Here is a 57,671-nt window from a genome sequence, read left to right as displayed (position 1 = left end):
ATGCAAATGGCTATTGACCAGTGCATGATTCGGTAAATGGTGGAGTAATTTCTGGATTTCATGATTTATCAGAATTGGGTTGTTATGGTTTAGGAGTCAGTTTTAATTGCGATACAATTTCAGAAAGAATTTAGTTTAAATTAATTCAGAGTACACGGATATAATGAAAGGCGATGAAGAATGGTTTTAGAAAAACAGCAACGATACTATCCTATTTTTACCAGCCAATAAATCGTTCTTTCTTTAAAGTGCTGTAAAATGATCACTTTTAGGAAAAATACTCAAGGCTTCAATCGCAATTTCTGGAGTAGGAGAGGCTAGTTTGCGAAGTTTGAGATCCATCCAAGCGCCATCAACTGTTATAGTTGCACATAATTTGTTGTCCTCATTTATAAACTCATGCACAATGGACCAACGGGAAGCATCCGCATTTACTTTTGAAGTTTTGGTGCGCAAAAAAATTTTGTCAGAAAGCTTTATTTCTTTTCTAAAAACACATTCTTCCCTAAAAAGAATAGGGCCAAAGCCTTGCAACTGCATCACCTTAATGGTCAAACCAAGACTTTCCAGAATTTCGATACGATGTTGTGCGCCAAAGTCATAATAGGCACTGTGCCGAACATGAAAATTAGGGTCAAGATCTGACCAGCGAAAAGATAATTCTTTGCTAAATGAAGTCATTGTTTTTTTTTATAGATGTTTCCAAGATTTGATACCAAGGAAGTATTGTGTTTTTTTGAAACTCAAAAGTACGACAAAAAGCAAGTAGGAAGCTAATGAAATTATAAATTAGATCCATTTGTTGGAGTATATTTTTAGCACTACTAAAAATATTGAATAGCGAAGCCTAATTTATAAAAAATTCTATTAAATAAAAAAGCCCTTCAGAAAATCCAAAGGGCTGATGCTTGCTGCGTAATTTATTTTTTTGATTCTTCTACAGAAACTTTTCTAAACTCTTTTAATAGTTTTTCTAGTTCCAAAGTTGATTTACGAGCTCTTGGTCCGGCAGCTTTGACACCTTTCTCAGTTAGTGACTCAGATTCTGTTTTGAATGTTTCGAATTCAGCGTTGATTTTTGCAACTAAATCTTTCATAATAGTACTGTATTAAATTAAGGCGCTAAAATAGAATTTTGATTTTTAGATTGGGATGTTTTGAGTTTTAAATTAACATTAGAAAACCATTATTTTATTGTATGTGTCAGAAATATCTTTTTTTATAAATACTGAATAAAATTACGTCCGCTTTTTTTAATTATTCAATAAATAAGAAGTGAGATCTCAGTATTCCTGAGATCAAGAATGACAACTTCGGTTATAATGACAACTTCTCTGTGATGTCATATTGTCAGATTTTTTTACGCCAATTTTAACATAAACTGACAATTCATTAGTCCCTTTTGTATTGGCACAAAGATTGACTTATCGACTTCGAGTCATTAAAACTAGTATACAATAAAATTAAATATATTTAAAATGGGTAAAATAATCGGAATTGATTTAGGTACGACCAACTCTTGTGTTTCTGTAATGGAAGGTAATGAAGCTGTTGTTATTCCTAATGCAGAAGGAAAAAGAACAACACCATCTATCATCGCTTTTGTTGAAGGTGGAGAGATTAAAGTAGGAGATCCTGCTAAAAGACAAGCGGTAACTAATCCAACTAAGACTATTGCTTCTATCAAACGTTTCATGGGACATTCTTTCGGCGAAATTACAGCTGAAGCAAAAAGAGTTTCGTACAAAGTAGTAAAAGGAGACAACAATACACCACGTGTGGATATTGATGGCCGTTTATACTCTGCACAAGAATTGTCAGCAATGACACTTCAAAAAATGAAAAAAACAGCAGAAGACTATTTAGGTCAAACTGTTACTGAAGCAGTTATTACTGTTCCTGCTTACTTTAATGATGCACAACGTCAAGCTACGAAAGAAGCGGGTGAAATTGCAGGTCTTAAAGTAATGCGTATCATCAACGAACCTACAGCTGCAGCTCTTGCTTACGGTTTGGATAAAAAAGGTAAAGATCAAAAAATTGCTGTTTACGATTTAGGTGGTGGTACTTTTGATATTTCGGTTCTTGAATTAGGAGACGGAGTTTTTGAAGTATTGTCTACAAATGGAGATACTCACTTAGGTGGAGACGATTTTGACCACGAAATTATTGACTGGTTAGCTGCTGATTTCTTAACGGAAGAAGGGATTGACTTACGTCTTGACCCAATGTCATTACAACGTTTGAAAGAAGCTGCGGAGAAAGCAAAAATTGAATTGTCTTCTTCTGCTGAAACTGAAATCAACTTGCCTTACGTAACCGCTACAGCTTCAGGACCAAAACACTTAGTGAAAAAATTGACAAGAGCTAAATTTGAGCAATTGACTGATTCATTAGTAAAACGTTCTATGGCACCAGTGGCTAAAGCGCTAAAAGATGCAGGTTTATCTGTTTCTGATATTGACGAAGTGATTCTTGTAGGAGGTTCTACTCGTATGCCAAGAATTGCTGAAGAGGTTGAAAAATTCTTTGGTAAAAAAGCGTCTAAAGGAGTTAACCCTGATGAAGTTGTTGCCATTGGAGCAGCTATTCAAGGTGGAGTTCTTTCTGGAGATGTAAAAGATGTATTGTTACTTGACGTTACACCTTTGTCTTTAGGTATCGAAACTATGGGTGGTGTTATGACAACTCTTATTGAGTCTAATACAACTATCCCAACTAAAAAATCTCAAGTTTTCTCTACAGCAGCAGATTCTCAACCAACAGTTGAACTACACGTTCTTCAAGGAGCAAGAGCTATGGCTGCTGATAACAAAACAATTGGTCGTTTTAACTTAGACGGTATTCCACCAGCACCGAGAGGGGTTCCACAAATTGAAGTGACTTTTGATATTGATGCTAATGGTATCATCAAAGTTTCTGCAACGGACAAAGGAACAGGAAAATCTCACGATATTCGTATCGAAGCTTCTTCTGGATTAACATCTGAAGAAATCGAAAGAATGAAACAAGATGCTGAAGCTAACGCAGAATCTGACAAAATCGCTAGATCAAGAGCTGAAAAATTGAACGAAGCAGATGGAATGATTTTTCAAACTGAAACGCAATTGAAAGAACTTGGTGCTAAATTATCTGATGATAATAAAGTAGCTGTAGAATACGCATTGACTGAATTGAGAATGGCGCACCAATCTCAAGATATTCCTGCAATTCAAACGGCTCTTGACAACATCAATGCGGCATGGAAAAAAGCAACTGAAGCAATGTATGCTGAAGGAGAACAAGGTCAAGCAGCATCTAAACCAGAAGGTGAAGCAGCTCAAGGTGACAATGTTGAAGACGTTGAATTTGAAGAAGTAAAATAATTATTTCTCGTAGAGACGCGATTTATTGCGTCTCTATTATTGATTTAGAAAACCGTTCGCCTTTGGTGAACGGTTTTTTTATGGACATTGATTTTAATTTTATTCTCCTTTTTACCACGAAATATTCTTGTAATAACTAAAGTATGAGGAAATGTTATGGCAGCCAAAAAAGAAAAAAATAAAGTATTGAATAGTTGTTCTTCTTTAAATGTAAAATACAAAAGTGCCATTTCTACTAGTGAAACCAACCAATAAACGCCTGCTACAGGGCAATATGCAATAAAATTGCTTACGAAACAAGAACCATTTGAAAACTTTATTTGGTTAATTATAGAAGGAATACTGTGCCACAAGACAAAATAAATGGCAAAACCCCAGATCAGACTCGAGAATTTAAAAAGGATAGCAAATAGTACTAAATAAAAGAGTTCTAGGCGTTTTTTTTGATTTCCAATACAAATAAACACTGATAGCTATAAATAAGGCACCTGAAATCTGTAAGGATAGCCAAATGTATAGAATAGGAATACTGATTTTTGTGATGTTTAATATAATGTTTTGTACCTCCTCAGAGTGAAAAGTAAACAGCAACACTAAAATAAAGAATCCATAAGAGAATTGGAATAGTACTTTGGCGAGGTTGTATTTACCGATTGTGTAGCGCTATGGGACTTCATTTTCGGACTTGCTTATTTTGAATTGTGTATGAAATCAGGTTAGGAAAAGCTTCAAAATTAGCTGTTGCTACAGGTGGAGAAATTCAAAAAGCATACAGAATATTGTGCTGGTTTGTACTTGTAGGCTGGTCAATATATCCATTAGGATACATGAAACAAAAAACCCGACCTATTTTTTAAATAAGTCGGGTATTTAATTCTATCATTATTGTTATTTATCACGTATAGACGTACTGCCGTGCGTTTCTACAAGATACATTACATTAAAGTCACATTTAACAAAAAAAGGGAAAATGTTGTTTGAACATTTTCCCTTTTTAATTTATTATTTAGGATCTAAAGCTTCTCCTATTCTGGAAATTAAATCGAGAACATGGTATTTGCTCATTCGATCTGACATTCTAGAAGTAGATAATTTCAATTCATTTTTTAAACTATTCAGTTGACCTCTAGCAATAGATGGTAAATCCGTTTGCGCCAGATTGACTTTTCTGGTGGTGAAACCATAAGTAACTCCTACCGGAACAGATCTAACGCTTGCCGTACCTGGTTTTAGTAATTCAATCATCTTGTCTACATACAATTTTTGGATGTTTCTGCGGTAGATGTCAATAGAATTTTTATTTTTCAGTTCAGAGAAAATTCCTTTGTTCAAATCGTTCATTAATTCATCTACAGAATAGTTGTCTTTACTCACCGAGGAGGTTTCTAAAAGGCGTACCATTCGGTCTCCGGCTAATAAGCTGTTTAAGGTGGCATCCTGCATTCCTTTGATTGCTTCGACACCATTTTCCGGGTTAATTTTTGAAAGAATATCTTGATTCAACAACCATTTTGGCGTGGTGAATAACTGGGTATTCAAGAATGCTACAGCATCTTTCTGGATGCTTTTTGGTACTACTTCAAATTGATTGCCAGTCATGTCATACGTTTTTGGACTATCATATATTCCACCTACATTTTTAGTTACATGACCCATATACCTTCTAAACTGACCGGTAAGTGCGCCATAAAGTTCGTCCAGTTCAGTATAACTTTCACCATCTTCTTTAGACCATTCTAGTAAATTGGGTAAAATTCTTTTTAGATTTTTAATACCATATTCAGAGGCTCTCATAGCATTGTCACCAATATCTTCCGTTTGATATCTTGGATCATAAGGACTGGTTTCAGACCCAAACCATAAACGACGGTTCTTGTAGGCTTCCTTAGTCATTTCATTCAAAAAAGCTTTCTCTTCTGCTTCCGTTTTCGTGTCTTCAAAGTAAGAGTATCCCCACTTAATAGCCCATTTGTCATAGTCTCCAATTCTAGGAAATAAACTAGTCACACCATCTTCTGGTTGTGCAACATAATTAAAACGCGCATAATCCATTATAGATGAAGTATGTCCGTTTTGCTCTTGGTAGTCTTTATCTCTTAGTTTTTCAACAGGAGTGGCAGAGCTGGCTCCCATATTGTGGCGCAAGCCTAATGTATGTCCTACTTCATGCGAAGACACGAAACGAATGAGTTCTCCCATTAATTTATCGTCAAATTTCTTAGCTCTAGCCGCCGGATCTACAGCCGCAGTTTGAATCAAATACCAATTTCTCAAAAGACTCATGATATTGTGGTACCAACCAATGTGGCTCTCCAGAATCTCACCACTTCTTGGATCATGAACATTTGGTCCATACGCGTTTTGAATTTCAGCAGCGAAATATCTCAATACAGAAAAACGAGCATCTTCTAAACTCATAGTTGGATCGTTCTCTGGCCAATATTCTCCACGAATGGCATTTTTCCAACCTGCATTTTCAAAGGCAATTTGCCAATCATCAATTCCTTGTTTGATGAATTTTTTCCATTTTTCTGGTGTAGCCGGGTCAATGTAATATACAATAGGTTTCAAAGGCTCTATCAATTCTCCATTTTTTTGTTTTTGAGCATCTTCGGCAGATTTAGGTTCTAAACGCCATCTGACAGCAAATACTTTGGTGTCGGACTTTTGGGATTCTTCCTCAAAAACACCGTATTGATTGGCAAAATATCCTACACGTGCATCAAATTCTCTTTTGCGCATGGGAGTTTTTGGCAATAAAATCATGGATGTATTTATTTCCACAGTGAGTACACCAGCATCTAGAGCCGAAGGTAAATCAACTCCAATTTTTGGCGTTGGTGTTGTATTGATTTTTGGTGGTGTAGTGGTAAATGTTTTTACACTTCTTATTTCAGTATTGATAGGAAAACTACTTATTTTTGAAATAAATGATTTGTCTTTTTGAAATGTTTGAATGTTTAATAATTGTTTCTTAATTGGATCTAATGAAAAAGTTTGAACATCAGCATCGAATGTTGTAGATAAATCGACAACATAGCCCGTTATTTTTCCGGAATCATCTTTTTTGTATGCAAGTACATCATAATTACCAATAATTGGATCCGAAGTGGAGTTTTTAACTGCTTTAGCCATTGGTTTGTCTTCATCTGGAGACATAATGACATAAGTGATTGATCTCAACAATATATTGTTGTTCAGTCCTTTTTCCCAACGAACGACTTGTCTGTTGATTTCTTCTCCGCCAAAAATTCCTCCTCCGGCAGGAGTCTTAGAATATCGGGTTATGGTCATCATTTCACTCCCTAATAGAGAATCAGGAATTTCAAAAAGATACTTATTGTCTATTTTATGAACATCAATTAATCCTTTTTGAGTAACGGCACTAGTATCAATTACTTTTTTATAGGGTTTAGGTTCTTTTTTGGCATCAGCTACTTTGGTGTCAACTGCTGTAACGGCATTTTTATCTGCTTTTTTCTTTTTCTTACTTTGGGCAAATGTTCCCTGGACGGAAAAAAACAGCAGACATACAATAATTAGGGTTAGTTTTTTTTTTAGCATTTAGTTAAATGTTTTATAAAGGTTAAGGATTAGCTTTTGTAAATAAGTAGTTTTTTTTCTTTTTTACAATCGAAATCCAAATCTATTGATATATTTTTAAAAACAGACCAATAATGTACAAAAATCGAATAATTAACATTTATTAAATAATAAGATTTTTTAATATCACAATATGTTTTTTCTCATGAAAGGATGTATTTTTTCGCCTTATCTTTGTTTTATAATGAATAAATCAAAAATATTTTTTTCCTTTTCAGCAGCTGTAAAAGTAGTGAGGAGTGATTTTTTTTTAAAATATTTTCGTAATATTACGATACAAATGACGCTGTATGAGAAAAATTAAATATAAGAAAAGTAGAAAACTACAACCCAACAATTTAGAATATACCGGGATTCATAAGGACTATAAATCGGAAATACAATTGTTTGTTTTTGATGATTTAATGCTGTCAGAGTATGATGATTTTAAAGTTTCGGATTTTGATAAATATATTGATCTGCAAAAAAATAATTGGCTTAATCTACACGGTCTAAGTAATATTGAATACATAAAATCTATTGGGAATTATTTCAAAATAGATACCTTCATTTTAGCTGATATTTTAAATACTACACGAAGAACTAAAGTTGAAGAATTGTCAGATGTTTTGTTTTTTAATATAAAATCATTACTTCCGACAGGAAGTTCTGATAATATAAGTGTAGAGCAGATTAGTTTTTTGATCAAAGATGGGATCTTAATTTCCTTTCAGGAAAAGCGTAGTGACTTTTTTACGCATATTCGCGAACGTCTTCGGACGCATTCCGGCATTGTAAGAAGCAAAAGAACGGATTACTTGTTGTACATTCTTTTAGATGCCATTATGGAAAATTTTTACATCACCATAGAAAACGAAGAAGATAAAGTAGAGGAACTCATCAACCTTTCAAAACAAAGTACCAACCCAATTATCTTAGAAAAAATTGAAAAACACAGGGATAATTTCAATTTTTTGAAGCGCTCTATAGTTCCGCTTCGAGATTCTTTGTACAATATAAAGAGCATCAAAGATGATAATGTATTTAATGCGATAGAAAAAGAGAATTTTAGCTTTTTTGCACGATTGCATCAAAAGAGCCTGGAACTTTTAGAACAAATAGAATCGGATATGGGGTCATTAGAAAGTGCCTCTAATTTTTTTTTCTCGGCACAAACACATAAGATGAATGAGATTATGAAAACACTGACTATTGTTTCAGCAATCTTTATTCCGCTTACATTTATTGTAGGTGTGTATGGAATGAATTTTGAAAATTTACCGGAACTTAAATACCAATATGGCTATCATACCGTTATGGGTGCTATGTTTTTGATCGTAATAGGGATGATTATATATTTTAAAAAACGCCAGTGGTTTTAATATAAAAAGGGTATTACAAAAAAATATTAAATAACAATATGACCTCCAATTTGTTTTGGAATTAATACAAATATCAAAAAATGAGTAAACCATTTATATTGCAACAACGGAACAAAATAGCGGGAAGTAAATTATAACTTTGGGCTTGATGAGCATTTTGATTGGTAAAACTGCAAAAGGGGGTTGTTTCAGGCCATTGTTGAGGATTTCGAAGAAGGTGGATTGACAATCACATAGAAACAGTCATTGGCCAATCAGGTATTTGAATTATTGAAGAATTAAGAAAATTCGCCGTTCACAAAAAAGTGTCTGTATTCAGACGCTTTTTTTATGCCTTTTATTTAAGAAATCTATCTATATTTGGAGATAAAAATGCCGCGTTTTGAAAGTAAAAATTACAATAATAATCCTTTTATCTTTAATTTCATCCCAACTTTTTGCTCAGGAGCTACTTCCTTTTGTGGAAAATTATAACAAATCAGATTATAAAGGCGACAACCAGATTTGGAATGTAGCCCAAGGAAATGATGACGCAATGTACTTTGCTAATAATTATTATTTGTTGCGATATGATGGTGTGAAATGGGAGAAATACACACTGCCCAACAAAACGATTATCCGTTCGATACTGGTAGATGGTGACAGGATTTATTCGGGTTCTTATAAAGAATTTGGGTATTGGTACAGAAAAAAAGGGAAGATGTTGTATGTCTCACTTTCTGATAAAACGAAGGTTTTCGAAGATAGTGATAATGAAGAAATTTGGAAGATATTTAAGTTCAAAGGAAAAATTTATTTTCAATCATTTAATGGGATTTTTCTGTATGATGGAAAAGCAATCAAGAAGGAAAAGTTCTCTTTTTTGATTTCTTATTGTTTCGTAGTAGACGATCAGTTGCTCGTTGCTTCAGTAGAAAACGGAATCTATAAAATGAATAATTCCACTTTTGAAAAAATTCAAAGATGGTCTATATTAGAAAATAATGTGATTCATGCTATAGGAAAGTTCCAAAACAAAACCTATATTTTTACTAAAAAAAATGGGGTTTACATTGATGATAAAGGCGTTTTGAGTACTTGGAAAAACCCTTTAAACACTATTTTGAAAACGGCTAATATCAATGCAGCTGCGTTTATAAAAAACAATAAATTAGTTATTGGAACTGCCAGTAAAGGGGTTTATCTGTTTGATTTAAAAACCAATTCCTATAAAAACATTAATAGAAATAATGTCCTGATGAACAACTCGATTTTGAGTATGGGGTTGGACAAAGAAAATGATTTATGGCTTGGCTTGGATAATGGAATTGCCCATGTTGAGGTCAATTCGCCAATATCTATTTTCTATGATAACTCGGGCGTTTTAGGCTCTGTATATTCTGTCGCTACTATTGATAAAGGTTATCTGATGGCGTCCAATCATGGTATTTTTAAATTAGAAGGCAATCAATTTTCTATAGTTCCCAATACTGAAGGGCAGGCATGGAATATCAGTAAAATTAATAACAAATACCTGATAGGTCACAACGAAGGCACTTTTGTTTACGAGAAAGGATTGTTCTATAAATTAAGTGCTGTACACGGGGGGTGGAATGTAGCAAAAAGCAGTATCAATAATTCGTATTTGCAAGCAACATATAGCGGCGTAATTATTTATAATGATATTGATGATTTGAATCAAAAGAAAAGTATAAAAGGATTAGTAAAACCAATTAAATATGTAGCTCAAAATAGGAAAAATGAAATATGGGCTGCTGATAACAACAGAGGTTTGTACCGCATTCTGTATAATGATGCCTATGAAACTACTGCGATTGAAAATGTTACCCAACGCAGCAAAATTAGTAATGATTTTGGTGTGAAAATATTTGAATTCCGAAATGAAATTCTTTTTCTGATAAATAAGTCTTGGTATACCTATAATTCAATCACGAATCAACTCGAGAAAGATAAATTATTCAATTCTAATTTCAAAAATATTTCTAATATTGCCACTATTGACGAAAATCATTTTATAGTACTTCAGAGTGGTCTTTTGTATCATATTTATGCCAATGCAAATAAATTTGTCTGGAATGTTATTCAGGAAAAATATTACTCAGGAAAGATTATCAATGACAATTTGAAAATTTTTAAAAATAAAGAAAGTTATTTATTAAATCTTGACGATGGTTTTATTTCACTTCAGTTAAAACAAGAAAAAAAACAAAATACGAATATAAAAATAGAAGCTTTTAGTGAAGATAGTTTGATTCACAATAAATCGCGGATAAATTACAATTCAGAGTTGAAGATACATGTAATATCTGGAAAATTTGGAGCGGCAAAGCCAAATTTATTTTATAAAACCACTAACACGTCTCGTTTTATACCTATCAAGGAGGGATTGATTGTTTTGAATAACCTTAGTAGTGGCGACCATAGTGTTACTATTTACGGGAATGATGGACTGAATTACACTACAATTTCTAATTTTCAATTCATTGTGGCTAAACCTTGGTATTTTTCTTTTTGGATGATCTCGTTGTATCTTATTGTGATAAGCACAATATTATACCTATATTATAAGTGGAATAAAATACGATATGTTCAAAAATTAGAGTTTCGTGATGAGGAGTTAAAACATCAAAATAAAATTCTGGAAATGGAATTAAAAGCCCAAAACAAGTTGAATATTCAAGAATATGAAAAGCACATTTTGGAACTTGAATTGCAAACAAAGTCATCTGAGGTTGCCGGTAAGTCACTTTCTATAGCAAAGCAAAGTGAAATGATAGAACGTATTCAAGGTATTTTAGACTCTGAATCGGACTTTAATAAACTAAAAAGTGACATCAAAAAAGCCATAAAAATAAATGCCGTGAATAAACATGAATGGGAGACTTTTGAGAACAACCTAAATCAGATTCACAATGAATTTATTGTCAAGCTAGCAAAGAAATATCCCAACCTTACCTCTAAGGATATTAAACTTTGTATTTACTTAAAAATGAATCTTTCTTCTAAAGAAATTGCTCCAATGATGAACATTTCATTTAGAGGAGTTGAGTTGCAACGGTATCGCCTAAGAAAAAAATTAAATCTTAATCAGGAAGAAAACCTTTCTAAATTTTTGTTAAACATATAAATACCTTCTATTTTTATAGATACTATATTTAATGTATTGTTTTTTTATAAACCACAATACATCATTACTACATCATATACATCTATTGCAATACCCGTTTTCCTTATTAACAGCTTTCAATCATTGATTTGTTTCGCTACTTTTATTTTTTGATGTATTTATGTAGTAACTCTGTTGTACTAACTATAACGTTGTAATTATCTAATTTGGCTCAACTAACTTTAACAAATTATTAATATATGAGAAATATTATTTTTAGCTTTTTAGCACTTATTTTACTACCGGCATACATGTCTGGACAAGTAATTAAGGGAAAAGTAGCAGATAAAAATGGCATCGGAATTCCAGGTGGTATTATAGTTGCAGTTGATTCTAAAACGAATGCAATTACTGATTTTGATGGGAATTTTGAAATTAGAGCTGTAATAGGTGAAATTTTACAAATTTCTATGTTAGGTTTTGAACCAACTTCTACTGTAGCTACATCAAACCTGATGCGTATTGTACTTCAAGAAGATCAGGATACACAATTAGATGAAGTCGTTGTTATAGGGTACGGAACTCGAAAAATTATTGATAATACTTCCTCAATAATTTCGCTGAAAGCAGAAGAAATTTCTAAAACTAAAGTACTCAATGCTTCACAAGCAATTCAAGGTAAAGCTGCGGGTGTTCAGGTAATTTCTTCTGATTTACCGGGAAGCACTCCTTCCGTAATTATTAGGGGTTTGGGTACTGCATTAGGCGGACGTACTCCTTTATATCTTGTAGATGGTATGCCTACGGAGAATATCAATAACATTAATACGAATGACATTACCTCATACGAAATTTTAAAAGATGCTTCTGCATTAGCAATTTATGGAACTAGAGCTGCAAACGGTGTAATCATTATTACAACCAAAAAAGGCAAAGGAGACAAAGTTACAGTAGAATTTGAAAGCTTCACAGGTTTTAGAGAGCCTTTGAAAAAAGTAAAAATGGCAGGAAGTAATAAGTACTCTCATTATTCGAATTCTGCTTTGCAAACCACTACTTTTTCACAAGATCAACCCGTTAACACCGATTGGTTTGATGCGATTACCAGAACAGGTTCATATACTCAAAATAACGTTTCGGTTTCTGGTGCAACGGAGAATATTAAATACTTCTTCAGTTTAGGAAATTATCAGGAAAAAGCAATTCTTAACGGATTGGATTACAGTCGGACCACTTTTAGAAACAATAATGAAATTAAAATTTCTAAAAAAGTAACTTTAAATCAAAATTTTAGTTTTGGTTCAGCAAATTCTACTCCAAAACCATTAAGCGCTTTTACTAACGCTTACAAACAATCACCAATCGTTCCAGTTCGTTTTTCAAATGGTCAATATGGAGTTTCTTATGTTGGTACTAACGGCTTTGCCGGGACTGCCGGTTCTTCTTTTAATAACGTAGGAAATCCTGTAGCACAATTAAACTATTTTGATGAAGAGCAAAGAAGCATAACCTTACAAGGGGGTTTGAAATTAGATTATGATATTTTGAAATCATTAAAATTTACTTCTCAATTTAACGGGGAATATTATTCTTGGAAAAATTACAATTTCGAAGACACTAAAACAATTTGGCAATCCAATAATAATCCGGGACAATTAAGCAGTATTACTTATCCAGCGGATAAAAATATTAATTTATTGACTAAAGGTAGAAATCAATATTTCAATTGGAATCTGTCTAACTACCTGACTTACAATAAAGTTTTTGCAGAAATTCATGATATTGAACTAACAGCTGGTATCGAGACCTCGGTTAGGGGTGCTAGAGAGCAATTGACTGTTGCCAGAAAAAATGTAAATGCAAATTCAAATTACTGGTCACTAGCGGGTGTTGATTATGTAGGAACAGTTGTTAATTACAGAGATGAGGTTTTTAATGAAAATAAAATAGCTTCTTATTTTGGTCGTTTTCAATACAAATTAATGGATAAATACCTATTTTCAGGTACAATCAGACGGGATGGTTCATCAAATTTTGGTAAAGATTACCGTTGGGGAACCTTTCCAGCCTTTGGTTTAGGATGGGTTATTACCAAAGAGGAATTTATGGCCAATGCAACAGGAATAGACTTATTGAAATTAAGAGGTGGTTGGGGTAAATTAGGAAACCAAAATGTTCCTCTTAACAACCAAGCATATAGTTCTGGTCTTACTTATTATTTAGGAGGTTCCCTATTGAATGAAGGAACTACTATCAATTCACAAGTAGATCCAAGTTTATCATGGGAAATCACCGAAGAAACTTCTGCAGGATTAGATTTTGAATTATTGACTAACAGATTGAAAGGATCATTTGATGTGTACGATAAAACGACTACAAATGTAATTTTAAACACAAGACCTTATATTGCTTCTGGAATCAGCAATTCTTCACCGGCACATGTGGGAGAAGTTTCTAATAAAGGATATGAGATTGCTTTGCGTTGGGATGATAAACTAACGGATAATTTGAGTTACTGGGTTGGAGGAAATTTTTCTAACAACAAAAATGAATTGACAGGTTTAAAAGATGCTACACTTGCCCCAATTACAGGTGGAGATTTAGGAAATGGACAATGGACAAAACTATTAGACAATACTTCTGTAGGAAAACCATTGGGTAGTTTTTATATTTATGAATATGCGGGTTTTGATGCTACAAATGGTAAAATGTTATACTACACTGCAGCAGGAGCCAAAGTGACTCAAGATGCTTTAAATGCTAATGCAGATAAAAAGTACGTTGGTTCTATTTTACCTAATTCAACATACGGAGTTACTTTAGGGATGAACTATAAAAACTTTGATTTCTCAGTGGACGGATACGGTACCTCTGGAGCAAAAGTGTATAACGGTAAAAAAGCACAACGTTTTACAGGAGAAAATATCGAAGATTCACTGGCAACAGATTTTTGGACAGTAAACAATACTACTGCCTCAAATCCTGGACCGTTTAATCAAGTTCCGGTAGCGTCAACTTATTATTTAGAATCGGGGGATTTCTTTAGAATCAATAATATTACTCTAGGATACAAAATTCCTTTGAAAGGAGAATTTTTAACTTCTTGTAGAGTATATGTAAATGCAATAAATCCACTTATTACTCAAAAATTCTCAGGTTTCTCCCCTGAATTAAATGGTAATGGAGATCCTTATGGAACGCAAGGTATTGAGTTGGATGCATATCCAACATTAAGATCAGTAGTTATTGGTGCTAATTTAAAATTTTAATACAATGAAAAAGATATATATATCAATTTTTGCGCTATCCGCATACTTTTTCTCGGGATGTTCAAACGACTATTTAGAGGTAGATCAAACAGAATCTATTTCTACAAAAGACATAGAATTATTCAATAATGATGCAGGAGCTGCCACTTTTGTAACTGCCATCTACAGTAAGTTTTTAGATTGGAACATGACTTCCTTTTCTTGGATTGGGTTGTCAAGTATTGCCTCTGATGATGCTGACAAAGGATCGTCTCCAGGAGATACTGGTTCCGATAAAGATTTAATGGATGCCTTAACCTATAATGCCTCAACGCCATCAACAAGTGAGGTTTTTGCAGCTAATTATGAAGGAATTAACAGATGCAATCAAGCATTAAGTATTATTCCTCAATTAGACAAAGCTAATCCTGCTTTACGTACCAGATTAATGGGAGAAGCAAAGTTTTTGAGAGCCTTTATGTATTTCACTTTAGTGAAAACCTATGGAGGTGTTCCAATTATTGATCATTTGCCAAACCCTTCTTCTGATGAAGATAGAATTATGCAATTAACACGAAAATCTAGAGCAGAAGTGTATGCTTATATTGAAAGTGATTTGAATGATGCTATTGTGGCATTGCCAAACAAATCCGAATATGCGGCTGCTGAAAAAGGAAGAGCTTCAAAAGGAGCTGCTTACGCTTTATTGGCAAAAATAAATTTGTACCAAAAAAACTGGCAGAAAGTAGTGGACAACTGTAATTTGATTACAGGATATGCTATTGTTCCAAATTATGCTTCTATGTTTAGATTAGCTGGAGAAAATGATGCTGAATCTATTTTTGAAATTCAAGGCACAGGTTCAGTTCCTGCCAAAGGAATCTCAGGATATTCCAATACGCAAGGAGCTCGTGGTAATGGTGGATGGGGTTGGGGCTTCAATACACCATCCCAAAGTTTAGTAAATGCTTATGAAACAGGCGATAGTAGAAAAAATGCAACAATCATTTTTAGAGGTACCACTTTATATGATGGTAGAGTTGTACCAGTTACTGTTGAAAATGAAAGATACAACTACAAAGCGTATTCATCTGCTTTCACAGATGGTTGGGAAACCGATGTGAATATTAAATATTTGAGATATGCCGAAGTTATATTAATGAAAGCCGAAGCGCTAAATGAATTGAATCAAACTCTTGCAGCGATTTCTTTGTTGAACCAAATTAGAGCAAGAGCTGGATTAAGCAACACAATTGCTCTATCTCAAAGTGATGTGAGAACTGCAATTTGGAAAGAAAGAAGAGTTGAAATGGCATTTGAACACGATAGATTTTTTGATTTAGTGCGTACGGGACAAGCAGTAACCGCATTTGCTATTCATGGAAAAACATTCGTTGCAGGTAAACATGAATTGTTTCCATTGCCACAAGCTTTTATTATACAATCAGGCGGATTGTCAACACAAAACCCAGGGTATTAATTTTAAAGAACTGTAAAATGAAAAAAAATAAATATATTTTCTTATTTGCTTCTGTTTTGGCTTCACAATTTTTTGTGAGCTGTAACGAGGATAGTATAGATAAAGTCAATACACCAATTGCTTACGAGGCAATTGGTGGATATGAAAATTCAGATAACGTTGCTGCCGCTAATTTAGTTACCAAATTTAGTTTTGAGAACAGTATTACAGATTCAAAAAATGGAATAACAGGCGGGGTAGGGAAAAATGTGACCTATGGAAACGGAATCAAAGGAAAGGCATATCAAGGATCTTCAAATTCTTTTATTGCTTACAGCGCAGTGGCAAGTTCTTTGGTGGATTTAAAAAGTATTACTGTTTCTATGTGGATCAATACAAATCCACACTCCGGAGGAGCACAATCATTATTTATGTTGCCAAAAACAACAGATTTTTGGGGGAACATTTTCTCATTAATAGAAGGTACTGGTCCGGCAACTACTATGTTAATGAAAAATCATCTTCAAAAAGATGTGACACCCAGTATTGCATGGTCTGGGCAGTTTATAGAGCATGGTGGTGCTAATGTTCTAACAAATATGTTTGGAACATGGAAACATGTTGTATGGGCTTACAGTGGAGTTAGTTCTACTTACAGTATGTACATTGATGGACAAAAACTGAATTTACCTGCTTCAATTGCCAAGCGATATGCAAGTGATCCTCTTAGCGGGGGTGTTGGCTATGGTGATCTTGCCAGTTCGAATGTTTCAAAGTTCATTATTGGTGGATTCCAGCAACATTTAGGTGCTCCATGGAACGCTCCAGATGGTTGGATGTTGAATTACACCGGTTTAATGGATGAGTTTAGAATTTATAACGCAGCTCTTTCTGACAATGAAGTTGTCGCTTTATATAAATTAGAAAAAGACAACAGATAAAAGACTATTAACCCCTAGATTTCTAAAACTAGGGGTTTATTTTAAAACTATTAATCCTATTATTTTTATTAAAATGAAGATTTCCCTGAGTTTACTATTTTGTATTAGTTTTTTTATTTCCTGCTCTTCCTCAACTCCGGAGAGTAACGGAGGTACTGGAACTCCATTGCCAACAACTCCTGTTACTCCAACAGTTCCTTTGACGGATATTGAGGTTATGGATCAGGTTCAAAAAGATGCCATCAAGTATTTTTGGGAGTATGCAGAGCCTAATTCTAAACTGGCAAGAGAACGGTATTATACCAATGATCCTGGTTTTGAAGCTAATATTGTCACCACGGGAGGTTCCGGTTTTGGGTTAATGTCAATAATAGTAGGTATTGAACGCGGTTTTGTAAATCGGTCAGAAGCAGTTTCACGTCTTACAACTGCTATGAATTTTCTCGAAAAAGCAGAACGTTTTCACGGTGCTTGGCCCCATTGGATGGATGGTTCAACCGGAAAAGTAATTCCATTTGGAACAAAAGATAATGGAGGTGATTTAGTAGAGACATCTTTCCTTTGTCAAGGATTATTAAGCATCAGAGAATATTTTAAAAATGGTTCTGCCTCAGAAAAAGAATTAGCTGCAAAAGCCGATGCACTTTGGAAAGGAGTAGAATGGGATTGGTATACCAAAGGAGAAAACGCCCTTTACTGGCATTGGTCTCCGCAATACGGTTGGGAAATGAATTTTAAATTAGAAGGATACAACGAATGTTTGATTACCTATGTTTTGGGTGCTGCTTCTCCTACGCATCCTATTTCGGAACAGGCCTATCATCAGGCTTGGGCCAGAAATGGAGGCATTACAAATGGAGGATCACAATATGGAATTCCTGTGATTTTCAATTATAACGGAGCTTCAGGAAATGTAGGTCCTTTGTTCTGGGCGCAATATTCTTATTTAGGATTAGATCCCACTACATTGAAGGATCAATATGCCGATTATTGGGCATTGACCCAAAATCATTCTAAAATCATCAATCAATATTGCATTGCTAATCCACGTCAATGGAAAGGTTATTCAGATAAATGTTGGGGATTAACGGCTAGTTATTCCCGTAACAGTGATGGTTCTACAGGATATTCAGCACACCAGCCTAACAATGATTTAGGGGTAATTACGCCTACGGCTGCCCTGTCTTCGTTTCCTTTTACACCAGTAGAGTCCATGAAGTTTCTTCATTATTTATACGATGAAAAAAGAACAGAATATGTTGGAATAGCAGGGCCTTATGATGCTTTTTCCCCGCATTATAACTGGGTAACGCCAAGATATTTAGCCATTGATCAAGGTACAATTGCACCTATGATTGAAAATCACCGTTCCGGTTTATTATGGAAATTATTTATGAACGCTCCGGAAATTAAACCAGGTTTGACAAAATTGGGCTTTAATTCTACAAAATATAATTTTTAAAGAATGATGAAATGTCTAATTTTAATACTCGCCTTTTTAATGTCATGGAATTCTTTTTCTCAAACTGAGAGGAGGGGGAAAATTAAAACGGAAGTCGTTAAAAATTACGAACTAAATTACGTTTTGCACATTCCAAAGAACTCCAATGTGGAATTAACCATTTTTGATAATGCAAACCACGACAGTTGGTCGCGCGTGTATGACAACCAAGAAATTTATGATTGGATGTTCCAACAAACAAAAAACAGACAAAATGAAAATTAAACTTATTATATTACTTTTTGGAATTTCTCTTTTTGGCTACAGCCAAAAAAAGACAACTAAAAAGAACGTTAAAATTAAACCGAAAACAGAATTCGTTTCAGAGTTACTTTCTAAAATGACTTTGGAAGAAAAAATAGGGCAATTAAATTTACCTACTTCGGGAGATATTACCACGGGTCAGGCCAACAGTTCCAATGTCGCGAAGAATATCGAAGAAGGTAAAGTGGGTGGTTTATTCAACATCAAATCAGTTCAAAAAATATATGAAGTTCAAAAGATCGCTGTCGAAAAAAGCCGATTGAAAATTCCGTTGCTTTTTGGAATGGACGTAATTCACGGGTATGAAACGACCTTTCCTATTCCGCTTGGATTGTCTTGTACATGGGATATGAAACTGATAGAAAGAAGTGCTCAAATTGCGGCACAAGAAGCCAGTGCTGATGGAATCAACTGGACTTTCTCCCCAATGGTTGATATTTCCCGTGATCCACGTTGGGGTAGGGTTTCGGAAGGTTCTGGTGAAGATCCTTTTTTGGGAAGCCTAGTTGCAAAAGCGATGGTCAATGGGTACCAACAAAATGATTTATCAAAGAATAATACCATTTTAGCCTGTGTGAAACATTTTGCTTTATACGGCGCGCCCGAAGCAGGACGTGATTACAATACGGTTGACATGAGTCGAATCAGGATGTACAATGATTATTTTCCACCTTACAAAGCCGCTGTTGATGCGGGTGTAGGTTCTGTAATGGCTTCTTTCAACGAAGTAGATGGAATTCCTGCAACCGGAAACAAATGGTTAATGACTGATGTGTTGCGTAAGCAATGGGGTTTCAAAGGATTTGTAGTAACTGATTTTACAGGAATTCCTGAAATGATTGAGCACGGAATGGGAGATTTACAAACCGTATCGGCTTTGGCATTAAATGCTGGGATTGAAATGGATATGGTGGGTGAAGGCTTCCTTACGACTCTAAAGAAATCAGTGGAGGAAGGAAAAGTTAGCATCGAACAAATCGATAATGCCGTGCGTCTTATTTTGAATGCCAAATATGATCTGGGATTGTTTCATGATCCGTATCGTTACACAGATGCTAAAAGAGCAAAAAAGGAAATTTTTACAGCAAGCAACAGAGCCGAAGCCAGAAAAACAGCTGCTCAATCTTTAGTTTTATTAAAAAATCAAAATCAGTTGCTTCCTTTGAAAAAGTCTGGGACGATTGCCTTAATCGGACCTTTGGCTGATGCCAAAGAAAATATGGCAGGAACCTGGAGTGTAGCCACAAATCAGGATAAATCCATTTCACTTTTGACAGGAATCAAAGAAGTGGTTGGGAATTCGACCAAAGTGCTTTACGCCAAAGGAAGCAATCTGGATTATGATGCCGCTTTCGAGGAAAAAGCAACTATGTTTGGCAAAACCTTACATCGCGATGACAGAACTACCGAAGAATTATTGGAGGAAGCCTTGAAAATTGCGAATCAATCGGATGTAATTGTTGCCGCACTTGGAGAATCAGCAGAAATGTCCGGAGAAAGCAGTAGCAGAACGAACTTAGAAATTCCACAAGCGCAAAAAGACTTATTACAAGCCTTATTGAAAACGGGAAAACCGGTGGTTTTGGTTTTATTTACTGGCCGTCCATTGGTTTTGGTTCAGGAAAACGAAACCGTTCCTGCTATTTTGAATACTTGGTTTGCCGGTAGTGAAGCAGGCAGTGCAATTGCTGATGTTTTGTTTGGCGATGAAAATCCTTCGGGAAAATTGACTGCTACTTTCCCTAGAAGTGTAGGGCAGGTACCTATTTATTACAACCAAAAAAATACAGGAAGACCTTTAGGGAACAAAGAAGGGAAGTTCGAAAAATTCAGATCGAATTATATCGACGAAAGAAATGAACCTTTATATCCTTTTGGATTTGGATTGAGTTACACCACTTTTGAGTATTCGAATTTGAGGATATCAGCAGATAAAATGAGTTTCATCGAGAAATTAAATGTGACTGTTGATGTCACCAATACCGGAAATTTTGATGGTAAGGAAGTCGTTCAATTATATATAAGAGATTTAGTAGGTTCAGTTACAAGACCGCTAAAAGAATTGAAAGGATTCCAAAAAATAGCAATTAAAAAAGGAGAAAAGCAAACAGTTACTTTCGAAATTTCCCTAGAAGAATTGAAATTTTATAATTCGGATTTGAAGTTTATTGCAGAACCGGGAACTTTTCAAGTTTTTGTAGGAACAGATTCGAACACGGACCGGAAAGTTAGTTTTGAGTTGATTAAATAGATTTGGTTTATTTATTTATGATCGGCCCTTCAGTATTTGTACTGAAGGGTTTTTTTAAACAAAACAATGGTATTTGGTACATGTGAGGCTGTGATACACGACTATTTTATTTACTTTTATCAATTCAAAAAAATCATTAAAAATGAAATGTTTACTTTCTCTTTTTCTACTCTTTATGTTCAGTTTTGGACATGCTCAAACCGTTCAGTCTCCATCTGGCACTATAGCCCTAAATTTTAAATTAGCAGGAAATGGTCAACCGGCATATTCTGTAAATTACAAAAATAAAGCAGTTGTTTTAGAAAGTCTTTTAGGCATAAAATTAAAGGAAAAACCGGATCTCGACACTAATTTTGAAATTCTGACTTCAAAAACTTCAAGTTTCAGCGAATCTTGGAAACCCGTTTTAGGGGAACAAACTAGTATTCAAAATCAGTATAATGAGCTTAATGTTTCGCTGATTAACAAGGAAACTAAGGTGAAAATTAACATTATTTTTAGAGTTTTTGATGAAGGTGTAGCTTTCAGATACGATTTTCCAAGACAAGCGGAGTTGAATTATTTTATCATTTCGGATGAGGTTACGCAATTCAATTTGACCGAAAATAATAAAGTATTCTGGATTCCAGGAGATTTTGACAGTAATGAATACGAATACAATGAAACTAAGTTTTCTGAAATTGATAACAGCAAAATCAATATGAATAATGGAATTGGAGTAAAATCTATTCCGGGAAAATATATGGTTCAAACACCTTTGATGATGAAAGCACCATCAGGTTTGTATCTCAATATTTTTGAAGCTGCGGTTGTCAATTATCCGGTCATGCACCTGAATGCTGATGTGACAAATTACAAATTAAAAGCCGAATTAGTTCCTAACGCTATTGGTGACAAAGCGTATTTGCAAACACCCTGTGTGTCACCTTGGAGAACAATCATGATTAGTGATGATGCCAGAGATATTGTGGCTTCTAAAATGATTTTGAACCTCAATGAACCGTCAAAATTAGACGATACGTCTTGGATCAAACCCATGAAATATGTTGGAATTTGGTGGGAAATGCATGTTGGGAAATCAACTTGGGATTATGCCGGTTCTCAAAATGCCACTAATTTTGCAGATGCCCCAAAAGCTTCAGGAAAACATGGCGCTACCACGGAAAACACGAAAAGATACATTGATTTTGCCGCAAAAAATGGTTTCGGTGGGGTACTTGTTGAAGGTTGGAATGTAGGTTGGGAAGATTGGAACGGAAACTGGAAAGAGGAAGTTTTTGATTTTACCACTCCGTATCCGGATTTTGATATTGCTGCAATTTCGGCTTATGCCAAAGCAAAAAATGTACAGATGATCATGCATCATGAAACATCGGGTTCTGTCAGTAATTATGAAAGACACTTGGATCGTGCTTTTGATTTGATGAAAAAACACGAATATCCGGCGGTAAAAACCGGTTATGTGGGTAAAATTATTCCGCGTGGTGAATTTCATGACGGGCAATCTATGGTGAATCATTTCAATTTTGTTGTTAGACGTGCCGCGGATTACAAGATTATGATTAATTCCCACGAATCATCAAGACCTACCGGTTACGGAAGAACATATCCTAATTATATCGCTGCCGAAGCGGCTCGCGGGAATGAATTCAATGCTTGGAGCGTAGGAAATCCACCTATGCATGAAACTATTTTGCCGTTTACCAGACAACTGGGCGGACCTATGGATTATACACCGGGCATATTTGAAATTAAAATGAGTTATTATGATAAAAATAAAACGGAGCAGGTACACACGACTTTAGCCAAGCAACTGGCTTTGTATGTAACGATGTATTCTCCGTTGCAAATGGCGGCCGATTTATTAGAAAATTACGAGAAATATCCGGATGCTTTTCAGTTTGTCAAAGACGTTGAAACGGATTGGGATGAAAGTAAGTATTTAGAAGCTGAACCAGGCGATTACGTTACGGTTGCTCGAAAAACAAAAGGAAAGGAAACCTGGTTTTTGGGTGCAATAACAGATGAGAATGCCAGAAAATCAGAAATTAAATTAGATTTCCTGACCAAAGGAATGAAATACAAAGCCATCATTTATGAAGATGCTAAAGATGCCGATTGGAAAAAGAATCCTATCGCTTATAAAATAAGAACGATAACAGTAACCAGCAAATCAAAAATCAAATTGAATTTAGCTCCCGGAGGTGGAACGGCAATCAGTTTTGAACCAATAAAATAAATAGGATATCCTGCAAGAAAATATAACTTGCAGGATTTTTTTTGAATCTAGCATAAAATATTCAGTAAGAATTACGAAATTGCGACGGCAACCATAACCAAAATTATAAAGAAGAATACCCAAAAAAGCCCAAATTTATTATGAAAAAATCAATTGTTTTAGCCGCACTTTTCTTTGGTGGAATTACTGCTTTTGCGCAAGCTAAGGAGGAACAAATGTTAAAAGAAATTTACAAATTATCCTTAACCAATGCCAAATGTTATCCTTGGCTGGACCATTTATCCAATACCATTGGATCCCGATTATCAGGTTCTATAGGAGCTGAAAAAGCAGTTTTGTATACCAAAGCACAATTAGAAACCCTGAGTTTAGATAAAGTCTATCTCCAGGAAGTAATGGTGCCAAAATGGGTTCGTGGCGAAAAAGAAATCGCATATTTACAAGTAGGAAAACAAAAAATTAATTTCCCCATTTGCGCGCTGGGAGGTTCAGTGGCCACTCCAAAAAAAGGAGTACAAGCAACTATAATTGAAGTAAACAGTTTGGAAGAATTAACCGCATTAGGGGAAGCAAAAGTAAAAGGGAAAATCATTTTCTTCAACAGAGCGATGAATCCTGAATTTATCGAAACTTTCAAAGCCTATGGGAGTTGTGTTGACCAAAGATCATCAGGAGCCAGAGAAGCTGGAAAACTTGGTGCTTTAGCTGTAATTGTAAGATCCATGAATTTGCGATTGGATGATTTACCGCATACCGGTGCAACTAATTATGGAGAAATTTCCAAAGAACAACGAATTCCAGCTGCTGCCATTAGTACAAATGGAGCCGAACTGTTGAGCAAAAGTTTAAAACAAAATCCAAATTCGCTATTCTATTTCAAACAATCTTGTGAAACATTTGATGATGTTTTATCCTACAATGTGGTTGGTGAAATAACGGGTTCTGAGCATCCTGAAAGGATAATGGTCGTTGGCGGCCACCTTGATTCCTGGGATTTAGGAGACGGATCTCATGATGATGGTGCTGGATGTGTTCAAAGTATGGAGGTATTAAATATCTTCAAAAACATTGGGTATAAACCTAAAAATACGTTGCGTGTGGTATTGTTTATGAACGAAGAAAACGGAGTTCGAGGCGGCAAAGAATATGAAGTACAGTCCAATAAAAATAATGAAAACCATATTTTTGCTTTAGAAAGCGATTCGGGAGGATTTTCCCCAAGAGGATTTTCAATTGATGCTGATGAAGCAAATTTTAACAAAATCAGTAGTTGGGCAACGTTATTTGAACCATACCTAATCCACAAATTTGTAAAAGGACATTCCGGTGTTGATATTGGTCCACTGCAATCCAATCATATCGTAAAGGTGGGATTGCAACCGGATTCGCAACGTTATTTTGATTACCATCATGCCGCTAATGACACATTTGATGCTGTCAATAAAAGAGAGTTGGAACTAGGAGCAGCGGCTATGGCTTCCTTACTTTATCTGGTGGATCAGCAAGGGATTGTCAATTAAAAAACCAAAATCTTAGAAGGTGCTACATTCAATATTTGAAAGAAATAGTGAATGTAGCACCCTCATTTATTTTACTCTCAACCGCAATTCGCCCGCCTAAGCTTGTGATGTAGTTGTACACTAAATACAGCCCTATACCGTTGCTGTCGTTGTTGCTGTGAAATTTTTCATACAATCCAAAAATCCTGTTTTTTACTTTGTCTAAATCAAAACCCAGCCCATTATCAGAAAAAATTAATTGATTGATTCCATTTACCTTTTTAGATTGTATAGTAATAATTGGAGGGGCATCCGGTTTTGCATATTTAATCGAATTAGTCAATAAATTTAAAAAAATACTTTTGATGTACGCTTTGTTAAAAGTTACATTTTCAAAAGCTGAAAAGTCGATATTAATTTCTGCTTTTGAATCTTGGACTAAAGAATTTATCGAGATCAAGACTTCGTTGAGTGCTTCATTTAGGTTTATTTTTTCTATTTGAGTGTTGATGTTTTCATTATCAATTAATTCATCAATCGAATCGTTTAAAGTTTGTTTTAAATTTTCACTGGTCAATTTAAGAGTGCTGATCAATTCCAGTGTTTCCGGATCATGAATTTTAGTGCTGTCTATCAAACTGAAGACCGAAAGCATATTGTTAATGGGAGACTTTAAATCATGGGATGTTTTATGTGACAAAACCGTGAGCTCCTTATTAATTTGGGTAAGATTGGCAAGAAGTAAATTGCGTTCTTCTTCGATTCTTTTTTTATGGGTAATGTTTTTGGCAATCGCATACACTAATCTTTCGGACTCGACAGGCATCGATGTCCAGGACAGCCATATAATTTCCCCGGTTTTTGTTAAATACCGATTTTCAAAATTCAAAAGAGGCTTGTTTTTATATACTTTTTCTCTGGTTTCAATAGTAATTTTAAGGTCAGATGCATACACAAAACTACTGATGGGTCTAGCATACAATTCCTCTTCTGAAAATCCTAATAATTTTGAAACAGCCGGATTTATTCTTCTAAAATAGCCGTCAAATCCCGCAATACATATAAAATCAGCAGATATATTAAAAAAATTATCAAAGTTATATGCCCCATGTGAATCAGTATTCATCTTTGTTACATTCATTATATTTATTAATCTAAAAAGTTTTTTTTAAAGCATCAGTGTCCAGACTCTTTTTGATTTTTGTTGTCTGATATAAAAAATTATATTATAAGAAAAGTCATATATTGCCTAATTTTGCAGTTGATAGAATTTCTTCTGATAAAGCAGCATAATAATTTTTTGAAACAATTGGTTGTGGTGTCTCCTGGTCTCGACTTAGCATCATAAAAGAAAATAATTAAAACTTAAAGTGTAAAAAAACAAGCACAATTAACAAATAAAATCCAATTTTTTTTAAAATAGTTTTAAAATTAAAATGGTTAGTGTTTTCCTCTGAATTTAGTGCTGAATTTTTCATTTAATGTAAATTAGGTTATACATGCAAATTTAGAAATAGTAATTCGTCTGGCTATAGGTGTTTTTACGTGATTTTAATTAAGTTTGAAGGGTATTTACCATTCAAGTTTTGGATAGATAAAATTTTTATTATTATGGAAGAAAATAGTACACCACATTTAGCTAATAATATGTTATAATTAACCCGTTGGGTGCAATTAATTTTTGATGATAATTTTTGTCAGTTCGAGTGATCCCGCTTTTGGGCGGGATTATATCGAGAACTAGAAAATTAGTATTAAAAACGGTTCTCGATACACGTCACTTCGAGTGCGAAGCGTATTGAGAAGTTTTGTTCCGTTTTACTACACAAAAAACACTCGAACTGACGTTTTGAATAATTGCACCCAACGGCTTATAATTAAAGAAATACGCTAAACAATTTCAATTAAATCAAAACACATCACGATCATTCAAATAAAATTTTGGTAAACAAAAGAAGGCTGTCATATCCAGACAGCCTCGTTTTTTTATTGTGTGTAAAGTATTTATATTTTGAATATTCCTCCTACAGCAATAATTCTCTGAAAAAAGAAAAAATCTTGTGAAGCACTGTCTTCGGTGCTTTGTGTAGTTCGAATGTCTTGCATGTTAATATACCCTCCTTTGAGTTCTCCTTGGATATAAAAATGTTTAAAAAAAGTAACATTCAATCCTGCTTTCAAAGAAGTTCCATACCCTGAAACATGAAAATCATCATGACGATCTTTTCCTAATAAAGTGGTGTTAGTTTTTGGATATAAGAGACCAAAACCAACTCCCTCGGTTAAATTAACTTGAATTTTATCCGTATTTCTAATTTTGAATAATGACGAGATATCATCATGTCGAGAAAACTCAGTATTCACATAATTTAAACCATCGGTATGTTCATATTTGAGAAATTTTGCTGTCAAAAGAACTTGATTATTGGCTAATAGCTCATCATAAGATCCCGGATTGGGATAATGCCCATTGATCGTTACCGCCTTGTCTTGTAGCATTACATATTTCATGTGATCTACACCTATAGCAACGCTGTAGTGGTCACTTATGAAATACCCCATTCTGAAATTAGTTTGAGGAATAGTCATTTTTGCTGGATTGATATAATCTACATGCCACCCTTTTGGTTTGTCCTGCGCTTGGACATTTTCTAAGGTAAAATTGTAATCTTTACCTCGAAAGGTTATGTCCGACTTGGAGTAAGTATCTCTGTTTCCTCCCCATGAGATGAAAAATTTTCCTTTGTTATGAGTTGTATATTTAGTTTGAATTTCTGTAATTTCCTGTGCAATTATACTATTGGTAAATAAAATAATAAGGGATGCGTAATATAAAAGATATTTCAATATATATGGTGCCTAAATTTAAAATGTGTGTATTGTTTTTCTGATGGCAACTAACTTGGTCATTAAGGATTCAAAATAATCCAAATGCAACATATTAGCACCATCGCTTTTTGCATTGGCAGGATCAAAATGGGTTTCTATAAAGATTCCATCTACGCCTACAGCAATACCAGCTTTGGCAATGGTTTCAATCATATCAGGTCTTCCACCAGTTACACCAACCGTTTGGTTGGGTTGCTGCAGTGAGTGCGTCACATCAAGAACAGTTGTAGCATATTGTTGCATTGTAGGAATTCCTCTAAAATCAACAATCATGTCCTGGTAGCCAAACATCGTACCTCTATCGGTAATCATCACTTTTTCATTGTTACAATCCAATACTTTTTGAACCGCATGTTTCATGCTTTCCGGACTCATGAATTGTCCTTTTTTCAAGTTGACTACTTTTCCGGTATTGGCAGCAGCCATTACTAAATCCGTTTGACGCACTAAAAAAGCTGGAATTTGCAATACATCAACATATTGAGAAGCCATATCCGCATCTTCATTTGTATGAATATCCGTAACGGTAGGAACTTTAAATGTTTCCGAAACTTTTCTGAGGATTTTCAATGCTTTCTCGTCACCGATTCCTGAAAAACTGTCAATTCTAGAGCGGTTTGCTTTCTTGAAGGAACCTTTGAAAACGAAAGGAATTTGTAAATTATCAGTAATACCAACTAGTTTTTCGGCAATTCGCATCGCCATTTCTTCTCCCTCAATAGCACAAGGACCAGCAAGTAGAAAGAAATTACCACTGTCTGTATATTTTATTTGTGGAATATGTTGTAAGTTCATAGTATGATTTTTTAAAGGTGCAAAGGTAGTTATGATTTGCGATTTCCAATTTACGTTTTCCAATTAATTTATCGCATTAACTTTTTTTTGGGAGCTTTTTCCTGCTGTACGTTGCAATCTCCCTGAAAAACGGGAGGATTTTCACTGCCATCAGGGCTAAGGATTTGGTTTATAGGGACTTTTGGGATTTTAAAAACTATTTTTTTTTCAATGTAAGTCCCACCGGAACCATCAATATTCCTTTTTCATAGATGTTCAGGTAGAGTAGTAGCGGTTCTTTCTGACCGTTCCATTTTAATTCATAAATGTCCAGAAATCCAGCACCCATGTCACTTCTTTTAGTTGGAAACGGACAGCAACTTTCTTGTTTGGTATACGTTATTTTTTCACCATTAGGCCCAGCTAATGCGTTCAAAAACCGTTCTTGGTTGATCGTTGCGTTTTTAGTGTTATTAAAGAATATATTGATGGGATAATCCTTATCATATCCATATTTTTTGTTTGTACTGTACTGAGTAATCACAAAAGTATAGTATTGTGAGAGCAATAAATCGGGAGCATTATCGTCCGTATTTTTCAAAGTAGATTGTGTACTTATACAAGAAGTAGTACCTATTAGCAAAGCAATAAAAAGGATCGATTTTTTCATATTTAAGGTAGATTTATAATGTCAAAATTTAAACGGCACTTTTAATTGCAAGGAAGTACTTCGACACAAATATAACCAGAACTTCAGACCTTATTGCGAGTTCCCTGAATAATTTACAAGTGTCTATTGTGGAATATAACATTTGTCTTAAAATCTCGTAAAATGCTTCTTATCTTTGTACAAAAAAACAATATGGATATTATTTTTAAAACCTGGTCTTGGTCTGTTTCCGGTTTTTTGATCGGCTTGATTATGCTGGCACTTATTTATTTCGGAAAGTCTTTTGGAATGTCTTCTAATTTGCGTTCGCTTTGTTCGATGGCTGGTTTAGGAAAACGAGTTTCTTTTTTTGATTTTGACTGGAAAGCACAACGCTGGAATTTAGTGGTTGTTCTTGGCGCAATGTTAGGTGGTTTTGTTGCCGTTCATTTTATGAGTGATGCTTCAAATGTAACTATTAATCCCAAAACAATTGAACAATTAGCACAACTTGGTATCGATGCCCCAAACGGAAAATTAATGCCGGATGCGCTTTTTGGAATCTCCATTTTAGAATCCCCAAAGCATATTTTTATACTGCTTATTGGTGGTGTTTTGGTAGGTTTTGGCTCTCGTTATGCAGGAGGTTGTACTTCCGGACATGCCATTTCAGGCTTGAGTAATTTACAAATTCCTTCGTTGAAAGCCGTAATTGGATTCTTCATTGGTGGATTGATAATGGCGCATTTTTTATTGCCATTAATTGTAAAGTAGATAAGCAATCATTGACTCATAATATAAAATAAAAAGAATGAAAAATATACTAAAATATCTATTGGTTGGATTTGTTTTCGGAATTGTTTTGACTAAATCTGAAGCCGTTTCCTGGTATCGCATTTATGAAATGTTTCAATTTCAGTCGTTTCACATGTACGGAATTATTTCGGTGGCTATCTTGACGGGAATTATTGGCATTCAAATCATTAAACGAAACAATATAAAAGACATCAAGGGAGAATCTATAGAAATTCCGGATAAAGAAAAAGGCTCTGCCAGATACTGGATTGGCGGATTGTTTTTTGGATTGGGTTGGGCATTGGTAGGTTCTTGTCCGGGACCAATATTCATCTTGCTTGGGGCTGGTTTTTGGACCATTTTGATAGTGCTTTTCGGGTCTCTTTTCGGGACCTATCTATATGGACTATTGAAAAATAAATTACCTCATTAATCGAAAAACACTTGACATCAAAATAGCATTCTCTTGTGGGAATGCTATTTTTTTTTGTTTAATTTTAAAATGCCGGAAACAATCAAATATTGCGCAAGTAAATAGGTTGCCATAATCAGAAAGGAGCTGTATTGCAATGGCGCATAGAATTTATCAAAGGCCAAAAGACTATCTGAAGCTACAAAAACAGTAGCGCCAATTAATATATAGCTGTTGGCAGGTTTTTGCCAGTTTAAAAAACCCTTGAGCGCAAATAACAACATAATTGAAATAGTAAGGGCATATAATAGAACAGGAATTTTTAAGTCCCCTAAACTTGGCAATAAAAGCAACATCATTACGATTAAATAAACTACGATTACTGTAACTCCTACCCAGAAAATAATTTTACTATTCTTTAAATAAATTTTCAATTGTTTGTTAAATAGTATGATATACGAAATGTGCGAAAGTAGAAAGGCAATCAGCCCTGCAATAAAATACAACTCTCCTTTGTCAGCAAACATCAAAATAATGTCCCCTATCCACGACAAAGTCAAAGCAGTTATAAGAACTTTTTTAGTACTAAATCTTTCGTGTAAATAAACTGTCAGAATTAAAAACGGCAATAAAAATGGTTTCAAAAACCAAGCTATAGTTTCCCAACCAAAAAGAATTAGCAATAGATAAACAAGACTAAACCCAATAAAACTCTTTACTTTTATGTTGTGTTTCATATTTTTTTTAAGATTGAACGGTAATCATGACATCTTTTTCAAAATTAATACTGACAAAATATACCGTTACAGCCAAGGATAAAAGGAGATAACCACCAATAATATAACTTGCAAAAGGAAAAAGTTGATTCATTCCAAACCAATCGCCAAAATAGAAAATTAGTCCAATTCCAAAAACAAAACGGATACTTTCCCAGAAGATGGAAATTTTGCGGGTATCCATTAATTCCGTGTAACTGTAAACGGTCAGGAAGATGAATGCGCCGTAAATAAATACATTTGGCAACCCTATCACCGCGATAGAATTATACATATAACTGATAAGTAACAACGTTATAATTGCTTGAAATAAGGACCAGTACATTAGTTTTTTAGAATATTGAACGCCGTATTTTTCAAAATCATAAACATTGGTAATTTTGACAACGGGATATTTTTCTTCAAAATTTTCTGGACGCCAGCCTGTTGGTTTAAACCAAATGATAAACTTATCTTTCCAGTTTTCGGCGCGCCAAGCGTCTGTAATCAATAGCCATAAATGCTGAAAATTTATCCGGATCGGATTCCAGGTTCTGGCTGGTCTTGTGATTCCAAAAACAGGTGGAACGCTTTCTAATTCCGCTTGAAAAGTACCAAACAATTTATCCCAAATGATGAATATTTGCGAATGGTTCTTGTCCATGTATTCTGGATTGATGGCATGATGCACCCTATGATGGGATGGTGAAACCAATATCCTTTCCAGAAAACCAATTTTCTTGATGTGCTTAGTATGGTACCAAAATTGAAGGAATAAATGAATTGGTAAGGTTATCGCAATCACTTTGGAGGGAACTCCTAAAAGTGCGGCTGGAATCAATAAAAAGGTAAACAGATTGACAAAACTGGAAACGGGCTGGCGTAGGGCACAGGCCAAATTGAATTCTTCACTGCTATGATGTATCGCATGTTTGTTCCATAAAAAGTTAATTTGATGCGACAAACGATGACTCCAATAGCCATAAAAATCAATAGCTATAAATCCAATAAAATAGGTTAAAAAGGTAGCTTCAAGATTGAATAAAGCTATTTTAGATACGATCCAATCGTAAGAAACCAGTGTGATACTAAGTCCTAAAACATCTTTTAGGGAGTTGACCATTCCAGAGCTCACGCTTGAAACAGCATCCATATTAGGTGCGGTATCTTCCCCTTTGTAATGCCCATAAATTTTTTCGATGCTAATTAATATCAAAAAAATGGGCATTACAAAAACTAAAATTTTACCATATTCTTCCATAAGAACACTTTTTTTATTCAAATATAGAATAAAAGAGAATGTTTTTTAATTATTCACAGTAATTTATTTGTCAAAGGGAATTTTTATTATTCTTAAATTATTTCTGCATTTAATCCTGCTTCTAATAATTGCGTGCATTGTGGTTTTAATTTGTCGTAAGGCCCTGTTTTTACAGTACATTTTCCGTTATAATGTACAATTAACGAACATTGTTCAGCTTGTTCCGGTGTGTGATTGCATACGCGAATTAAGGTGTCAATAACATGGTCAAATGTATTTACATCATCATTGTAAACGATGATTTCGTTATCCAGCCGGGTGGCTTCTTTGACATGGACTCTTTCTCTTACTTTTTCTTTAGTACTCATTTTGTAGTTTTTTTGTACTTTCGTAATTAATAAAAAAATAATACTACTAATTTACATATTTTAAAGATACCCAATTGTTTCTTTCAAATTTTTTAACATAAGTTAGTCCTTTTTCGGTACAAGAGGCATCTATAAATGGTATATCTTCCTGATAGAAACCGCTTAAAAGTAGCGTTCCATCAGGATTTAAACTGTCTATGTAACTCTGCATATCGTTCAACAAAATATTCCTATTGATGTTAGCTATAATCAAATCGTATTTTTTACCTTCTAATAAAGAGGCTTCCCCTTCATAAACAGTAATGTGTTTGCAGTTATTACGTGCTGCATTTTCTATAGAATTCAAGTAACACCAATTGTCAATATCAATAGCATCAATTGGTTGCGCTCCTTTCTTTTCGGCAAGAATTGCTAATATTGCTGTTCCACATCCCATATCGAGCGTTTTCATCCCGGTTACATCTATTTCTAATAAATGCTGAATCATCATGTGAGTGGTCTCATGGTGCCCTGTTCCAAAACTCATTTTTGGTTCAATTATAATATCAAATTCGGCATCTGTTTTTGGATGGAATGGTGCTCGTACATGACAGTTTCCGTCGACATCAATGGCTTCAAAATTCTTTTCCCATTCCTCATTCCAGTTGACTTGTTCGATTTCTTCAAATGTATAATCAATCGTAAATTCTTCGGATTGTAAAATATGGATATCCGCTAAGATGGTTTCATTCCATAAATCCTTTTGCACAAAAGCTGAAATCCCGGTTTCAGTTTCTGTAAAACTCTCAAAAGCTCTTTCTCCCAATTCCGCGATTAAGATTTCAGACCCCAATTCTTTAGGTTCAATAGTAAAATGGTACGCTATATAAATATTTGACATGCTTGTTTTTTTTGCAAAGGTAACAATCGCATATTAAAGAGTATTTGTAAATCAAATTTTATTTTACATTTGTACCCAAAACACAGTAGTACACCATGAAAAAAATAATTTTATTTTGGATCTTTGTAAGTTGCATTTCCAGCAATGCGCAGGTGAATATCAAGCAAAGCAAACAAGATAATGACTTAAGATTATCGGCGCTTCCGTACTATAGTTTTGGTAAAGGAATTGGAATCACTTCTCCGGATAGTTTATACCAATTGAATATTCGGTTCCGAATGCAAAATAGGGTGACTTATATTGAAAATGAAGATGAAAAAAGGGGATATGACGGACAAATCCGAAGATTACGTTTGCGATTTGACGGATATGTGGGAAATCCAAAATTTTTATATGCAGTTCAATTGTCATTTGCTCCGGGCGATGTTGGTGAAATTAGAGAAGGTGAGAACATAAATATTATCAGAGATGCAGTTGTTTTTTACAGACCTAATAGACACTGGAATATCAGTTTTGGACAAACAAAATTACCAGGAAATCGCCAACGTGTGAATTCTTCAGGCGGATTACAGTTAACGGACCGGTCGATTAACAATGCCAGATTTACAATTGACAGGGATTTTGGTTTTCAAGTTCACAATATGAATGAATTTCGGGATAAATTTTCCTATAATTTCAAAACAGCTATTTCAACAGGAGAAGGTCGAAATATCACGGGGAATACAGATGAAGGTGTTGCCTTAACAGGAAAGGTAGAGTTGTTACCGTTTGGGGCATTTTCAAGAGACGGAACCTATTTTGAAGGGGATATTGTAAGAGAAAAAAAGCCGAAATTAATGCTTTCGGGTGCTTTTCAGCAAAATAATCATGCCAAAAGAACCCAAGGTCAATTAGGAAATGATTTATTTGAAGCTCGCACTATGAAATCAGTGATGCTTGATGTTTTGATTAAATACAACGGATGGGCCGCTATGTCAAGTTATATGTCCAGAATTACTCCAAGAAATGCAGTTACAATAAATCCGGATGATATTTCACAATCTAATTTTGCTTACGTTGGTAACGGATTTGATCATCAATTGAGTTATAATTTGTTATCAAATTATGAGATTATCGGACGGTATTCTACTCAAAAAGTGGGCGAGGACATTAAGCTTTTAGCACCAAACACAAAACAGTATACCATTGGTTTGACGAAATATATTTGGGAACACACTTTTAAATTGCAAACGGAATTGACTTTTGATACCCTACATTATTTTGACGGTAATACAAAGAACAACTGGCACCTGCGTTTTCAGGTTGAAATAGGAATATAAAAAAAGCGATGAAATGAATCACCGCTTTTTTATGACGTTTAAAATTGAAATTTAGAGAGCCTTTACAATTGCTACAAAATCATCAGCTTTTAGTGCGGCACCCCCAATGAGGCCTCCATCTACATCTGGTTTTGAGAAAATTTCTTTAGCATTATCCGGTTTCACGCTTCCTCCATATAGGATAGATACGTTTTCAGCAATATCGCTTCCAAAAGCTTTACGAACGGTTTCTCTTATGAATTCATGCATTTCTTGTGCTTGCTCCGGAGAAGCTGTTTCTCCTGTTCCTATTGCCCAAACTGGCTCATAGGCTAAAACGATACTGTCCCAGTCTTTAGCCTCAATATGAAATAAACCATCTCGCAATTGGTTTTCAACTACATTAAAATGATTTTTTGATTGGCGGTCTTTTAATTCTTCACCAAAACAAAAAATAACTCTTATGTCATGTTCCAAAGCCGTATTTACTTTATTTGCAATTAAAGCATCTGTTTCCTGAAAAATGGCTCTGCGTTCGGAGTGTCCTAAAATGACAATGTCTACACCTACACTTTTTAACATATCTGCCGAAATTTCACCCGTGAAAGCACCGCTTTCTGCTTGATGAACGTTTTGTGCAGCAACATCTATATTGGTAAATTCTAAATGATCTACAGCAGAAGCCAGGTTTACAAATGTTGGCGCTACAATTATTTGCACAGCAGTATCTGTAGGGATTTTTGCTATTAATTCATTTAATAAATCTTCTGTTTGCTCTGCATTTTTATGCATTTTCCAGTTTCCTGCAACAATCTTCTTTCTCATTTTGTCGTGTTATATTTAGTTTTTGGTTTCGTTTTTTGAAGTTTTTCAAATGATAAGAACTGCATCTCAAATGGTGTTTGAATGCTTTATTTTAAATTTTCTAAAGTCTCGTTAATCGTGTCAAAATCAGTTTCAATAGCGCGGTATAAAGCAATTTTTCCGGTTTTGTCCACAATGATATATCTTGGAATCCAATCTAGGTCAATGGCTTTTGCAAATACACCTCCCATTTGGTCATTTGCCATGAAATGATCTCCTTTCAATTCGTGTTTTTCAATTCCAACTTTCCATTTATCGGCAGTTTTGTCCATTGAAATAAATAAATAAGCAACATCAGGATTGTTCGCTTGTAATTCTTTGATTTTTGGCATTGCTTTGACACAATCCCCACACCAAGAAGCCCAAACTTCAATTACTATAGTTTTGCCTTCGTGTTTTTTTAAAACATCCTGAAAAGCAACCTGACTTCCGTCAGTGGCTAGTAGGGTTTCAGACAAAGCCGTTTTAGAAAATTCAGTTTTTCCCTCTTTTGCGCAAGAAAAAGCTACAATAGATATTAGAAGTAGTAGTATTTGTTTCATTATAGAGTTGTTTTTTAAACAAAGTTAAACAAACAATTGGATTGAGTTGTGCAGAATACCATATTTTGAAAGCGGAATTCAAAAATGCTTCAGCAATATCGTTATAGTTGATGAGATTTAGACAACATCAAACCTGTTGTTACTTTGGAAATGCTATTTCTTGTCAAAATACAGTGATTATCCCAGTCTTATTTTGGGATCTAAATATGCATATACAAAATCCATTGAATATAACTTCCTTCACCGAAATTATGTACTTCTTATAGGCTTCCGGGCATATTAAACTGCGTTTATTTTTGTAATACAAATCCAAAGAGCCTGGCAAATAGGATTGCACTGAAAAAGGAAGGAATGCTCATCCCTAAAGTACTGATTAAAGCAATTAGGCGATCGATCCAGGTATCTTTGTATAAGGCAGAAATAATACCAAAAACAATTCCAAAAACAATAGCGATACCTATGGCAAATATGGCTAATACGGCTGTGCTTGGCAATGTATGTCCAATAATTTGAGAAACTTTTTTTCCGCTTTTTTGAAAACTTTCTCTTAAATAGGGGGTTTTCAAAACCAATTCATTTGTACCAATTCCAAAAAGGGGTACCGCATTGTATTTTCCCTCGCTCAGAAAGTATAATCGGATTGGGTATCACTGTGCAAAGAAATAGGCAACAGGTCATTCAGATAATACAAGTATTGAGTAGCAATAGGTTTATCAAAACCATATTTCTTTTTTACAATGGCCAGTTGTTCTGAATTTTCATTTTGATCCAGCATCATGCGTGCAGGATCCCCAGGCAAAACAGTAAACAAAAATAATATCACTGTAAACACTCCAAAAAGAGTAAGCAGTGCAGATCCAATTTTACTAAGAAAACATTTTAACATAAATGCTTTTAATGGGTAAAAATAATTAGCGGTTAAAGTTCTGTAATACCGTAAATCAGAACCGTCCTATTCTTATAATCTTAAGTCTTTGACGTCGTTATGATGAAGTTTTTGTGTGATTGTTCCTTTCTCGAGCAATACAATACTTGGATTGGCTCTTTCAATTGTTTTTAATGTGATGGCATCACAAAAATAAAAGTCAAATGTCAATCCATATTGTTTTTTTGCTGCAGCTATCTCTTCCGGTAAGGAAGATGTCATTCCAATTACCTTATATCCTTTTGTTTTTGCATCTAAATACAGTTTTTCCATTTTGCCCATTCCCGCTTTATCGGCATTCACTAAATTATAGGCTACAATCAACATCAATTTTGGCTCTCGCAAGAACTGATCTTTATAATCCGAACCGTCTTTTTCCATCGTGAAGTCATGAATAGGAGGAACATATCCTTCTGTGACGACTTTGTCTTTTCGGTCTACAAATACGGCGCCTTCAGGAATCGACATTAGGTCTTTTTCGGTAAATTCTTTGTCTACACCATTCACTTTGTATATAAACACCATTTCTACCGCTGATTTATCAGCGCCGTCAGGGATTTGCATTCCTTGTTGAATATTATTTCCTACCTTGAATGGTCTAAAATCTATTAATGGCAAATGGTTTAAAACGATAACGCCCATAAAGGCTGATAAAACGATACTGGCATAAATAATTATGTTTTGAACGGTAGTTCTAAATAAGGGTTGGATTAATTTTTTGTTAAAGAACAATACCAGAATAAAGAACAACAACACAATATCCTTTGTAAACGATTGCCATGGTGTTAGTTTTAGCGCATCGCCAAAACAGCCACAATCTTTTACTACATTGAAATAAGCGGAATAAAAAGTTAGGAAGGTAAACATTACAATCAAAACCAATAAACTCCAAACCGTGACTTTAGTCTTGTATCCAATGAGTAACATAATCCCCAAAACCACTTCAAGAATCACTAAAAACAGGGCGATTCCCAGTGCAAACGGAACAAAAAAGGGCATGTTGAATACGGGTTCACTGAAATACTCCGCCAATTTATAAGAAAAACCAACAGGGTCATTCAGTTTGATTAATCCGGAGATTATGAATAGGATTCCCACGAAAATTCTAGAAAATTGAGTAATTATATTTTTCATATGAAGATAATATTTGTTTTTTAATGGAATATGGTATCGCCATTCTGGATTACAGTTTGTGATTTTGGAATCCCAGTGATTTCATGTTTAGTTATTGCTTTTTATTATTTATTTCCAAAACCCATTAGAATCAAGGCAAAAACCGAATAATTTATCATGTCCTGATAATTAGCATCGATTCCTTCAGAAACTAATGTTTTTCCTTTGTTGTCTTCAATTTGTTTGACACGAAGTAGTTTTTGCAAAATTAAATCTGTTAGTGAACTCACACGCATTTCGCGCCAAGCTTCCCCGTAATCATGATTTTTGTCTTCCATTAATTCCTTGGTTAGTTTGATTTTGGCATCGTATAATTTGGTTGCCTTTTCCACACTTAAATCAGGCTGATCTGCAACGCCTAATTCCAATTGAATCAACGCCATGAGAGCATAATTGATGATCCCAATGAATTCACCCGTTTCATCTTCATCAATTTTGCGGATTTCATTTTCTTGTAAACTTCGGATTCTTTGGGCCTTAATATAGATTTGATCCGTTAATGAAGGCAGTCTCAAAATGCGCCAAGCACATCCGTAATCTTTCATTTTGTTGATATACAGTGCCCGACAAGTCGCAATCACAGCATCATATTCCTTTGAAGTATTCTTCATTATTGGTGTATATTTGTATTCAAATTTTTTCAAAAATAAGAATAATTTTTTTGAATGCAGAATGAAGGGTAAATAATGTTGAAAGTAGTAGTTTTAAAACTAAAAAAGAATGACAATTAATTGTAAAGGAATACTCATTGATCTATCAACTCCCAAAGTAATGGGAATTTTGAATGTGACACCCAACTCTTTTTTTGATGGAGGAAAGTATAAGAATGAAACCGAAATCCTTTCTCATACTGAAAAAATGCTGCTTGATGGCGCAACTTTTATAGATGTAGGTACTTATTCGAGCAAACCAAATGCAGAATTCGTTTCGGAACAAGATGAAATTTCCAGAATTGTTCCTGTTATTGATTTGATTCTAAAGCAGTTTCCAGAAACAATAATCTCTATTGATACCTTTAGAAGCGAAGTAGCAAGAGCATCGATTGAAAGTGGTGCGGCTATCATCAATGATATTGCAGCCGGAAATCTAGACGACAAAATGCTGGAGATAATTGCAAAATACAATGTTCCGTATATTATGATGCACATGCGAGGCAATCCGCAAACGATGCAAACACTTACGGATTACGATGATATTGTAAAAGAAATGGTGTTCTATTTTTCTGAAAAAGTAGCTATGGCCAGAAGTTTTGGAATCAATGATTTAATTATTGATCCGGGCTTTGGCTTTGCCAAAACAATAGCACAAAATTATGAAGTTTTTCAAAAAATGGACTTGTTTAACATCTTGAAATTACCACTTCTTGTAGGAGTTTCCAGAAAATCCATGATTTATAAAACCCTAGATACTTCAATCGAAAATGCATTAAATGGAACTACAGTTTTAAATACTTTGGCATTGACCAAAGACGCAAAAATCCTTCGTGTTCACGATGTAAAAGAAGCTGTGGAATGCGTTACATTATTCAATAAAATCAATTTATAACGATGAAATATTTTATGTTGATTGTTCTTTTTACTCTTTTTTCCTGTGGAAATAAAGAAGCGGTTTTATTGCCAAAATCAAATATTTCAATTGTCAAAGTTGTAGAGGATCTTTCGCCAATCTATATTTTTTTTAGAACAAAAGGCTTGGATACGCTGGCTGAAGTAAACCGTAAAAACAGTATTATTTAGACCAATTGGATTCTCAATGTAGACAAACGTTAACCGTTACGACTTGCTATTCCGGATATTATGAGGTTGCAACAAAAGAAGCGCTAAGAAAAAGCACACAAGAATGAAAAGACCGAAAATTATTATTCTTATGCTAATACAATCGGAAAAAATTTAGTTTTTATACCTTTTACCAATGTGTTTTATAAATTGGAAAAACCAATTGGAACCATCATATTTTCAATAAGAATAATGAGATTTTAATTGAGAATCAAGTTTTCAAAAAAGAAAAGCTTCAAGATTTAATTAATACTGTTTTACCCAAAGACGTTGCAACTACTTTTTTATTTAGGTTTGATGAAAATTTAAGCTTTGGAAGTTATATACAAAACAAAATTTTTATTGAAAGTTTAAAAGTACAAATGAAAAGTAATCAAGAATTTATTTACTAAACTTTAAAAAAAGAACACTTCAAACGAAATAATTACTGATGATGATACGGTTCGTTTTTCAAGATCGTGAATCCACGATACAATTGTTCGATAAAGAACAACCGAACCATCTGATGCGAAAAAGTCATTAAAGACAACGATATTTTTCCTTGTGCTTTAGCATAAACCGTATCCGAAAACCCATAAGGACCGCCAATAACAAAAACTAAAGTCTTTACTCCGGAATTCATTTTCTTTTGTAATTCTTCTGAGAAGCCAACGCTGGAAAAATTTTTCCCGTTTTCATCCAACAAAATAAGTTGGTCCGTTGGTGTGATTTTTGCTAAAATTAATTCGCCTTCCTTCTCTTTTTGTTGACTTTCCGATAAGTTTTTTACGTTCTTGATATCAGGAATAATATCTAAATCGAATTTAATGTAAAAAGACAAACGCTTGGTGTAATCGTCGATCAAGGATTGTAGCGCTTTGTTATCAGTTTTACCGATAGCAATCAATTTGATGTTCATTTTTGTTAGATTTCAGAGATGCAAAGATAGAAAAATTAGCAGTTTTAAATTACATTCTCTTTAATGGAAATTAATAATCTGATTTTTAAATTTATAAAATTACGAAAGCTAAGATGCTATTTATTTTACCTCAATGCGATCAATTAGCAATTGAAATGACTCTTCTTTCTTATTGCCTATCAGGAAAGCATTTTCCTCTAATTTAGAACCGTCAATGATTAGGCTGATCTAATTTTCGTCCTCTGAAAGCTGGATACAACTGGGTGAATGGAATTTCAATTGTTTGCCAATCAGTGGTAGTTTGAAAAGGGAATACACACGAATGTGGGTCTGTACGATTTATCTTCACTCTAAATTGGTATTGTTTGCCGTCTCCTTTAATGTGGATGCAATATGTTTAGCAGGTTTTAGATACATTGGTTCAAAAACATATTTCACAGCACAAAATCCGCCATTGTTTTCTAATGAAACAGTACCTTCAAAGGTTCCCTTTCCATTTGAGTTCTAAATAAGATGTACTTTTGGATATTCCTCCCATCACAGCATCATTTACAATTTTCCAATTGCTTAGATCGCTATTTAAATTAAAATCAAAAATTAGTACAGGTGTCATTGTTGGTTGGTATTGTAACATCTTTTCGCTGAACAAATTACTATCACGCGGTAGGATTCAAAAACTAAAACGGACCTAAACTCTTGAGGATCTACGCCAGTTTTTATTTTTGAGGAGCATTCAAATTCCTATTTAGGCAACGGAGCACCCACAGCAATATCACAGCGGTGATTGGTTTGTCCGTGTGGCGGATTCATTCCTTCAGCCGTAGGAGTTCCCTGGTCTTGCGTTGTTGCAGTTGAGACTGTATTAGCCTGAACAGGCGCGTTTTGTTGTGGCGTAGCAGAAGCATTTGTAGCAGCCGGGGAGTTCAAAGGAGCACCAACGGCTATATCACATCGGTGACCAGGTTGACCATGAGCTGGATTTGCGCCAGTGGCAACAGCAGTAGGATCCGTATTTTGTTGTTGCTGAGTGGTAGTTTGCGATTGGTTCTGCATTTGTCTGCCAACTTCAGTAAAAGGAACGATATTTGTCGGAGTAGTATTTTGTATGTCTACTTCCTTTTTACAAGAAATAAAAAGTAGTGACGATACAAAAAGCAGGCTAAAATAAGATTTCATAAAATAGTGATTTAGTTACTAAATCCAAATATAGGATTTTAAATAGTACTGCCCTAAATAAACAATTGATTTATGGGTTTAAATAGCTAGAGCGCCTAAAGTCAATGTGTAAAGCTGTAATTGCGTATGGTAACTGTGTTGTTTTCTACAATTAGATCTTTAATATGTCTAGTTTTTTTCTTGATAAAATAGATTCATTTGTTTCTTTATCCAAAGAAGCCAACTCTCAAATTTTCAAATCCACAAAATATATGCTACTTTAGCATTCCATAAATTTTCTATAAAATGATTAGCGAAGCACAATTCAATAACGAGTTACAAATACTAATACAAAACGCCATTAGGGAGGATGTGGGCCCTGGAGATTATAGCTCTTTGGCTTGTATTCCGGCATCGGCCACAGGAAAAGCAAAATTATTGGTAAAAGAAGACGGTATTATTGCAGGCGTGGCTTTTGCCAAAATGATTTTTGAGTATGTAGACCCTAATTTACAAATAGAGACTTTTATTAAGGACGGAACTTCAGTAAAAAAGGGAGATGTTGTTTTTCATGTTTCGGGAAGTTCACAATCTATTTTAAAATCAGAACGTGTAGTTTTGAATTCAATGCAAAGAATGTCAGCTATAGCAACTAAAACCAAAGAATACGTTCGTTTAGTAACAGGGCTAAATACAAAAATTCTCGATACCCGCAAAACAACACCGGGATTCAGGGCCTGTGAGAAATGGGCAGTCAAAATTGGTGGCGGTGAAAACCACCGGTATGCTTTGTATGATATGATAATGCTCAAGGACAATCATAATGATTTTGCAGGCGGAATTACCTTGGCCATTGCCAAAACCAAAGCCTACCTCAAGGAAAATAATCTGGATCTTAAAATCATTGTCGAAGCCAGAAATTTAGCCGAAATAAAAGAAATTCTCGAAAGTGAAGGAATATCCCGGATTTTGATTGATAATTTTAATTATGAGGATACGATAAAAGCAGTAGCTTTGATTGGGGATAAATGCCGGACTGAATCTTCCGGAAATATAAATGAAAATACCATTCGCAAGTATGCAGAATGTGGAGTAGATTATATTTCGTCAGGTTCCTTGACGCATTCCGTTTACAACATGGATTTGAGTTTAAAAGCAATATGAGTAAAGAGATAGAGGTTAAGCTCGAAAAAATCCCGATAATTCGCAATCTGGTTCATGTGCTAAAAAAGATCAAGCTTCCTTGGCTAGAAGGCTTGTCCTTATACGATTTGTTAGAACTTTACGGACTTGGGATTGTGGAGAGTGCGGTAACCTATCATGCCAGTGCAATTGCATTTAGTTTTTTCATGGCCTTATTTCCTTTTGCGCTGTTCATCTTAAATCTTATTCCTTACATACCTATTGAAGGTTTTCAGAATGATTTTCTTCAATTTGTAAAGGATGGAGTTCCGCCCAATACCTATGATGCTATTTATAAAATCATCAATGATATTCTTAATAACAGCCACTCAGGATTAGTTTCCTATGGGTTTTTGCTCTCCATTTTATTAATGGCAAATGGATTAAATGGAATTCTGGGAGGTTTTGAATCTTCCAGACACGTCCTGATCAAACGAGGGTTTATCCGTCAGTATTTAGTCGCATTAGGAATGTCATTATTGCTGTCTTTACTTTTAATTGTAACGGTTGCAATAATTGTTGTTTTTGAGGTATTTATACAGAAAACAGTATTTAGCGATCAGCTGCAACTAATTATTTTAGGACGTTATGCATTCGTGATTTTGATGATTTTAGCTACTACTTCTATACTTTTTAAGTTTGGAACTAAGTATTATAAAAACAGAGCTTTTATCTCTATTGGCTCTGTATTTACAACAATATTGATTCTGCTGGATTCATACGGTTTTGGAATTTGGGTCACAAAATTTTCACAATACAATGAATTATATGGCTCAATAGGAACATTATTGGTTTTGATGTTTTATATTTGGATCAACTGCATGATATTACTGTTGGGTTTTGAATTGAATGCCACAGTAAATAAACTGAAAGCAAAAAAAATATAATTTTCAAACCAAAATAGTATCAAAATTAAGAATTATTTCCTGTTATTCGTTTCTTGCCATGACAGGATTTTCAAGGCTATCAGGGCTCTAAAAAGAAAAAGATGAAAAATACAATTACAATTCTGGTATTATTTATTTCGATGGCCTTTTATGGACAAACGCATAGCGTTATCGGAAAATGGAAAACCATTGATGACGAAACAGGCAAAGCCAAATCAATAGTCGAAATCTACGAACGTTCCGGTAAAATTTACGGAAAAATCGTTGACATATTAGATACCGAAAAGAAAAAAAGTGTATGTACAGCATGTTCCGGTGATGAAAAAAATAAGCCTATTATGGGGCTTGTGATTATCAAAGGCCTTACTAAAGATGGTAAAGAATACAATTCAGGAAAAATTTTGGATCCAACTACGGGGAAGCTCTACAAATGTTCTTTGGTTTTGAATGGTACTGATAAACTGAACGTTCGAGGATATATTGGTGTGGCCTTATTTGGAAGAACACAAACTTGGAACAGAGTAAAATAAGTGTGAAATTAGGAGTTATGGGTTCAAAGTAAAAATTCAACACATCACTCAAATTGATAACTCATAATTGATTATAAATGTATTTTGCAGAAGTAATTTTACCTCTTTCCTTAGCTAAAACATTCACGTATAGCGTTTCCGAAACGGAGTTTTTATACATCAAAAAAGGAATGCGGGTAGCTGTTCCTTTTGGGAAAAGTAAAATTTTTACGGCTTTAGTTATTGAAACTCATCAAAACAAACCAGAGTTGTATGATGCGAAGGAAATCCATCAAATTCTGGATGAAAAGCCCATCGTAACTGAAATCCAGATTGCACATTGGCAGTGGATCGCTTCCTATTATATGTGTGCCATTGGAGATGTGTATCGTGGTGCCATGCCAAGTGCTCTTTTGCTGGAAAGCGAAACCCTAATTTCTCAAAAAACGGATTTATTTGTGGATACCAATCTTCTTTCGGATGATGAGTTCCTGGTTTACGAAGCTTTGCAACAGCAGAATTCGCTAAAAATTCAAGATATTATTGCTATTTTAAACAAGAAAAATATCTTTCCTGTTATTCAAAAACTAGTTGATAAGAACATCTTGGTGCTTCAGGAAGAAATACAGGAAAGCTACAAACCTAAATTAGTTCGCTACGTGCGGCTGCACCCTAAATACGAATCCAATCAAGGCTTAAGCGAATTACTTGAGACGCTGAAAAATGCCAACAAACAAAAGGAAATTGTAATGCACTATTTTCAATTGAGCGCAACGCAAAAGTCCCAAGGCGAGGCCGAAAGGAACGGAGCTAAACCCATTACCGTAAAAAAATTAGTTGAGCAAGCTAATTCTTCTTCGGCAATTGTTAAAGCTTTAATCGAGAAAGAAATATTCGAAGATTATTTTTTGCAGGAAGACAGAGTACATTTCAACGGAAAAATTCGTGATGAAGAATTACAGTTGAGTCAGGCGCAACAAGCTGCTTTCGAAGAAATTAAAGATCGTTTTATTCTAAAAGAAGTCTGTTTATTACACGGAGTAACATCCAGTGGAAAAACGGAAATTTACATCAAACTCATCGAAGAATATTTGGCAACGGGAAAACAAATCCTGTATTTACTGCCTGAAATTGCCTTGACGACTCAATTAGTAGGTCGATTAAGAAGTTATTTTGGAAATAAAGTAGCGGTTTTTCATTCGAAATATAACAATAATGAACGGATTGAGGTGTGGAATCAAGTTTTGCAAAATTCTGAGAAAGCGCAAGTGGTAATTGGAGCGAGGTCCGCTTTGTTTTTGCCTTTTCATAATTTAGGGTTCATAATTGTAGATGAAGAACACGAGCAAACCTTCAAGCAGGCAGATCCGGCTCCGCGGTATCACGCCCGGGATGCGGCTATAGTTTTAGCACATTCCCACAAGGCAAAAGTGCTTTTGGGTTCGGCTACGCCAAGTATAGAAACGTATTTTAATGCCAAATCAGATAAATTTGGTCTGGTCGAAATTTCGGAACGTTTCGGGAATGTCAGGATGCCCAATATTGAATTGGTGGATTTGAAAGACAAATACTTTCGAAAAAAAATGACAGGACATTTTAGTGACGTTTTAATTGAAGAAATTACAAACGCGTTGTCTTTAGGAGAGCAAGTGATTTTGTTTCAAAACCGCAGAGGATATTCTCCTGTAATTGAATGTATCACTTGCGGTCATGTACCTCAATGCCAACAGTGCGACGTAAGTTTGACTTATCACAAGCATAAAAACCAGTTGCGTTGTCATTATTGTGGATACACCATGGCTAAACCTACACATTGTCACGAATGTTCTAGTGTTGATTTGACTACAAAAGGCTTTGGAACCGAACAAATTGAACAAGAATTACTGTCTATTTTTCCAAATTCAAAAATAGGGAGAATGGATCAGGATACGACCCGAGGAAAATTTGGTTTCGAAAAAATCATTGATAGTTTTAAGAACAGAGAAATGGACATATTAGTAGGAACCCAAATGCTGGCCAAAGGGTTGGATTTTGACAACGTGAGTTTAGTAGGAATAATGAATGCGGATAATATGTTATATCATCCTGATTTTAGAGCTTTTGAGAGAAGTTTTCAGATGATGACTCAAGTTGCCGGTAGAGCAGGACGTTCTCAAAAACAAGGGAAAGTGATCATACAAACCTACAATCCCAATCACAATACAATACAACAAGTGACTAAGAACGATTATTTTGGAATGTATAACGAACAATTGTATGACCGACAAATTTATAAATATCCACCGTATTTCAGGCTTATAAAACTAACGCTAAAACAACGTGATTTTGATAAGTTAAAGGAAGGTGCTATGTGGCTGTATCAAGTGATAAGTCAAAACTTAAATATGCCAGTATTGGGTCCGGAAGAACCAGCTATCAGCAGGATTAGAAACGAATACATTCGTATGATTATTATCAAAATACCTCAAAATGTGTCTATTGGGAACACAAAAAAAACGATTCAGAAAATGCTAAATAGTTTTGAGGCTGTTGCTCAGTTCAGAGCTATAAAAGTAACTTCAAATGTAGATTTTTATTGATAAATGGAAATTAAGAAAAGGAAAGGGCTCGTACTAAATCTTCTTTTTTGTGTCGGCTTAAAGGAATTTTTGTCATCCCAATTTCGGCATATTTGCTATTGAAGCGCTCTACTTTATCGATATTAATAATATAGGACTTATGAACTCTGATAAATTTATCTTTTGACAGATCATTTTCAAAAGATTTCATTGTAGAGAGTACCAGATTAGTGTCCTCTTCAGTAACGACTCTGACATAATCTCCAAAGGCTTCAATCCATTTTATTTTAGAAGTGAAAATTTTCAATTTTTTCAAATTACTTTTAATGAAAATATGCTCGCCTTCATTTTCTTTATTTTCTTTTTTAAGTAAATGAAAATCAATAGCTCTTTTTACAGAGGCGTTAAATCGATCAATTGCGATTGGTTTTTGAAGGTAGTCTGTTGCGTCATAATCAAACGCTTTCATGGCGTATTCTGCCTTGGAAGTAATGAAAATAATTTGGGGTTTTACTTTTAAGCCATCTAGAAAATCAAAACCACTGATGACAGGCATTTCTATGTCTAGAAATATTAAGTCTACATTGTGAATAGCCATGCAACTTTTTGCTTCTATAGCGTTAGAAAAATCCCCTATTAGGTGTAAATTTTGATTATTATTAACTAACTTTGCAATAATTATCCTCTGGATAGAACTATCATCAACTACAACACAGTTTAGTTTCATAAAATTTCAGTATTAGATATGGTTAAGTAAATTTACTACTTTTTTATTTAGAAATAAAAATAATATCATCGATTTTTTTAAATTTAGAGCAAAAAAACGAAATAAGGTTTGTGAGATAAGAAATATTGATTACTTTTGCACCCAAATAACAAATAAATATATATTTATGAATCATTATGAAACTGTTTTCATTTTAAATCCCGTTTTATCTGAAGTTCAGGTAAAGGAAACAGTAAGCAAATTTGAAGATTTTCTTACTAGTAGAGGAGCAGAAATGGTGTCGAAAGAAGACTGGGGCCTTAAAAAAATGGCGTACGAAATTCAAAACAAAAAAAGTGGTTTTTACCATTTATTCGAATTCAAAGTAGCAGGAGAAGTCCTTATTGCTTTTGAAACTGAATTTAGACGTGATGAAAGAGTAATGCGTTTCTTGACTGTAAGTCTTGACAAACACGCTATTTCTTGGGCTGAAAGAAGAAGAACTAAATTAAAATCTACAAAAGCTTAATTATCATGGCTACACTACAACAATCGGCTTCAGGAAAAAAAGACGGAGATATCAGATATCTTACGCCTTTAAATATAGAAACAAACAAAACTAAAAAGTATTGTCGTTTCAAAAAATCAGGTATCAAATATATTGATTATAAAGATGCTGATTTCTTATTGAAATTTGTTAATGAGCAAGGAAAAATACTTCCTCGTCGTTTAACAGGAACTTCATTGAAGTACCAAAGAAAAGTGTCTGTTGCTGTAAAAAGAGCACGTCACTTAGCATTAATGCCATATGTGGCTGATTTACTAAAATAATAAAAAATTAACAGTTGTTGGTTTTCTGAAATACGAAACCTAACTTCTATATAAAAGGACAACAACATGGAACTTATTTTAAGACAAGACGTTCAAAATTTAGGATTTAAAGATGATATCGTTTCTGTAAAAAACGGATACGGACGTAATTTTCTAATTCCACAAGGACACGCTCATTTAGCAACATCTTCTGCAAAGAAAGTATTAGCTGAAAACCTAAAACAAAGAGCTCATAAAGAAGCTAAAGTAGTTAATGATGCAAAAACATTGGCTGAAGCATTGAAAGCTATCGAAATTAAAATCTTTGCAAAAGCAGGTGGTGAAAAATTATTCGGTTCAATCACGAATATTGATATCGCTGAAGCTTTAGCTAAAGGTGGACAACAAATTGATAGAAAATTCATCACAAGCGGAATTGTTAAACGTACTGGTAAATATACTGCCAACGTTCGTTTGCACAGAGATGTAATAGTTGAATTGGATTATGAAATTGTTGCTGAAAAAGCATAAATTTGTTAACATATTGTTAATAAATTATTAAAATCACTCTTAGGAGTGATTTTTTTTTGTTTATTTTTGCACCCAAAATAACACATTTACACAAATGAAAAAAATCATTACTTTATTATTAATTTTATGTAGTTTCAGTGCTGTCATTGGGCAAACTACAACTTCTAGCATCAAAGGGATTGTGCGAGGTTCAGGCAATGAGACGCTTCCTGGAGCGACGGTTCAGGCAATACATATTCCAACAGGTTCTAAGTATTCTGCGTTATCTAATGCGGATGGAAGAATCAGTATGTTGAATATGAGAATTGGTGGTCCTTACAAAATTGTCGTATCCTATGTAGGATATAGAAGTGAAGAATATAATGATGTTTACCTTGATTTAGGTAAAGTATTCAGTTTAGATGTTGTCTTGAAAGATGAAAGTCAGAAATTAGCGGAAGTAAAAGTAGTAGGTTCTAAAAATAGAGTTTTTCAAAGTGGAAGAACTGGTGCAGAAACCACTATCGGTAGAAGAGAATTATCAGCGCTGCCTTCAATTTCTAGATCAGCTGATGATTTTACCCGTTTAGAACCAACAGCAAGTGGAGGCTCTTTTGGAGGTAGAAACGATCAATACAATAGTTACTCGCTTAATGGTGCCGTTTTTAATAATCCTTTTGGTTTAGATGCAGCAACTCCGGGTGGACAAACTGGCTCTCAGCCTATTTCATTGGATGCAATCGAACAAATTCAAGTTGCCACTGCTCCTTATGATGTTACATTATCTGGTTTTACTGGAGCTTCTGTAAATGCAGTCACTAAATCAGGGTCAAATGAATTCCATGGTACTGCCTATAGTTTTTATAGAAATCAGGATATGACAGGTAATAAAATTAAAGGAGAAAAAATATTTGTGCCCTCATTAGAGCAAACACAAACCGGTTTTAGTCTTGGTGGTCCAATTGTTAAAAACAAATTGTTTTTCTTTACCAATTTTGAAATTGATAAAAGAAGCGATTCAGGATCAAATTTTGTTGCTAATGATGGAAATGGAACTACTGGAGTGAATGAATCCAGAGTATTAGAAACTGATTTAATGCATGTATCTACTGAGTTAGGAAAGCTAGGTTATAATACGGGAGCTTATCAAGGATTTACACATAATTCTAATTCAAGTAAAGGAATTGTAAAGTTGGATTGGAATATTAATGACAACCATAAACTAGCTGTTATTTATAATTTTTTAGATGCTTCAAAAGATAAGCCTGCACATCCTACCGCTATTATTCGTAGAGGAATTGATGTAAATACGTTACAATTTGAAAATTCAGGGTACCAAATTAACAACCAAATTAGCTCTTTTTTAGTAGAATTAAATTCTAAATTTAGTGAGACGGTTTCTAATAAATTACAAGCAGGTTATACTCATTTTAATGATTTTAGAAATCCTTTTTCTACTCCTGCGCCTGTAATTACAATTACTAAAGATGGTTCGCCTTACATTATAGCAGGTCATGAGCCTTTCTCTATCAATAATAAATTAGATCAAAAAGTAATTCAAATTACTGATAATTTAAATATTGTCAGAGGAAATCATACCTATACAGTAGGCTTCTCATTCGAAAAGTTCATTTTCAAAAATTCATTTAACCTAAAAGGGTATGGTTTTGATGTTTTTGGAAGTACAAATATGGCAGGTTTTGATGCGAATATTGCAAATGGTTATTACAGCACTGCAATAAAAAACGCACAAACAACTTTTGATACAAAAAATGCATTGAAAGACGGTGTTGATGGGGGTTGGAATTTAGCTGAAACGACAGTAGGACAATTAGCTTTTTACGTTCAGGATGAATGGAATATCAGTGATAATTTCAAATTAATCTATGGATTAAGAGCTGATAAACCATTGTATTTCAATACATCTGAATTAGCTCAAAAATTTATTGACACAGATAATTCAGAAGGATATTTGCCAAATATTGATTATTACAACCCAGCTGATGGAAGTGTAAAGAATTTTGATTCAACTAAATTACCTAATAATAATTTACTTTGGTCGCCAAGAGTTGGCTTCAATTGGGATATTAATGGAGATAAAAAACAACAGTTACGCGGAGGTACAGGAATCTTTACCGGTAAGCTTCCTTTTGTATGGATTGGAAATCAAGTAGGTGGTATAGACCCATTTTTCTATCAAGTAGTAGACGAAGATTTTAAATTTCCACAGGTTTGGAGAACGAGTTTAGGATTTGATCACAAATTCGAAAATGATTATATTGTAACCATAGACATGTCTTATAATAAAGATTTAAATGGGGTTCATATACAAAATTGGGGATTAAAAAGACCAACAAGTCAATTGACAGGTGTTGATAATAGAGCAATATACGGTAGTGCGGATTATGGTACTTGGACAGATTATGGTTTTCCGGCGAGAACTAATGGATATGTATTGACGAATACAAATAAAGGAAGTGCATTCAACTCTTCTATCAAAGTACAAAAGACTTTTGACAATGGATTGTTCGCAAGTTTAGCTTACAACTATTTGAAGTCACAGGATGTTAATTCTATTGAAGCAGAAATTACGGGTGATGCTTTTGCTTTTAATCCGGCTTTGGGGAATGTGAATGATGCGGTTTTATCTGATTCTAAGTATGGCGATACGCACCGTTTTATAGGCGTAGCTTCAAAAAAATGGAAGTACGGTACTAATGACAAATGGGCCACTACTGTATCGACTTTCTTTGAATACGCACAAGGAGGCCGTTTTAATTATACGTATGGTGGAGATATTAACAATGATGGGGCAACTGGAAATGATTTAATTTATATACCAACTTCAGCCGAAATAAGTACTATGCTATTTACAGGAGGAGTTAGTCAAGGTGCCGCATTTGATGCCTTTATCAAGCAGGATAACTATTTGAGTGATAGAAGAGGTCAGTACGCAGCGCGTTATGGTGCGCTGTCTCCATGGAGAGGAAAATGGGATTTTAAAATAATGCAAGATTATAATTTTAAAATTTCTTCAGCTTCTAATAAAACGAATACCATTCAATTTAGTATTGATGTACTGAACTTGGGTAATTTGATTAATTCGGATTGGGGATTGGTTCAAGTACCAACAAGTGTACAGCCAATTGGAGTATCTGTTGATAAAACTACAAAAATACCAACCTATACTTTTAACGGTACTCAAACCAAAACCTTCAACTATGATGCAAGTTTATTATCAAGATGGCAGGCACAGTTTGGAATTAGATATATTTTCTAAAAAAAGATAAAAATATAGATTAAATTTGCCCTCTCGTTTGAGAGGGCTTTTTTTGTTTTATAAATTCAAAAAATAGCTAAAAAACAAAAGTTAAATATTAAAACGCAATAATGAAATACTCAAGATTAACAAAAGAACAATTTGAGGAATTGAATCAGGAATTCAGTACTTTTTTAGCAACGCAGACTATCGATAAAGCCGAGTGGGATAAAATAAAAGCAGAAAAACCGGAAGTTGCCGAACAAGAATTAGATGTGTTTTCTGATTTGGTTTGGGAAGGAGTACTTTCAAAAGCAACCTACTTAGAACATTTTTCTAAAAATCATATTTTCCTTTTTCATTGTTTTGATACTCATGTGCAATCAATTGTCTTGAAATCTTTAGTTCCAGAAACTGATTTCTTGACCAAACAAGGATTGCAATGGCTTAGCGATAATATGTTTACGGATACTATTGAAATGAAAGTGGGTAAAAAAGAGTTTACAGAAGAACGAAATTCTTCAATTTTTGAATTAATACAGCAAGGTTCGTTTTTGAGTGATGGTCTATTGTACCAACAAATAAATACTATTATAGCATCGTAATTGTATTGCTATTTATTTTTAATTGGTTATTTTAGTACACTTTTTCAAAACTAAAATGGCCAATTTATTTTCTATGGATATTCAGAATACAATTCAAAAATTAAGGGAGGAATTAAATCAGCACAACTATAATTATTATGTGTTAGATAATGCAATAATTTCTGATTATGACTTTGATTTGAAATTAAAAAAACTACAAGAACTTGAAGGCCAGTATCCGGAATATTTTGATGAGAATTCACCTTCGCAACGAGTTGGGGGAACAATAACAAAAAACTTCCAAACCGTTCCGCATGAATATAGAATGTATTCTTTGGATAATTCCTATTCCAAAGAAGAATTAATCGATTGGGAAAAACGTGTTCAGAAGGTTTTAGGAGATGTTCCATTAGAATATACTTGTGAACTAAAATACGATGGAGCTTCTATCAGTATTACGTATGAAAACGGAAAATTAAAACGTGCTGTTACGCGTGGCGATGGTTTTCAAGGGGACGATGTGACTAATAATATTAAAACCATAAAATCAATTCCGCTTAAGTTGAAAGGAAATTTCCCTGCGACATTTGATATTCGCGGTGAAATCATTTTGCCCTTTGCCGGGTTCGATAAAATGAATCAGGAACTAATAGAAATTGGAGAAACTCCCTATTCAAATCCTCGAAATACGGCTTCAGGAAGTCTAAAATTGCAAGATAGTGCTGAAGTGGCAAAACGACCTTTGGATTGTTTGTTGTATTTTTTAATTGGCAATAATTTGCCTTTTAAATCGCAATTTGAAGGATTAGAAACGGCAAGAAATTGGGGTTTTAAAGCACCCAAAGAAGCAAAACTGGCTCATAATCTAGAAGAAGTTTTTGAATTCATTAATCATTGGGACACTCATAGACATACTCTTCCTTATGAAACGGATGGCGTAGTAGTTAAAATAAATTCTTTTCATTATCAAGAGGAACTGGGTTTTACTGCTAAATCGCCTCGTTGGGCCATCGCTTATAAATTCAAATCAGAACAAGTTTCAACAAAATTAAATTCTATTTCGTATCAGGTAGGACGCACTGGTTCTATAACTCCCGTGGCTAACCTTGAACCCGTTCAATTAGCTGGAACCATTGTAAAAAGGGCTTCTTTACACAATGCAGATCAAATAGAAAAGCTAGATATTCGTGAAGGAGATACTGTTTTTGTAGAAAAAGGAGGAGAGATTATTCCCAAAATTATAGCAGTCGATTTAACAAAACGATCCGATGTCTCGGAGCCTACAAAATACATCACGCATTGTCCGGAATGCAATACAAAATTAGTGAGAAGTGAAGGTGAAGCCAATCATTATTGTTCAAATTTTTATGGTTGCCCACCGCAGATCATTGGAAGAATTCAGCATTTTATTTCTAGAAAAGCCATGGATATTGAAGGTCTTGGCGGAGAAACGATAGCTTTACTTTTTAATAATGGATTAGTGCATAATTATGCCGATTTGTATGAATTGACGGTAGATCAGATTTTACCATTGGAGCGAATGGCACAAAAATCGGCTGAAAATTTAGTGAATGGTGTTGCTAATTCGAAAAATATTCCTTTCGAACGCGTTTTGTTCGCACTTGGAATTCGCTTTGTAGGAGAAACAGTAGCGAAGAAATTGGCTAAACATTATAAAAACATTGATACCTTGGGTCAGGCGACTTTGATGGATTTGATTTTAGTGGATGAAATTGGAGACCGAATTGCACAAAGCGTAATTGATTTTTTCGAAAATCAAGAAAATAGAAGTATCATTGAAAGATTAAAAAAACATGGCGTACAATTTGAAATTTTTGAAAAAATAAATCCAAATGCCACGGATAAACTTTCAGGAAAGACTTTTGTAGTTTCAGGAGTTTTTGAGAAATTTTCCAGAGACGATTTGAAAAAAGCAATTGAAGATAATGGAGGCAAAATAGGGAATTCTATTTCAGCAAAAACGGATTATGTTGTAGCTGGAGACAATATGGGGCCTGCTAAATTAGATAAAGCCAATAAACTAAATGTCCCAATAATTTCCGAAGATGATTTTATCAATTTAATTCATAGTTCTACTGCAGAGACTGATTAAAAATATATTTTTTTGCCAGAATATTAATTGTCTGTTTTTTGATGTATTGTTTGAAATTCTTGTAAAGGTGTTTTTACATAGTAATGTTCTATGTTATTAAACAATTGGTCTTATTTATAGCACGCTAATCTGTTTTTATAAATTTGGAATTAATGCCCAAAGTTTAAATCCGGACTTAAAAATAAACAATGAACAGAATAACGGTTGGTTTTGTTCAAAAAATAATTGGTATAAAATGGTTTAATTTCATCGAAAAAATCGATTACAGTTACACTATGATCGATTTTCCTTCAAAAGCTTTTGCTTTATTGTTATCCAAATAAAAATCAATTCTACCCAGATTTATACCATAGCAACCTACCTGATTTACTAAAACTTCTTTGCCTACAAGATTTTTTATAACCGTTGGTTTGTCCAGAAAAGTATGGGTATGTCCACCAATAATCAAATCTATATCCTGAGTCAGCTCGGCCAATTTTAAATCAGATATTTTGGCAGGTTCGTCTCTGTATTTATACCCTAAATGAGACAAACAAATTATGATATCACATTGCTGTTCTTTCTTTAAAATCCGAACCATATCTTGAGCCGTTTCAATCGGATCATTGTACACCGTTTCCTTATACATTGCCTTGTCTACTAAGCCAGCAAGCTCTATCCCGAGTCCAAAAACACCTACTTTTATTCCGTTTTTGTTGAATATTTTATAGGGTTTTACAAAACCATCCATCACCGTGTTTTTAAAATCATAATTGGCAGATAGGAACTCAAATTTAGCGTGTGGCATTTGCGCATGCAAACCTTCTACACCATTGTCAAAATCATGATTCCCTATTGCAGAAGCGTCGTACTCCATCATGCTCATCAATTTGAATTCTAATTCACCTCCGTAATAATTAAAATAAGGGGTTCCCTGAAAAATATCGCCTGCATCCAGCAATAATACATTTGGATTTTCTTTCCGAATCGTTTCAATCAAAGCGGCTCTTCGGGCCACACCACCCATATTAGCATTTCTGGGATGATCTGCTGGGAAAGGATCAATATAACTGTGCACATCATTGGTGTGTAAAATTGTTAGTTGTTTGGTTTTAGACCACTCAAAACTGCTCAAGGATACACCTAAACCTAATAAAGCTGATCCAGCAGCTGTTTTCTCAATAAATTCTCTTCTTTTCATTTTATATTTTTTTGGAGCTATTTCCCGCTTTTCGTTGCAATCTTTTTTATCGTTAAAAAACGATAAAAAAGGATTTTCACTTTAATCGGGGCTATGCTTTATGTTTTCAAAATTACTTTGGATTGTTTATTACCCTTTTTTATTCAACCGTAATCCGAACATCATTTATCACAGGAATAGTATCCACTTCTTTAAAATAATCAATCAGTATATTTCGTAGTTTGTACTCTAAATCAAATTTTTGAACTCCTTTTTTAAAGAAATTCATATTGTCACCACCATTTGATAAATAATCATTGGTTCCTACATAATAAATAGTTTCTTGCTGAACAGGGTTTCCTTGAACCAATATATTTTTTGGAAGATTGTTTTTGTCAATAGTAAAGGTTAATCCAGCTAATGGATGCGGTTTTTTTTCAGCAATAAAGTAGGAAACGATTTCAAGGATTTGTTCTCCTTTTAGCGCAATAACGACCAGACTGTTTTCAAAAGGCATAATTTCAAAAGCCGTTCGGGCGGTGACATTCCCTTTTGGAAGTATAGAGCGAATCCCTCCGCTATTCAGCAAACAAATGTCGATATTCTTTTTTTCTCTAGCTTGAAACACAACATTACCTCGTTTTAACGTGACATCGGCCATCAGATTACCAATTGTAGTTTGCCATTTTCCAGAACTCTTGTCTAATGTTTCCGGACAATACGCAAGGACACTATCTAAATCTTTATTGATGTGTTCCCGATACGGTTTGATGAAATTTTCAATTTGCAGGGCTTGTTTTCCTATGGGGTCTGTAGTAGAGACTTGATTTTCTTTTTCAGTGACAGGAATTCGTTTTCCTTCAATTTTAGTAACATAGTAATTTTGTTTGCTGCACGAAGCAACAAATAAAAATGTTAAGAATATAACAAAAAGTTTAGAAACGTCGTTATACTTTTTTAGATTTACCATTTTAAATGCAACTTAATTAATTAATTTTGTAATCAAGTAAAAGTACTATGTTTTTAAATTATATAAAGAATTTTTTTGTAAAAAAAACATTAAAAAACAGCTTTCAGAATTTAAAAAGTAATGGATCTGTGGCTGGTGTGCAAACAATTGGTTTAGTCGTTGATACTACTGGTT

49 protein-coding genes and 3 pseudogenes (2 of these 52 cut by a window edge) are annotated in these 57,671 nt (G+C 34.3%); 28 read left to right on the top strand and 24 right to left on the bottom strand.

Annotated elements, in window-relative coordinates; genetic code table 11:
- The 3 genes from EKM01_RS10160 to EKM01_RS10150 all read right to left on the bottom strand — a co-directional run.
- Window positions 1–62: the start of a cytochrome b/b6 domain-containing protein gene (locus EKM01_RS10160; protein WP_126562957.1), read on the bottom strand. The gene continues 517 nt to the left of window position 1, outside the view; only the first 62 of its 579 coding nucleotides appear in the window; it begins with the start codon at window positions 60–62; its stop codon lies beyond the left edge, outside the window.
- 181 nt (window positions 63–243) lie between these two features.
- The gene (locus EKM01_RS10155; RefSeq protein ID WP_126463004.1) at window positions 244–681 is read right to left on the bottom strand and encodes a thioesterase family protein; all 438 of its coding nucleotides are present in this window, start codon (window positions 679–681) and stop codon (window positions 244–246) included.
- 239 nt (window positions 682–920) lie between these two features.
- Complete coding sequence (locus tag EKM01_RS10150; RefSeq protein WP_126452532.1) at window positions 921–1,097, bottom strand: histone H1; 177 nt, start codon at window positions 1,095–1,097, stop codon at window positions 921–923.
- Between the two features lie 381 nt (window positions 1,098–1,478).
- Here EKM01_RS10150 and dnaK point away from each other — a divergent pair, with 381 nt between their 5' ends.
- Window positions 1,479–3,365, top strand: a complete 1,887-nt coding sequence (gene dnaK, locus EKM01_RS10145; protein WP_126452530.1) for a molecular chaperone DnaK — start codon at window positions 1,479–1,481, stop codon at window positions 3,363–3,365.
- 44 nt (window positions 3,366–3,409) lie between these two features.
- Here dnaK and EKM01_RS14995 read toward each other — a convergent pair whose 3' ends face one another.
- Complete coding sequence (locus EKM01_RS14995; protein WP_126463003.1) at window positions 3,410–3,832, bottom strand: Brp/Blh family beta-carotene 15,15'-dioxygenase; 423 nt, start codon at window positions 3,830–3,832, stop codon at window positions 3,410–3,412.
- Window positions 3,833–3,992: 160 nt separating this feature from the next.
- On the opposite strand from EKM01_RS14995, the pseudogene EKM01_RS14830 reads away from it, so the two are divergent.
- Window positions 3,993–4,195: pseudogene (locus EKM01_RS14830) on the top strand (bacteriorhodopsin); the annotation flags it as partial.
- A 172-nt stretch (window positions 4,196–4,367) separates the two neighbouring features.
- On the opposite strand, the gene EKM01_RS10130 reads toward EKM01_RS14830, so the two are convergent.
- A complete protein-coding gene (locus tag EKM01_RS10130) occupies window positions 4,368–6,929 on the bottom strand; it encodes a zinc-dependent metalloprotease (RefSeq protein ID WP_199749425.1) in 2,562 nt (853 codons plus the stop codon).
- Window positions 6,930–7,258: 329 nt separating this feature from the next.
- Here EKM01_RS10130 and corA point away from each other — a divergent pair, with 329 nt between their 5' ends.
- The 10 genes from corA (at window position 7,259) to EKM01_RS10080 (ending at window position 24,858) form a co-directional block, all read left to right on the top strand.
- Entirely contained in the window at window positions 7,259–8,329 is a 1,071-nt protein-coding gene (gene corA, locus EKM01_RS10125; protein WP_126768186.1) for a magnesium/cobalt transporter CorA, read from the top strand.
- 382 nt (window positions 8,330–8,711) lie between these two features.
- Window positions 8,712–11,456, top strand: coding sequence for a histidine kinase (locus EKM01_RS10120; RefSeq protein WP_126562458.1), 2,745 nt, complete (start codon window positions 8,712–8,714; stop codon window positions 11,454–11,456).
- A 239-nt stretch (window positions 11,457–11,695) separates the two neighbouring features.
- On the top strand, window positions 11,696–14,704 hold the full coding sequence (locus tag EKM01_RS10115) for a SusC/RagA family TonB-linked outer membrane protein (RefSeq protein WP_126768183.1): 3,009 nt from the start codon (window positions 11,696–11,698) through the stop codon (window positions 14,702–14,704).
- 4 nt (window positions 14,705–14,708) lie between these two features.
- Window positions 14,709–16,163, top strand: coding sequence for a RagB/SusD family nutrient uptake outer membrane protein (locus tag EKM01_RS10110; RefSeq protein ID WP_126462995.1), 1,455 nt, complete (start codon window positions 14,709–14,711; stop codon window positions 16,161–16,163).
- Between the two features lie 17 nt (window positions 16,164–16,180).
- A complete protein-coding gene (locus EKM01_RS10105) occupies window positions 16,181–17,083 on the top strand; it encodes a LamG-like jellyroll fold domain-containing protein (RefSeq protein WP_126462993.1) in 903 nt (300 codons plus the stop codon).
- A gap of 73 nt (window positions 17,084–17,156) precedes the next feature.
- The gene (locus EKM01_RS10100; RefSeq protein ID WP_126462991.1) at window positions 17,157–18,545 is read left to right on the top strand and encodes a glucoamylase family protein; all 1,389 of its coding nucleotides are present in this window, start codon (window positions 17,157–17,159) and stop codon (window positions 18,543–18,545) included.
- Window positions 18,546–18,548: 3 nt separating this feature from the next.
- The gene (locus EKM01_RS14825) at window positions 18,549–18,809 is read left to right on the top strand and encodes a hypothetical protein (RefSeq protein WP_233579310.1); all 261 of its coding nucleotides are present in this window, start codon (window positions 18,549–18,551) and stop codon (window positions 18,807–18,809) included.
- A complete protein-coding gene (bglX, locus tag EKM01_RS10090) occupies window positions 18,799–21,099 on the top strand; it encodes a beta-glucosidase BglX (RefSeq protein WP_126768180.1) in 2,301 nt (766 codons plus the stop codon). Before EKM01_RS14825 ends, bglX begins: the two co-directional genes overlap by 11 nt.
- Before the next feature lie 142 nt (window positions 21,100–21,241).
- Complete coding sequence (locus EKM01_RS10085) at window positions 21,242–23,338, top strand: glycoside hydrolase family 97 protein (protein ID WP_126553587.1); 2,097 nt, start codon at window positions 21,242–21,244, stop codon at window positions 23,336–23,338.
- A 140-nt stretch (window positions 23,339–23,478) separates the two neighbouring features.
- A complete protein-coding gene (locus tag EKM01_RS10080; RefSeq protein WP_126553589.1) occupies window positions 23,479–24,858 on the top strand; it encodes a M28 family peptidase in 1,380 nt (459 codons plus the stop codon).
- 28 nt (window positions 24,859–24,886) lie between these two features.
- Here EKM01_RS10080 and EKM01_RS10075 read toward each other — a convergent pair whose 3' ends face one another.
- From EKM01_RS10075 to EKM01_RS10060, 4 genes are all read right to left on the bottom strand, one after another.
- Complete coding sequence (locus EKM01_RS10075; protein WP_126462983.1) at window positions 24,887–25,978, bottom strand: PAS domain-containing sensor histidine kinase; 1,092 nt, start codon at window positions 25,976–25,978, stop codon at window positions 24,887–24,889.
- Between the two features lie 863 nt (window positions 25,979–26,841).
- On the bottom strand, window positions 26,842–27,684 hold the full coding sequence (locus tag EKM01_RS10070; protein ID WP_126553591.1) for a hypothetical protein: 843 nt from the start codon (window positions 27,682–27,684) through the stop codon (window positions 26,842–26,844).
- An 18-nt stretch (window positions 27,685–27,702) separates the two neighbouring features.
- Window positions 27,703–28,521 (bottom strand): 3-deoxy-8-phosphooctulonate synthase, encoded by an 819-nt coding sequence (gene kdsA / locus EKM01_RS10065; RefSeq protein WP_126462979.1) that lies wholly within the window; start codon window positions 28,519–28,521, stop codon window positions 27,703–27,705.
- Between the two features lie 196 nt (window positions 28,522–28,717).
- Window positions 28,718–29,170: a 2-dehydro-3-deoxyphosphooctonate aldolase gene (locus tag EKM01_RS10060; protein WP_126553593.1), complete on the bottom strand. Its 453-nt coding sequence runs from the start codon at window positions 29,168–29,170 to the stop codon at window positions 28,718–28,720.
- Window positions 29,171–29,362: 192 nt separating this feature from the next.
- Here EKM01_RS10060 and EKM01_RS10055 point away from each other — a divergent pair, with 192 nt between their 5' ends.
- A complete protein-coding gene (locus EKM01_RS10055) occupies window positions 29,363–29,923 on the top strand; it encodes a YeeE/YedE family protein (RefSeq protein ID WP_126452492.1) in 561 nt (186 codons plus the stop codon).
- A 37-nt stretch (window positions 29,924–29,960) separates the two neighbouring features.
- Window positions 29,961–30,377: a DUF6691 family protein gene (locus EKM01_RS10050; protein ID WP_126553595.1), complete on the top strand. Its 417-nt coding sequence runs from the start codon at window positions 29,961–29,963 to the stop codon at window positions 30,375–30,377.
- 44 nt (window positions 30,378–30,421) lie between these two features.
- Here the strand turns inward: EKM01_RS10050 and EKM01_RS10045 are convergent, their stop codons facing one another.
- The 4 genes from EKM01_RS10045 to prmA form a co-directional block, all read right to left on the bottom strand.
- Window positions 30,422–31,093, bottom strand: a complete 672-nt coding sequence (locus EKM01_RS10045) for a lysoplasmalogenase (protein ID WP_126553597.1) — start codon at window positions 31,091–31,093, stop codon at window positions 30,422–30,424.
- A gap of 7 nt (window positions 31,094–31,100) precedes the next feature.
- On the bottom strand, window positions 31,101–32,372 hold the full coding sequence (locus EKM01_RS10040; protein WP_126553599.1) for a sterol desaturase family protein: 1,272 nt from the start codon (window positions 32,370–32,372) through the stop codon (window positions 31,101–31,103).
- Between the two features lie 92 nt (window positions 32,373–32,464).
- A complete protein-coding gene (locus tag EKM01_RS10035) occupies window positions 32,465–32,740 on the bottom strand; it encodes an ATP-dependent Clp protease adaptor ClpS (protein WP_126515052.1) in 276 nt (91 codons plus the stop codon).
- Between the two features lie 46 nt (window positions 32,741–32,786).
- Window positions 32,787–33,620, bottom strand: a complete 834-nt coding sequence (prmA, locus tag EKM01_RS10030) for a 50S ribosomal protein L11 methyltransferase (protein ID WP_126768178.1) — start codon at window positions 33,618–33,620, stop codon at window positions 32,787–32,789.
- A gap of 95 nt (window positions 33,621–33,715) precedes the next feature.
- On the opposite strand from prmA, the gene EKM01_RS10025 reads away from it, so the two are divergent.
- Complete coding sequence (locus tag EKM01_RS10025) at window positions 33,716–34,939, top strand: porin (RefSeq protein WP_126562428.1); 1,224 nt, start codon at window positions 33,716–33,718, stop codon at window positions 34,937–34,939.
- Window positions 34,940–34,990: 51 nt separating this feature from the next.
- Here the strand turns inward: EKM01_RS10025 and tpiA are convergent, their stop codons facing one another.
- The 5 genes and pseudogenes from tpiA to EKM01_RS10000 all read right to left on the bottom strand — a co-directional run bounded on the left by tpiA (window position 34,991) and on the right by EKM01_RS10000 (window position 39,033).
- A complete protein-coding gene (gene tpiA / locus EKM01_RS10020; protein WP_126768175.1) occupies window positions 34,991–35,743 on the bottom strand; it encodes a triose-phosphate isomerase in 753 nt (250 codons plus the stop codon).
- An 86-nt stretch (window positions 35,744–35,829) separates the two neighbouring features.
- The gene (locus tag EKM01_RS10015) at window positions 35,830–36,324 is read right to left on the bottom strand and encodes a TlpA disulfide reductase family protein (protein WP_126462962.1); all 495 of its coding nucleotides are present in this window, start codon (window positions 36,322–36,324) and stop codon (window positions 35,830–35,832) included.
- 263 nt (window positions 36,325–36,587) lie between these two features.
- Window positions 36,588–37,210: pseudogene (locus tag EKM01_RS10010) on the bottom strand (ABC transporter permease); the annotation flags it as partial.
- Between the two features lie 72 nt (window positions 37,211–37,282).
- Window positions 37,283–38,383 carry a BT_3928 family protein gene (locus EKM01_RS10005; protein WP_126768172.1) on the bottom strand — a complete coding sequence of 367 codons (1,101 nt, stop codon included), beginning with the start codon at window positions 38,381–38,383 and terminating at the stop codon, window positions 37,283–37,285.
- Window positions 38,384–38,487: 104 nt separating this feature from the next.
- Entirely contained in the window at window positions 38,488–39,033 is a 546-nt protein-coding gene (locus EKM01_RS10000; RefSeq protein ID WP_126553609.1) for a DUF1599 domain-containing protein, read from the bottom strand.
- Window positions 39,034–39,142: 109 nt separating this feature from the next.
- Between EKM01_RS10000 and folP the strand changes: the two genes are divergently transcribed.
- A complete protein-coding gene (folP, locus tag EKM01_RS09995; protein ID WP_126562418.1) occupies window positions 39,143–39,967 on the top strand; it encodes a dihydropteroate synthase in 825 nt (274 codons plus the stop codon).
- Window positions 39,968–39,969: 2 nt separating this feature from the next.
- On the top strand, window positions 39,970–40,158 hold the full coding sequence (locus EKM01_RS14820; RefSeq protein WP_233589320.1) for a hypothetical protein: 189 nt from the start codon (window positions 39,970–39,972) through the stop codon (window positions 40,156–40,158).
- Window positions 40,159–40,621: 463 nt separating this feature from the next.
- On the opposite strand, the gene rlmH is transcribed toward EKM01_RS14820, so the two are convergent.
- The 3 genes and pseudogenes from rlmH to EKM01_RS09975 form a co-directional block, all read right to left on the bottom strand.
- A complete protein-coding gene (gene rlmH, locus EKM01_RS09985) occupies window positions 40,622–41,095 on the bottom strand; it encodes a 23S rRNA (pseudouridine(1915)-N(3))-methyltransferase RlmH (RefSeq protein ID WP_126462955.1) in 474 nt (157 codons plus the stop codon).
- Between the two features lie 211 nt (window positions 41,096–41,306).
- Window positions 41,307–41,633 (bottom strand): annotated as a pseudogene (locus EKM01_RS09980) (CIA30 family protein).
- Window positions 41,634–41,836: 203 nt separating this feature from the next.
- Window positions 41,837–42,271 (bottom strand): hypothetical protein, encoded by a 435-nt coding sequence (locus tag EKM01_RS09975; protein ID WP_126553613.1) that lies wholly within the window; start codon window positions 42,269–42,271, stop codon window positions 41,837–41,839.
- A gap of 285 nt (window positions 42,272–42,556) precedes the next feature.
- Here EKM01_RS09975 and nadC point away from each other — a divergent pair, with 285 nt between their 5' ends.
- From nadC to priA, 4 genes are all read left to right on the top strand, one after another.
- Window positions 42,557–43,414, top strand: coding sequence for a carboxylating nicotinate-nucleotide diphosphorylase (gene nadC / locus EKM01_RS09970; protein WP_126562415.1), 858 nt, complete (start codon window positions 42,557–42,559; stop codon window positions 43,412–43,414).
- Window positions 43,411–44,319 carry a YihY/virulence factor BrkB family protein gene (locus EKM01_RS09965; protein ID WP_126462949.1) on the top strand — a complete coding sequence of 303 codons (909 nt, stop codon included), beginning with the start codon at window positions 43,411–43,413 and terminating at the stop codon, window positions 44,317–44,319. The genes nadC and EKM01_RS09965 overlap by 4 nt, the downstream gene beginning before the upstream one ends.
- Window positions 44,320–44,420: 101 nt before the next feature.
- Window positions 44,421–44,849 (top strand): DUF2147 domain-containing protein, encoded by a 429-nt coding sequence (locus EKM01_RS09960; RefSeq protein ID WP_126553617.1) that lies wholly within the window; start codon window positions 44,421–44,423, stop codon window positions 44,847–44,849.
- A 77-nt stretch (window positions 44,850–44,926) separates the two neighbouring features.
- Window positions 44,927–47,407: a primosomal protein N' gene (gene priA / locus EKM01_RS09955; protein ID WP_126743127.1), complete on the top strand. Its 2,481-nt coding sequence runs from the start codon at window positions 44,927–44,929 to the stop codon at window positions 47,405–47,407.
- 10 nt (window positions 47,408–47,417) lie between these two features.
- Here the strand turns inward: priA and EKM01_RS09950 are convergent, their stop codons facing one another.
- Window positions 47,418–48,113: a LytTR family DNA-binding domain-containing protein gene (locus EKM01_RS09950; protein ID WP_126553621.1), complete on the bottom strand. Its 696-nt coding sequence runs from the start codon at window positions 48,111–48,113 to the stop codon at window positions 47,418–47,420.
- 166 nt (window positions 48,114–48,279) lie between these two features.
- On the opposite strand from EKM01_RS09950, the gene rpsF reads away from it, so the two are divergent.
- The 6 genes from rpsF to ligA all read left to right on the top strand — a co-directional run bounded on the left by rpsF (window position 48,280) and on the right by ligA (window position 55,368).
- On the top strand, window positions 48,280–48,621 hold the full coding sequence (rpsF, locus tag EKM01_RS09945; protein WP_035671622.1) for a 30S ribosomal protein S6: 342 nt from the start codon (window positions 48,280–48,282) through the stop codon (window positions 48,619–48,621).
- A gap of 5 nt (window positions 48,622–48,626) precedes the next feature.
- On the top strand, window positions 48,627–48,923 hold the full coding sequence (rpsR, locus tag EKM01_RS09940; protein WP_007138295.1) for a 30S ribosomal protein S18: 297 nt from the start codon (window positions 48,627–48,629) through the stop codon (window positions 48,921–48,923).
- A gap of 66 nt (window positions 48,924–48,989) precedes the next feature.
- Window positions 48,990–49,433, top strand: coding sequence for a 50S ribosomal protein L9 (gene rplI, locus EKM01_RS09935; protein ID WP_126462941.1), 444 nt, complete (start codon window positions 48,990–48,992; stop codon window positions 49,431–49,433).
- 94 nt (window positions 49,434–49,527) lie between these two features.
- Window positions 49,528–52,692, top strand: coding sequence for a carboxypeptidase regulatory-like domain-containing protein (locus tag EKM01_RS09930; RefSeq protein WP_126768170.1), 3,165 nt, complete (start codon window positions 49,528–49,530; stop codon window positions 52,690–52,692).
- 110 nt (window positions 52,693–52,802) lie between these two features.
- Window positions 52,803–53,276: a DUF6495 family protein gene (locus tag EKM01_RS09925; protein WP_126452452.1), complete on the top strand. Its 474-nt coding sequence runs from the start codon at window positions 52,803–52,805 to the stop codon at window positions 53,274–53,276.
- 73 nt (window positions 53,277–53,349) lie between these two features.
- Complete coding sequence (gene ligA / locus EKM01_RS09920) at window positions 53,350–55,368, top strand: NAD-dependent DNA ligase LigA (protein ID WP_126768220.1); 2,019 nt, start codon at window positions 53,350–53,352, stop codon at window positions 55,366–55,368.
- 268 nt (window positions 55,369–55,636) lie between these two features.
- On the opposite strand, the gene EKM01_RS09915 is transcribed toward ligA, so the two are convergent.
- Window positions 55,637–56,548, bottom strand: a complete 912-nt coding sequence (locus tag EKM01_RS09915; RefSeq protein WP_126462937.1) for a bifunctional UDP-sugar hydrolase/5'-nucleotidase — start codon at window positions 56,546–56,548, stop codon at window positions 55,637–55,639.
- Window positions 56,549–56,687: 139 nt separating this feature from the next.
- Window positions 56,688–57,497, bottom strand: a complete 810-nt coding sequence (locus tag EKM01_RS09910; protein ID WP_126462935.1) for a 5'-nucleotidase C-terminal domain-containing protein — start codon at window positions 57,495–57,497, stop codon at window positions 56,688–56,690.
- Between the two features lie 47 nt (window positions 57,498–57,544).
- On the opposite strand from EKM01_RS09910, the gene EKM01_RS09905 reads away from it, so the two are divergent.
- On the top strand, window positions 57,545–57,671 hold the beginning of the coding sequence (locus tag EKM01_RS09905; protein ID WP_126452446.1) for a hypothetical protein. Its footprint extends 392 nt past the window's final position; the window shows 127 of its 519 coding nt (coding positions 1–127); its start codon is at window positions 57,545–57,547; its stop codon lies off the right edge, out of view.

Source organism: Flavobacterium sp. RSP46 (genome assembly GCF_003984825.1).
In the GTDB taxonomy this organism is placed as follows: Bacteria; Bacteroidota; Bacteroidia; order Flavobacteriales; family Flavobacteriaceae; genus Flavobacterium.
Note: the sequence above shows the minus strand (reverse complement) of the source record. Positions and strands in the feature narration are given on the sequence as shown.

Coding starts and splice junctions, on each gene's coding strand:
- EKM01_RS10155 (WP_126463004.1), bottom strand. CDS start 681: ATGACTTCATTTAGCAAAGAATTATCTTTTCGCTGGTCAGATCTTGAC.
- EKM01_RS10150 (WP_126452532.1), bottom strand. CDS start 1,097: ATGAAAGATTTAGTTGCAAAAATCAACGCTGAATTCGAAACATTCAAA.
- dnaK (WP_126452530.1), top strand. CDS start 1,479: ATGGGTAAAATAATCGGAATTGATTTAGGTACGACCAACTCTTGTGTT.
- EKM01_RS10130 (WP_199749425.1), bottom strand. CDS start 6,929: ATGCTAAAAAAAAAACTAACCCTAATTATTGTATGTCTGCTGTTTTTT.
- corA (WP_126768186.1), top strand. CDS start 7,259: ATGAGAAAAATTAAATATAAGAAAAGTAGAAAACTACAACCCAACAAT.
- EKM01_RS10115 (WP_126768183.1), top strand. CDS start 11,696: ATGAGAAATATTATTTTTAGCTTTTTAGCACTTATTTTACTACCGGCA.
- EKM01_RS10110 (WP_126462995.1), top strand. CDS start 14,709: ATGAAAAAGATATATATATCAATTTTTGCGCTATCCGCATACTTTTTC.
- EKM01_RS10105 (WP_126462993.1), top strand. CDS start 16,181: ATGAAAAAAAATAAATATATTTTCTTATTTGCTTCTGTTTTGGCTTCA.
- EKM01_RS10100 (WP_126462991.1), top strand. CDS start 17,157: ATGAAGATTTCCCTGAGTTTACTATTTTGTATTAGTTTTTTTATTTCC.
- EKM01_RS14825 (WP_233579310.1), top strand. CDS start 18,549: ATGATGAAATGTCTAATTTTAATACTCGCCTTTTTAATGTCATGGAAT.
- bglX (WP_126768180.1), top strand. CDS start 18,799: ATGAAAATTAAACTTATTATATTACTTTTTGGAATTTCTCTTTTTGGC.
- EKM01_RS10085 (WP_126553587.1), top strand. CDS start 21,242: ATGAAATGTTTACTTTCTCTTTTTCTACTCTTTATGTTCAGTTTTGGA.
- EKM01_RS10080 (WP_126553589.1), top strand. CDS start 23,479: ATGAAAAAATCAATTGTTTTAGCCGCACTTTTCTTTGGTGGAATTACT.
- EKM01_RS10075 (WP_126462983.1), bottom strand. CDS start 25,978: ATGAATGTAACAAAGATGAATACTGATTCACATGGGGCATATAACTTT.
- kdsA (WP_126462979.1), bottom strand. CDS start 28,521: ATGAACTTACAACATATTCCACAAATAAAATATACAGACAGTGGTAAT.
- EKM01_RS10060 (WP_126553593.1), bottom strand. CDS start 29,170: ATGAAAAAATCGATCCTTTTTATTGCTTTGCTAATAGGTACTACTTCT.
- EKM01_RS10055 (WP_126452492.1), top strand. CDS start 29,363: ATGGATATTATTTTTAAAACCTGGTCTTGGTCTGTTTCCGGTTTTTTG.
- EKM01_RS10050 (WP_126553595.1), top strand. CDS start 29,961: ATGAAAAATATACTAAAATATCTATTGGTTGGATTTGTTTTCGGAATT.
- EKM01_RS10045 (WP_126553597.1), bottom strand. CDS start 31,093: ATGAAACACAACATAAAAGTAAAGAGTTTTATTGGGTTTAGTCTTGTT.
- EKM01_RS10040 (WP_126553599.1), bottom strand. CDS start 32,372: ATGGAAGAATATGGTAAAATTTTAGTTTTTGTAATGCCCATTTTTTTG.
- EKM01_RS10035 (WP_126515052.1), bottom strand. CDS start 32,740: ATGAGTACTAAAGAAAAAGTAAGAGAAAGAGTCCATGTCAAAGAAGCC.
- prmA (WP_126768178.1), bottom strand. CDS start 33,620: ATGTCAAATATTTATATAGCGTACCATTTTACTATTGAACCTAAAGAA.
- EKM01_RS10025 (WP_126562428.1), top strand. CDS start 33,716: ATGAAAAAAATAATTTTATTTTGGATCTTTGTAAGTTGCATTTCCAGC.
- tpiA (WP_126768175.1), bottom strand. CDS start 35,743: ATGAGAAAGAAGATTGTTGCAGGAAACTGGAAAATGCATAAAAATGCA.
- EKM01_RS10015 (WP_126462962.1), bottom strand. CDS start 36,324: ATGAAACAAATACTACTACTTCTAATATCTATTGTAGCTTTTTCTTGC.
- EKM01_RS10005 (WP_126768172.1), bottom strand. CDS start 38,383: ATGAAAAATATAATTACTCAATTTTCTAGAATTTTCGTGGGAATCCTA.
- EKM01_RS10000 (WP_126553609.1), bottom strand. CDS start 39,033: ATGAAGAATACTTCAAAGGAATATGATGCTGTGATTGCGACTTGTCGG.
- folP (WP_126562418.1), top strand. CDS start 39,143: ATGACAATTAATTGTAAAGGAATACTCATTGATCTATCAACTCCCAAA.
- EKM01_RS14820 (WP_233589320.1), top strand. CDS start 39,970: ATGAAATATTTTATGTTGATTGTTCTTTTTACTCTTTTTTCCTGTGGA.
- rlmH (WP_126462955.1), bottom strand. CDS start 41,095: ATGAACATCAAATTGATTGCTATCGGTAAAACTGATAACAAAGCGCTA.
- EKM01_RS09975 (WP_126553613.1), bottom strand. CDS start 42,271: ATGAAATCTTATTTTAGCCTGCTTTTTGTATCGTCACTACTTTTTATT.
- nadC (WP_126562415.1), top strand. CDS start 42,557: ATGATTAGCGAAGCACAATTCAATAACGAGTTACAAATACTAATACAA.
- EKM01_RS09965 (WP_126462949.1), top strand. CDS start 43,411: ATGAGTAAAGAGATAGAGGTTAAGCTCGAAAAAATCCCGATAATTCGC.
- EKM01_RS09960 (WP_126553617.1), top strand. CDS start 44,421: ATGAAAAATACAATTACAATTCTGGTATTATTTATTTCGATGGCCTTT.
- priA (WP_126743127.1), top strand. CDS start 44,927: ATGTATTTTGCAGAAGTAATTTTACCTCTTTCCTTAGCTAAAACATTC.
- EKM01_RS09950 (WP_126553621.1), bottom strand. CDS start 48,113: ATGAAACTAAACTGTGTTGTAGTTGATGATAGTTCTATCCAGAGGATA.
- rpsF (WP_035671622.1), top strand. CDS start 48,280: ATGAATCATTATGAAACTGTTTTCATTTTAAATCCCGTTTTATCTGAA.
- rpsR (WP_007138295.1), top strand. CDS start 48,627: ATGGCTACACTACAACAATCGGCTTCAGGAAAAAAAGACGGAGATATC.
- rplI (WP_126462941.1), top strand. CDS start 48,990: ATGGAACTTATTTTAAGACAAGACGTTCAAAATTTAGGATTTAAAGAT.
- EKM01_RS09930 (WP_126768170.1), top strand. CDS start 49,528: ATGAAAAAAATCATTACTTTATTATTAATTTTATGTAGTTTCAGTGCT.
- EKM01_RS09925 (WP_126452452.1), top strand. CDS start 52,803: ATGAAATACTCAAGATTAACAAAAGAACAATTTGAGGAATTGAATCAG.
- ligA (WP_126768220.1), top strand. CDS start 53,350: ATGGATATTCAGAATACAATTCAAAAATTAAGGGAGGAATTAAATCAG.
- EKM01_RS09915 (WP_126462937.1), bottom strand. CDS start 56,548: ATGAAAAGAAGAGAATTTATTGAGAAAACAGCTGCTGGATCAGCTTTA.
- EKM01_RS09910 (WP_126462935.1), bottom strand. CDS start 57,497: ATGGTAAATCTAAAAAAGTATAACGACGTTTCTAAACTTTTTGTTATA.